49 protein-coding genes and 2 pseudogenes (1 of these 51 running past the window's edge) are annotated in these 56,467 nt (G+C 71.8%); 26 read left to right on the top strand and 25 right to left on the bottom strand.

All coding sequences use genetic code 11. The features are described 5' to 3' along the window. Positions 1 to 187 precede the first annotated feature (187 nt). Entirely contained in the window at positions 188 to 583 is a 396-nt protein-coding gene (locus tag QQM72_RS32360; protein ID WP_314224385.1) for a VOC family protein, read from the top strand. A gap of 10 nt (positions 584 to 593) precedes the next feature. On the opposite strand, the gene QQM72_RS32355 is transcribed toward QQM72_RS32360, so the two are convergent. Both QQM72_RS32355 and QQM72_RS32350 read right to left on the bottom strand, forming a co-directional pair. Beyond that, entirely contained in the window at positions 594 to 1,268 is a 675-nt protein-coding gene (locus QQM72_RS32355; protein WP_314224384.1) for a helix-turn-helix domain-containing protein, read from the bottom strand. Between the two features lie 510 nt (positions 1,269 to 1,778). After that, positions 1,779 to 2,726, bottom strand: a complete 948-nt coding sequence (locus tag QQM72_RS32350; RefSeq protein ID WP_449657441.1) for an AraC family transcriptional regulator — start codon at positions 2,724 to 2,726, stop codon at positions 1,779 to 1,781. Between the two features lie 104 nt (positions 2,727 to 2,830). Here QQM72_RS32350 and QQM72_RS32345 point away from each other — a divergent pair, with 104 nt between their 5' ends. Then, positions 2,831 to 3,670: an NmrA family NAD(P)-binding protein gene (locus tag QQM72_RS32345; protein WP_314224382.1), complete on the top strand. Its 840-nt coding sequence runs from the start codon at positions 2,831 to 2,833 to the stop codon at positions 3,668 to 3,670. 77 nt (positions 3,671 to 3,747) lie between these two features. Here QQM72_RS32345 and QQM72_RS32340 read toward each other — a convergent pair whose 3' ends face one another. Further along, a complete protein-coding gene (locus QQM72_RS32340) occupies positions 3,748 to 4,929 on the bottom strand; it encodes a YihY/virulence factor BrkB family protein (RefSeq protein ID WP_314224381.1) in 1,182 nt (393 codons plus the stop codon). 124 nt (positions 4,930 to 5,053) lie between these two features. Here QQM72_RS32340 and QQM72_RS32335 point away from each other — a divergent pair, with 124 nt between their 5' ends. The 15 genes from QQM72_RS32335 to QQM72_RS32265 all read left to right on the top strand — a co-directional run bounded on the left by QQM72_RS32335 (position 5,054) and on the right by QQM72_RS32265 (position 20,063). Beyond that, positions 5,054 to 6,703, top strand: coding sequence for an acyl-CoA dehydrogenase family protein (locus QQM72_RS32335; RefSeq protein WP_314224380.1), 1,650 nt, complete (start codon positions 5,054 to 5,056; stop codon positions 6,701 to 6,703). 310 nt (positions 6,704 to 7,013) lie between these two features. Further along, positions 7,014 to 8,291 carry a GAF domain-containing protein gene (locus QQM72_RS32330; RefSeq protein ID WP_314224379.1) on the top strand — a complete coding sequence of 426 codons (1,278 nt, stop codon included), beginning with the start codon at positions 7,014 to 7,016 and terminating at the stop codon, positions 8,289 to 8,291. Positions 8,292 to 8,456: 165 nt separating this feature from the next. Next, positions 8,457 to 9,776 (top strand): hypothetical protein, encoded by a 1,320-nt coding sequence (locus tag QQM72_RS32325; RefSeq protein ID WP_314224378.1) that lies wholly within the window; start codon positions 8,457 to 8,459, stop codon positions 9,774 to 9,776. Positions 9,777 to 9,793: 17 nt separating this feature from the next. Further along, positions 9,794 to 10,366 (top strand): GNAT family N-acetyltransferase, encoded by a 573-nt coding sequence (locus QQM72_RS32320; RefSeq protein ID WP_314224377.1) that lies wholly within the window; start codon positions 9,794 to 9,796, stop codon positions 10,364 to 10,366. 150 nt (positions 10,367 to 10,516) lie between these two features. Further along, complete coding sequence (locus tag QQM72_RS32315) at positions 10,517 to 10,600, top strand: putative leader peptide (protein ID WP_309486338.1); 84 nt, start codon at positions 10,517 to 10,519, stop codon at positions 10,598 to 10,600. 180 nt (positions 10,601 to 10,780) lie between these two features. Continuing rightward, on the top strand, positions 10,781 to 12,478 hold the full coding sequence (locus tag QQM72_RS32310; RefSeq protein WP_314224376.1) for a nitrite/sulfite reductase: 1,698 nt from the start codon (positions 10,781 to 10,783) through the stop codon (positions 12,476 to 12,478). Beyond that, positions 12,475 to 12,654: a hypothetical protein gene (locus QQM72_RS32305; protein ID WP_054243299.1), complete on the top strand. Its 180-nt coding sequence runs from the start codon at positions 12,475 to 12,477 to the stop codon at positions 12,652 to 12,654. The genes QQM72_RS32310 and QQM72_RS32305 overlap by 4 nt, the downstream gene beginning before the upstream one ends. Continuing rightward, the gene (locus QQM72_RS32300; RefSeq protein ID WP_314224374.1) at positions 12,651 to 13,361 is read left to right on the top strand and encodes a phosphoadenylyl-sulfate reductase; all 711 of its coding nucleotides are present in this window, start codon (positions 12,651 to 12,653) and stop codon (positions 13,359 to 13,361) included. Before QQM72_RS32305 ends, QQM72_RS32300 begins: the two co-directional genes overlap by 4 nt. 5 nt (positions 13,362 to 13,366) lie before the next feature. Continuing rightward, positions 13,367 to 13,966 carry an adenylyl-sulfate kinase gene (cysC, locus tag QQM72_RS32295; RefSeq protein ID WP_314224373.1) on the top strand — a complete coding sequence of 200 codons (600 nt, stop codon included), beginning with the start codon at positions 13,367 to 13,369 and terminating at the stop codon, positions 13,964 to 13,966. After that, the gene (gene cysD, locus QQM72_RS32290) at positions 13,963 to 14,901 is read left to right on the top strand and encodes a sulfate adenylyltransferase subunit CysD (RefSeq protein ID WP_314224372.1); all 939 of its coding nucleotides are present in this window, start codon (positions 13,963 to 13,965) and stop codon (positions 14,899 to 14,901) included. Before cysC ends, cysD begins: the two co-directional genes overlap by 4 nt. 2 nt (positions 14,902 to 14,903) lie before the next feature. After that, positions 14,904 to 16,238 carry a sulfate adenylyltransferase subunit 1 gene (locus QQM72_RS32285; protein WP_314224371.1) on the top strand — a complete coding sequence of 445 codons (1,335 nt, stop codon included), beginning with the start codon at positions 14,904 to 14,906 and terminating at the stop codon, positions 16,236 to 16,238. 234 nt (positions 16,239 to 16,472) lie between these two features. Beyond that, a complete protein-coding gene (locus QQM72_RS32280) occupies positions 16,473 to 17,585 on the top strand; it encodes an aliphatic sulfonate ABC transporter substrate-binding protein (RefSeq protein ID WP_314224370.1) in 1,113 nt (370 codons plus the stop codon). A gap of 11 nt (positions 17,586 to 17,596) precedes the next feature. Beyond that, positions 17,597 to 18,409, top strand: a complete 813-nt coding sequence (locus tag QQM72_RS32275) for an ABC transporter ATP-binding protein (protein WP_037733517.1) — start codon at positions 17,597 to 17,599, stop codon at positions 18,407 to 18,409. Continuing rightward, positions 18,396 to 19,295, top strand: coding sequence for an ABC transporter permease (locus QQM72_RS32270; protein WP_314224369.1), 900 nt, complete (start codon positions 18,396 to 18,398; stop codon positions 19,293 to 19,295). Before QQM72_RS32275 ends, QQM72_RS32270 begins: the two co-directional genes overlap by 14 nt. 6 nt (positions 19,296 to 19,301) lie before the next feature. Continuing rightward, positions 19,302 to 20,063 (top strand): sirohydrochlorin chelatase, encoded by a 762-nt coding sequence (locus QQM72_RS32265; RefSeq protein WP_314224368.1) that lies wholly within the window; start codon positions 19,302 to 19,304, stop codon positions 20,061 to 20,063. A 437-nt stretch (positions 20,064 to 20,500) separates the two neighbouring features. Here the strand turns inward: QQM72_RS32265 and QQM72_RS32260 are convergent, their stop codons facing one another. The 3 genes from QQM72_RS32260 to QQM72_RS32250 all read right to left on the bottom strand — a co-directional run bounded on the left by QQM72_RS32260 (position 20,501) and on the right by QQM72_RS32250 (position 23,100). Further along, positions 20,501 to 21,100 carry a TIGR03086 family metal-binding protein gene (locus tag QQM72_RS32260; RefSeq protein WP_314224367.1) on the bottom strand — a complete coding sequence of 200 codons (600 nt, stop codon included), beginning with the start codon at positions 21,098 to 21,100 and terminating at the stop codon, positions 20,501 to 20,503. Positions 21,101 to 21,126: 26 nt separating this feature from the next. Continuing rightward, positions 21,127 to 22,161: a ketopantoate reductase family protein gene (locus tag QQM72_RS32255; RefSeq protein WP_314224366.1), complete on the bottom strand. Its 1,035-nt coding sequence runs from the start codon at positions 22,159 to 22,161 to the stop codon at positions 21,127 to 21,129. A 390-nt stretch (positions 22,162 to 22,551) separates the two neighbouring features. Next, positions 22,552 to 23,100 carry a DUF1697 domain-containing protein gene (locus QQM72_RS32250; RefSeq protein ID WP_314224365.1) on the bottom strand — a complete coding sequence of 183 codons (549 nt, stop codon included), beginning with the start codon at positions 23,098 to 23,100 and terminating at the stop codon, positions 22,552 to 22,554. A gap of 494 nt (positions 23,101 to 23,594) precedes the next feature. On the opposite strand from QQM72_RS32250, the gene QQM72_RS32245 reads away from it, so the two are divergent. Then, a complete protein-coding gene (locus QQM72_RS32245; RefSeq protein ID WP_314224364.1) occupies positions 23,595 to 25,862 on the top strand; it encodes an MMPL family transporter in 2,268 nt (755 codons plus the stop codon). Positions 25,863 to 26,067: 205 nt separating this feature from the next. Here the strand turns inward: QQM72_RS32245 and mgt are convergent. From mgt to QQM72_RS32225, 4 genes and pseudogenes are all read right to left on the bottom strand, one after another. Next, positions 26,068 to 27,319: pseudogene (gene mgt, locus QQM72_RS32240) on the bottom strand (macrolide-inactivating glycosyltransferase). A gap of 6 nt (positions 27,320 to 27,325) precedes the next feature. Next, positions 27,326 to 27,916, bottom strand: coding sequence for a hypothetical protein (locus QQM72_RS32235; RefSeq protein WP_314224363.1), 591 nt, complete (start codon positions 27,914 to 27,916; stop codon positions 27,326 to 27,328). Beyond that, positions 27,913 to 29,484 carry a sensor histidine kinase gene (locus QQM72_RS32230; RefSeq protein WP_314224428.1) on the bottom strand — a complete coding sequence of 524 codons (1,572 nt, stop codon included), beginning with the start codon at positions 29,482 to 29,484 and terminating at the stop codon, positions 27,913 to 27,915. The genes QQM72_RS32235 and QQM72_RS32230 overlap by 4 nt, the downstream gene beginning before the upstream one ends. Before the next feature lie 5 nt (positions 29,485 to 29,489). Further along, on the bottom strand, positions 29,490 to 30,182 hold the full coding sequence (locus QQM72_RS32225; RefSeq protein ID WP_314224362.1) for a response regulator transcription factor: 693 nt from the start codon (positions 30,180 to 30,182) through the stop codon (positions 29,490 to 29,492). A 230-nt stretch (positions 30,183 to 30,412) separates the two neighbouring features. Here QQM72_RS32225 and QQM72_RS32220 point away from each other — a divergent pair, with 230 nt between their 5' ends. Beyond that, complete coding sequence (locus QQM72_RS32220) at positions 30,413 to 31,315, top strand: DUF3152 domain-containing protein (RefSeq protein ID WP_314224361.1); 903 nt, start codon at positions 30,413 to 30,415, stop codon at positions 31,313 to 31,315. A gap of 26 nt (positions 31,316 to 31,341) precedes the next feature. Here QQM72_RS32220 and QQM72_RS32215 read toward each other — a convergent pair whose 3' ends face one another. From QQM72_RS32215 to QQM72_RS32205, 3 genes are read right to left on the bottom strand one after another with little or no spacing between them, the layout of a single operon-like run. After that, positions 31,342 to 32,616 carry an ABC transporter substrate-binding protein gene (locus QQM72_RS32215; protein WP_314224360.1) on the bottom strand — a complete coding sequence of 425 codons (1,275 nt, stop codon included), beginning with the start codon at positions 32,614 to 32,616 and terminating at the stop codon, positions 31,342 to 31,344. Beyond that, positions 32,616 to 33,458 (bottom strand): carbohydrate ABC transporter permease, encoded by an 843-nt coding sequence (locus tag QQM72_RS32210; RefSeq protein WP_314224359.1) that lies wholly within the window; start codon positions 33,456 to 33,458, stop codon positions 32,616 to 32,618. Before QQM72_RS32210 ends, QQM72_RS32215 begins: the two co-directional genes overlap by 1 nt. Next, on the bottom strand, positions 33,455 to 34,390 hold the full coding sequence (locus QQM72_RS32205) for an ABC transporter permease subunit (RefSeq protein WP_399079430.1): 936 nt from the start codon (positions 34,388 to 34,390) through the stop codon (positions 33,455 to 33,457). Before QQM72_RS32205 ends, QQM72_RS32210 begins: the two co-directional genes overlap by 4 nt. A gap of 177 nt (positions 34,391 to 34,567) precedes the next feature. Between QQM72_RS32205 and QQM72_RS32200 the strand changes: the two genes are divergently transcribed. After that, a complete protein-coding gene (locus QQM72_RS32200) occupies positions 34,568 to 35,431 on the top strand; it encodes a phosphotransferase enzyme family protein (protein WP_314224357.1) in 864 nt (287 codons plus the stop codon). A gap of 209 nt (positions 35,432 to 35,640) precedes the next feature. Here the strand turns inward: QQM72_RS32200 and QQM72_RS32195 are convergent, their stop codons facing one another. The 4 genes from QQM72_RS32195 to QQM72_RS32180 form a co-directional block, all read right to left on the bottom strand. Then, a complete protein-coding gene (locus QQM72_RS32195; protein ID WP_314224356.1) occupies positions 35,641 to 36,363 on the bottom strand; it encodes a 3'-5' exonuclease in 723 nt (240 codons plus the stop codon). Positions 36,364 to 36,471: 108 nt separating this feature from the next. Continuing rightward, entirely contained in the window at positions 36,472 to 37,740 is a 1,269-nt protein-coding gene (locus QQM72_RS32190) for an SAV2148 family HEPN domain-containing protein (protein ID WP_314224427.1), read from the bottom strand. A 71-nt stretch (positions 37,741 to 37,811) separates the two neighbouring features. After that, a complete protein-coding gene (locus QQM72_RS32185) occupies positions 37,812 to 39,158 on the bottom strand; it encodes a copper amine oxidase (RefSeq protein WP_314224355.1) in 1,347 nt (448 codons plus the stop codon). A gap of 76 nt (positions 39,159 to 39,234) precedes the next feature. Further along, positions 39,235 to 40,053, bottom strand: a complete 819-nt coding sequence (locus QQM72_RS32180) for a Tat pathway signal sequence domain protein (protein ID WP_314224354.1) — start codon at positions 40,051 to 40,053, stop codon at positions 39,235 to 39,237. Positions 40,054 to 40,250: 197 nt separating this feature from the next. Here QQM72_RS32180 and glgX point away from each other — a divergent pair, with 197 nt between their 5' ends. The 4 genes from glgX (at position 40,251) to QQM72_RS32165 (ending at position 46,740) form a co-directional block, all read left to right on the top strand. Beyond that, positions 40,251 to 42,359, top strand: coding sequence for a glycogen debranching protein GlgX (gene glgX / locus QQM72_RS32175; protein WP_314224353.1), 2,109 nt, complete (start codon positions 40,251 to 40,253; stop codon positions 42,357 to 42,359). A 244-nt stretch (positions 42,360 to 42,603) separates the two neighbouring features. Further along, positions 42,604 to 44,955, top strand: coding sequence for a malto-oligosyltrehalose synthase (gene treY, locus QQM72_RS32170; RefSeq protein ID WP_314224352.1), 2,352 nt, complete (start codon positions 42,604 to 42,606; stop codon positions 44,953 to 44,955). A gap of 9 nt (positions 44,956 to 44,964) precedes the next feature. After that, the gene (locus tag QQM72_RS40980; protein WP_399079423.1) at positions 44,965 to 45,357 is read left to right on the top strand and encodes a hemerythrin domain-containing protein; all 393 of its coding nucleotides are present in this window, start codon (positions 44,965 to 44,967) and stop codon (positions 45,355 to 45,357) included. A gap of 132 nt (positions 45,358 to 45,489) precedes the next feature. Then, positions 45,490 to 46,740 carry a M14 family zinc carboxypeptidase gene (locus QQM72_RS32165; protein WP_314224351.1) on the top strand — a complete coding sequence of 417 codons (1,251 nt, stop codon included), beginning with the start codon at positions 45,490 to 45,492 and terminating at the stop codon, positions 46,738 to 46,740. A gap of 136 nt (positions 46,741 to 46,876) precedes the next feature. Here the strand turns inward: QQM72_RS32165 and QQM72_RS32160 are convergent, their stop codons facing one another. The 3 genes from QQM72_RS32160 to QQM72_RS32150 form a co-directional block, all read right to left on the bottom strand. Beyond that, positions 46,877 to 47,332: a subtilase-type protease inhibitor gene (locus QQM72_RS32160; RefSeq protein ID WP_314224350.1), complete on the bottom strand. Its 456-nt coding sequence runs from the start codon at positions 47,330 to 47,332 to the stop codon at positions 46,877 to 46,879. Beyond that, positions 47,329 to 48,657: a M14 family zinc carboxypeptidase gene (locus QQM72_RS32155; protein ID WP_314224349.1), complete on the bottom strand. Its 1,329-nt coding sequence runs from the start codon at positions 48,655 to 48,657 to the stop codon at positions 47,329 to 47,331. Before QQM72_RS32155 ends, QQM72_RS32160 begins: the two co-directional genes overlap by 4 nt. Before the next feature lie 449 nt (positions 48,658 to 49,106). Further along, a complete protein-coding gene (locus QQM72_RS32150; protein ID WP_314224348.1) occupies positions 49,107 to 49,658 on the bottom strand; it encodes a DUF1707 and FHA domain-containing protein in 552 nt (183 codons plus the stop codon). A 165-nt stretch (positions 49,659 to 49,823) separates the two neighbouring features. Here QQM72_RS32150 and treZ point away from each other — a divergent pair, with 165 nt between their 5' ends. Beyond that, a complete protein-coding gene (treZ, locus tag QQM72_RS32145) occupies positions 49,824 to 51,569 on the top strand; it encodes a malto-oligosyltrehalose trehalohydrolase (RefSeq protein ID WP_314224347.1) in 1,746 nt (581 codons plus the stop codon). Between the two features lie 58 nt (positions 51,570 to 51,627). Here treZ and QQM72_RS32140 read toward each other — a convergent pair whose 3' ends face one another. From QQM72_RS32140 to QQM72_RS32125, 4 genes are all read right to left on the bottom strand, one after another. Beyond that, positions 51,628 to 52,596, bottom strand: coding sequence for an aminoglycoside phosphotransferase family protein (locus QQM72_RS32140; RefSeq protein WP_314224346.1), 969 nt, complete (start codon positions 52,594 to 52,596; stop codon positions 51,628 to 51,630). Positions 52,597 to 52,645: 49 nt separating this feature from the next. Continuing rightward, on the bottom strand, positions 52,646 to 53,773 hold the full coding sequence (locus QQM72_RS32135; protein ID WP_314224426.1) for an aminopeptidase P family protein: 1,128 nt from the start codon (positions 53,771 to 53,773) through the stop codon (positions 52,646 to 52,648). Between the two features lie 566 nt (positions 53,774 to 54,339). Further along, on the bottom strand, positions 54,340 to 54,966 hold the full coding sequence (locus tag QQM72_RS32130) for a PDZ domain-containing protein (protein ID WP_314224345.1): 627 nt from the start codon (positions 54,964 to 54,966) through the stop codon (positions 54,340 to 54,342). 107 nt (positions 54,967 to 55,073) lie between these two features. Continuing rightward, positions 55,074 to 55,229: a hypothetical protein gene (locus QQM72_RS32125; RefSeq protein WP_314224432.1), complete on the bottom strand. Its 156-nt coding sequence runs from the start codon at positions 55,227 to 55,229 to the stop codon at positions 55,074 to 55,076. On the opposite strand from QQM72_RS32125, the pseudogene QQM72_RS32120 reads away from it, so the two are divergent. After that, positions 55,173 to 55,489, top strand: a pseudogene (locus QQM72_RS32120) (hypothetical protein); the annotation flags it as partial. The gene QQM72_RS32125 and the pseudogene QQM72_RS32120 overlap by 57 nt on opposite strands. Here the strand turns inward: QQM72_RS32120 and cyc2 are convergent. Then, a protein-coding gene (cyc2, locus tag QQM72_RS32115; protein WP_314224344.1) for a germacradienol/geosmin synthase Cyc2 crosses the window boundary here: on the bottom strand, positions 55,387 to 56,467 show its final stretch. It continues 1,133 nt past the right edge of the window; the window shows 1,081 of its 2,214 coding nt (coding positions 1,134-2,214); its start codon lies off the right edge, out of view — the gene reads right to left on this strand; its stop codon occupies positions 55,387 to 55,389. The pseudogene QQM72_RS32120 and the gene cyc2 overlap by 103 nt on opposite strands.

The raw sequence follows: 56,467 nt of genomic DNA, 5'->3' as shown, positions 1-56,467 counted from the left end.
CTCGTGGCCGGCGGCCGAGAAGGTGATCGGTGACGAGGCCCAGCCAGTCGCCGGGACGGGGCTGGGTTCCGTGTCCGCGCGGTCGTGCATGCGCCCACCGGCGCCGTCGGGGTGTACGGAACGGTTTTCCGGGGGCGTGTCCGTTTCTTTCAAGACCAGCCGCGGCAGCGCTGCCTACCGTTGCCGTATGAGTCCACGATTCGATGCCATCGGCCTGGTCGTATCCGACATGGCCGCGTCCGTCTCCTTCTACCGTCGGCTCGGTTTCGCCTTTCCCGAGGGGGCCGAGCAAGAACCGCACACCGAGGCCGAACTGCATGGCGGGCTGAGGCTGTTGCTGGACACCGAGGACACAGTCCACTCGTTCAACCCGGGATGGCAGCCGCCGTCCGGCGGTGGCCGGACCTCACTCGCGCTGCGCTGTGACACACCGGGCGAGGTCGACACGGTGTACGAGGAGTTGCTGGGCGCCGGCCACCGGGGTGACCTGAAGCCGTGGGACGCCTTCTGGGGCCAGCGCTACGCTGTCGTGCTCGACCCCGACGGCAACGGCGTCGACCTGTTCGCACCGCTCCCTCAGTAGCGCAGCCCGCTCAGCGCAGGAGGGCGCCCAGCGTGAGGCCCGTGAACTCCCTGACGTCCCGGGAGAGATGGGCCTGGTCGGCGTAACCGGCGCGGTCCGCCGTGTCCGGGTACGGCACACCCTGCCTGGCCAACGCCAGAGCCCGTTGCAGGCGCAGGATCCGGGCCAGCGTCTTGGGACCGTAGCCGAAGGCGGACAGCGAACGGCGATGCAACTGGCGTGCTCCGAGGCCTAGTTCGTCGGCCGTTTCGGCCACCGCCCGACCTGCGGCGAGGGCGGCGACCAGTCGGCGCAGCGCCCGGTCCGGCGGCGCCGCCCTCTCCAGCGCCAGCTCCTCCAACGCCACCGCCGGGTGCACGGCCGCGGCGACCCGGTCGGTAAGGCGGCGCACCTCCGATGCGGCCCACAGGTCGGCCAACTCGACACGGCGATCGCGTAGTTCATGGGCCGGTACGCCGAGCAGTGCGGGCGCGGTGCCGGGGAACAGGCGGATGCCCACCCAGGTCACGGGCGGGCCTTCGGGTACATGAGCGCGGGTGTCCGGTCCGGCGACCAGCAGTCGCCCTTCGCGCCACAGCAGGTCCATACAACCGTCGGGAAGCACGGGAACCGTGTCGGGTGCCGCGGACGGCGTGTTCGTCCACACCACCGCCCCGGCCAGCCGGGAAGGCCGCTCCTGGTACATGTGTGCCAGGCTACGACGCCGGGACGCGGGGCGCCGGTACGAAGCCGCTGCGCTCTCTGTCCCGCCTCCACCAGCGTCTCCTGCGCGAACGGGCTCGCCTTCCGTGTGGTGTAGCAGCGTCCGTTCCGTGGCCGGAAACGGGATCCCCCGTGGTGCGACGCTCCGCCCTGGGGGCTGGAACGAGACACACCGACCCGGCGACGCTCACCGCCGCGGCGAGGAAATCGCTTGCCTGCGGCTACCAAGGGCTATCGCGGCTTCGATCCGGAGAACGTCGGGTAGGCACAGGCGGCAGGCCTTGCTACAGCCAGCGTCCGAAACGCGACCGGAAACACGTTTCCCCCACCCATCGCGCCCTCCCCGGCCTCTCCTCCGCAAATGCACCCACCCGAGCAGGGCACCGCACCGCGCGCACCGGCGCCCCGGCCGCCCCAATCCGCCCATCCGGTCCATCCGGTCCATCCGGTCCATCCGCTCAGGTGCCCAGGCGCCCACTCCCCCGGCCCTCCCTTAAGCCACCCGTGTCCGGTGTTCCTGTGGGCTGACGCCGTACTGGCGCTTGAAGGCGCTGGACAGGGCGAAAGCGCTTCCGTATCCGACCTGGCGGGCGATCGCGCCGATCGTGTCCTCGGTGTCGCGCAGTCGGTCGGCGGCGAGAGCGAGGCGCCGGCCGGTGAGGTAGGTCATCGGGGGTTCGCCCACGAGCTCACTGAAGCGGCGGGCCATGGCCGCCCGGGAGACACCCGCCTTCGCGGCGAGGGAAGCGACGGTCCAGGGGTGCGCCGGGTCGTCCTGGACCAGCCGCAGGACGCGGCCCACGACCGGGTCGGCCAGCGCCTGGTACCAGGCCGGCGCCGCCGCTTCCCGGCGGGAGAACCAGGCCCGCAGCGCGGCGATGACCAGGAGGTCGAGCAGGCGGTCCAGGACGACCTCCTGACCGGGTTCGTCGCGGATGATCTCCTCCATGAGCAGGGGGGTGAGCGGGCACTGCCAGACGTCGGAGGTCAGGGACAGCAGTGGGGGCAGCGCATCCAGCAGTCGGCCGCTGATCTCACCGTGCATCAGGTACGTGCCGATCAGGACGACGGTGGAGCCGTCCAGCCGGTCGCCCCAGGTGCGCACGCCCAGGTCCATGGAGCCGTTCAGGAGGCGCCCGTCGGGGTACGCGCACTGTCCGCCGGGGAGGATCAGCGCCTGCGCGGGCGTGCCGGGAGCGTCGGCGCAGGTGTAGGGGGCGGGGCCTCGGGCGATGGCGAGGTCACCGGCGCGCAGGCGGACGTTCTCCCCCTCGTCCGGCACGACCCAGCCCTCGCCGCGCACCATGAGCATCACCGTCAGCGGGGCGCGGTCCTCGACCCGTACGGCCCAGGGTGGGTCGAAGCACGCACGGATCATGAGGGCGCCACGCGCGCGTGGCCCCTCCAGCAGGCCGGCAAGGGGGTCCCCCCGCGTGAGCATGTTCGAGCGTGGGGGAGCGTCCATGCGGCCAGCGTAGACGCGCGCTTATGGGAATGAGCCGTTCAGCGATGGGACCGTGCGGCGTACGGCAGTTGACTGAACGCATGACGCAGAACACGGCACAGCGGATGACGGTGGTGGTGACCGGCGCGTCCGGTCGTACGGGCAGCCGGGTGGCGCAGGCGGCCGAGACGGCCGGGCTGACGGTGCGGGCGGCCTCGCGGGCCCTGGGTTTCGACTGGCACGACGGCTCGACGTGGGCGGACACGCTGCGCGGCGCGGACGCGGCGTATCTGGTGCATCCCTCGGACGTGGGGGCGCCGGACGCGGCCGACGCGGTGGGACGGCTGGCCCTGGAGGCGGTCGCGCTCGGGGTGCGGCGGCTGGTGCTGCTGTCGTCGCGGGGTGAGGAGCGGGCGCTGCCGACCGAGGAGGCGCTGCGGGCGTCGGGCGCGGACTGGACCGTCGTGCGGGCCGCGTGGTTCGCGCAGAACTTCAGTGAGGGGCCGCTGGTGGAGGGGCTGCGACAGAGCGGGGAGCTGGTGTTCGCGGGTGGGGAGGTACCGGAGCCGTTCGTCGACCTGCGCGATGTCGCCGACGTGGTGGTGAAAACCCTTACCGAGGGCGACCGGTACGTGGGCCGGACACTGGAGGTGTCCGGCCCACGGCTGCTGACGTTCCGGGAAGCGGTTGCGGAAATCGGGCGGGCAGCAGGGCGCGAGCTGACGTACACACCCGTGCCGGCGCATCAGTACGGTGAGCAGTTGGCCGGGTTCGGGGTGCCCGCGCAGGAAGTCGCTTTCCTGGTGGAGCTGTTCGAGTCGCTGCTGGACGGTCGTAACGCCTACCTCTCGGACGGCGTCCGCCGGGTGCTCGGCCGGGAGCCACGTGACTTCACCGAGTTCGCGAAGGAGTCGGCGGGCGCGGGCGCCTGGAAGGCGTAGGTTCCGCGATTCCGGGAGCGTTCCGGGGCCTCGTTCCTCCTCGGTTCGCTCCCCGGGGACTCACCTCCCCCGAGGGCTCACCTCTCCGGGGGCTGTTCCTCCCCGTTTCCGCTGTTTCCCCCATGGCCCTTCGGAGAACTCTTCGCGTGCGTCCGGAAACGTCCCGTCACGTCCTCCGGGGGAAGGAACCGGGACCACCGCTCGGGAAACTCGGACGGCATGTCGGGATCGTCGGGGTCGTCGTCCTCGTGGGAGCGGATCGCCGCCATGCGGGCGACGTACTCCGCGGCCTCCTCCTCCCGAAGCCGTTCGTTGGCGGCGCGGGCCGCGGCCGTCGCGGCGGCCGGCCAGACCCGGTCGATCGCGGCGTTGACGGCGGCGCCGACCAGCACGGCGAACGCGGACACGCCGATCCACAGCAGTACGGCGACGGCGGCGGCGAGGGACCCGTAGATCGTGGCGCCCTCGATCGTGTTCGTCAGGTAGATGCGCAGCAGGAAACTGCCGAGCACCCACATGGCGAGGGCGACGAGCGCGCCGGGGACGTCCTCGATCCACGGCGAGCGCACGGGTACGGATACGTGGTAGAGCGTTGTCAGAAACGCGACCGACAGGACGATCACGACCGGCCAGTACAGGACCTGCACCACGGTGGTCGACCAGGGGACGATCCGCACCACCGCGTCCGGCCCGGCGACCATCAGCGGCAGCGCGACCGAGCCGATCAGCAGGGCCCCGACGAACAGCAGGAAGGCCACCAGCCGCGTCTTGACGATGCCGCGCACTCCGTCGAGCCCGTACATCACCGTGATGGTGTCGATGAAGACGTTCACCGCGCGCGAACCCGACCAGAGCGCGAACAGGAAGCCGATGGAGATGACGTCGGGGCGGCCGCCCTTCATCACGTCGTCGAGGATCGGCTGGGCGATCTGCCTGACGCCCTTGTCCGAGAGGACCGTGCGCGAGGCGTCGAGGAGGTTGGCCTCCAGGCTGGTGATGGTGTCGGTACCGGTCCAGTCGTCGACGTAGCCGAGCAGTCCGATGAGGCTGAGCAGCAGCGGCGGCACGGACAGCAACGTGAAGAAAGCGGCTTCGGCTGCGAGACCGAGGATGCGGTACTCGATGCAGGTGTTGGTGGTGTCCTTCAACAGCAGCCAGGCTGTCCGTCGCTTGGAAACGTTGCGGTAAAGGGCACGCGCCCGGTGGAGACGCCCGGTGGGGCTCCCGGGTTGCTCGGGTGACTGACTTCCTGGCTGCACGCCCTAAAGGTATCCGCCGTTCGGGGCTGCACTCACCTCCGGCAAGGCCGCTTCACCGGGTCGGGGAGCGGCACGCGCGCTCCCGGGTGGCCATGACCGTCGTACCCGGGGGTAGGTTCGGGCTATGGCAGGCACCACGCACACCGTGACCAACCAGCCCCCGCCCCTGACCGGGTACGACGTGTACGGCGCCGATCAAGCGCTGGTGGCGGCCGTGGAACGGCATCTTGATCCGGAACTGCTCGACGAGGCGCACGGCGAGTTGTCGGCGCTCGGCCGGGCGGCCGGATCGGAACAGCTGCACGAGTGGGCGGTGCAGGCCAACGAGTATCCGCCGAAACTGTGTACCCACGACCGGTACGGGCACCGCATCGACGAGGTCGAATTCCATCCGGCCTGGCACCGGCTGCTCGGCAAGGGGGTCGGAGCCCATCTGACGGATGCCTGGGTGCGGCCGGGCGGGCATGTGCGCCGGGCGGCGGGCTTCCTGGTGTGGACCCAGGTGGAGGCGGGCAACGGCTGCCCGCTGTCGATGACCCACGCGGCGGTGCCCGCGCTGCGCGCCGATCCGGAGCTGGCCGCCGAGTGGGAGCCCCGGCTGACGTCCACGATCTACGACCGTGAACTGCGGCCGGCCCGGCTGAAGGCCGGGGCCCTGTTCGGCATGGGCATGACAGAGAAACAGGGTGGCAGCGACGTACGGGCGAACACGACGGTCGCCACCCCTCTCGCCGAGGACGGGACGTACGAACTGACCGGTCACAAGTGGTTCTGTTCGGCACCCATGTCGGACGGTTTCCTGGTGCTCGCACAGGCGGCCCCTCTCCGCGGCAAAGGCGGGCTCACCTGTTTCCTCGTACCGCGCGTGCTGGAAGACGGTACTCGTAACGTTTTCCGCCTCCAGCGGCTCAAGGACAAGCTGGGAAACAGGTCCAACGCGTCCGCCGAGGTCGAGTTCGACGGGACGTGGGCCCGTCGGGTCGGTGAGGAGGGGCGCGGGCTGCGCACCATCATCGACATGGTGGCGGCGACCCGGCTCGACTGTGTCCTGGGCTCGGCGGGCCTGATGCGGCAGGCGGTGGCGCAGGCGATCCATCACTGCACCCACCGTGAGGTGTTCGGCGGGAAGCTCGTGGACAAGCCGCTGATGCGCAACGTTCTGGCCGACCTCGCGCTGGAGTCGGAGGCGGCGACCGTGCTCGCGCTGCGGCTCGCGGCGGCCTACGACGACGGTGGGGAGCAGGAGCGGGCCTTGCTGAGGATCGCGGTTCCGGCGGCCAAGTACTGGGTGACCAAGCGCTGTGCGCCGGTGGCGGTGGAGGCCTCGGAATGCCTGGGTGGAAACGGTTACGTCGAGGAGTCGGGGATGCCCCGGCTGGTACGCGAGTCGCCGTTGAACTCCGTCTGGGAGGGCGCGGGCAACATCCAGGCGCTGGACGTGCTGCGCGCACTGCAACGGGAACCGCAGGCCCTGAACGCCTATCTCCAGGAGGTGGGGCAGGCGCGTGGGGCCGATCACCGGCTGGACAAGGCGATCAAGGGCCTGCTGACGGAGCTGGCCGATCTGGACGGCGTCGAGGGACGGGCGCGCCGACTGGCGGAGCGATTCGCTCTGGTGCTCCAGGGGGCACTGCTCGTACGATTCGCGCCGCCGGAGGTCGCCGACGCGTTCTGCGCCTCTCGGCTGGGCGGGGACGGGGGCGCGGCCTTCGGGACACTGCCCCACACTCTCGACCTGGCGTCGATCGTCGAGCGGGCCGAACCCCGCTGCTGACCCCGCCGGCCTGCGCGAACAGGAAGCGGGGGTGGTGCTGCGCCGACACGGCACCACCCCCGCCGCAATGGCCCTGCGAGGCCAGAATCGCCGCTCGGGACGACGTGGCTCAAGTTTCAAACACCCTGTGGATGTTCACCAGGGTTGCAGGGGGTTGCAACGTGTCGGTGGTTGTGACCGGACTATGCCCCTCCGTCACCCGTGGACGGCAAGATGGGGCCTTCAGCAAGACCGGAAACAGTCGGCGCAGAAACTTGACATCCGGTTGTCCGACTGTGTGTTCCCGGGAGGCCCAGTGGTGATGCCGCCGATGAACGTGCCGCAGCTCGCGGCCACCGACGCCGCGCGGGCGGCGCGGGTGCTCAACGAGGTGCGCGACGCCCGGCTGGCCGGTCAGCGGGCGCGCGTCGCCCCGCGCCCGGTGATCGAGCAGTCCTGGGACCGGATGCTGCGCAGCGGTGTCGACCCGGACCACGATTTCCGAGCGGGGCTGCTCAGCGCCGACGAGGTGCGGCGCAGGCGGGAGGAGTCGCCGTTGCGGGAGGTGCTCCCGGTGCTGCGCGAAGGGCTGCTGTCGGTCGCGGACGTCGCCCACCACATCATGGTCGTCGCCGACGAGGAGGGCCGGGTGCTGTGGCGTGAGGGCTGCGGGCCCGTGCTGCGCAAGGCCGACGGGCTCGGCTTCGAGCTGGGCGCGGACTGGGGCGAGGCCGTGGTCGGCACGAACGGGGTGGGCACGCCGGCGGTGGTGCGCCGTCCCGTGCAGGTGTTCGCCGCCGAGCACTTCGTGCGCTCGCACGCTGCCTGGACCTGCGCGGGCGCCCCGATCACCGACCCGCGCAACGGCAGGCTGCTCGGTGTGGTCGATGTCAGTGGGCCGCTGGAGACGATGCATCCGGCCACGCTCGCCTGGGTCGACTCGGTGGCGAAGCTCGCCGAGTCCAGGTTGCGGGAGAGGCACCTGGGGTCGTTGGAGCGGTTGCGCGCGGTGGCGGCTCCGGTGCTGGCCGGGCTGGGCGGTCGGGCGGCCGCGGTGGACGGGGACGGGTGGACGGCCGCGGTGACCGGGATGCCGTACGCGAGCCGTATCCCGCTGCCCAAGTCGCCTTCCCCGGGGCGCCGCTGGCTCCCGGCACTGGGCCTGTGCTCGATGGAGCCGCTGGCCGGGGGCTGGCTCGTGCGGTCGGTGGACGACACCGCGGAGTCGGCGCCGCACGGCGCGAGCCGGATCGTGCTGGACCTGACCCGGCCCCGGCGCTGGTCGGTGACCGTGTCGGGGGGTGCGGGTTCGTGGTCCCACGAACTCAGTCCCCGGCACGCCGAGTTGCTCTACCTGCTGGCGGCCGACCGGGGCGGCCGCAGCGCGGCGGGCCTGGCCGAGGACATGTTCGGCGACCCGGGCCGTACGGTGACGGTGCGGGCCGAGATGTCCCGGGTGCGGCGGTATCTCGGGGGTTTCCTGGAACATCGGCCGTATCGTTTCTGCGAGGACGCCGAGCTCGAGGTGCTCCTTCCGGCGGATCCGAAGGGCCTGCTGCCGCATTCGACCGCGCCCGCGGTGGTGAGAAACCGGGCGGCGGCACCGTAGCAACAATGGTTCACCCGAGTCCGTCCGGTGGCATCTTCCGCATATTTGCGGAGTCTTCGCCCCCAGGGCGCCCGACTGCCGTAGCATCCCTCTACGGGTCACCCCACCTGCTCCTCGGTCAACGTACGGATCATCAGGCGCAGTTGGCCCGCCTCGGGAGGGCAAATGAAGCAACGCGGCCGACACCGCCGGCGCAGACGAGGCAGGGCACTGCGGGCGTTCCTGTCCGGAACCGCTCTCGCGCTCACCGCTGCCGCCACCATGATCAGCGCCTCCCAGGCAACGGTCACGGACGACGGGCCCGGGGACCTGAAACCGCTTACGACCTCGGCCGAGACCGGAAAACTGCGCCTCACGGAGAACCGGGTACCGCAGGCCTCCCTGGACCGGCTCGCCGCGGGAATGGGGCGACCCGTCGGTGTCGGCGCGGTGCTGGACTCGGCCGACCGCACCCTGCGGGACGCGATCGACTGCTCGGCCACCGAGCGCAGGGCTCTGCCCGTCTCCCCCGCGGCCTCGCGTGCCTACTGCTGGAACACCGACGACACCCAGGGCTGGCAGCCGGGCGCGGTCACCACCTCGGGCGACGCGGACGACGACGGCGTCTGGGGCTCGAACCGGGTGATCCTCTCCGGCTGGTCGCGCAGCGGCGGCACGGCCGCCGACCGGGGTCTGGCCCGGGTCGGCTTCGTGAACGCGGGCGACCTCAACCACCTCACCTACACCTGGGCCCTGCTCGCCGTCCCGGTGGACGAGGGGCGGGACTACCGGGGGCTGGTCTCGCATGTCTCGGGGATGGTCTGGTACCAGGACAAACTGCTGGTCACCACCGACGACGGGGACCGGGCCGCGCTGTATGTGTACGACATGAACCGGATCCAGCGGGCCGGCGTCGCCGGCGACGCGGTCGGGCGGGTGCCGGGCGGCTGGTCCGCAAACGGTTACCGCTTCGTACTTCCGGCCATCGGTTCCTACGAGCTCAGCGGGGCCTCCGACGCCCCGCACCCCGCAACCGTTTCCCTCGATCGCAGCACCGCACCGGACAGCCTGGTCGCCGGGGAGTGGACCCTCGACGACGGCGACCGCAACGCCCGCCTGTGGCGCTACCCCTTCAGCACCGCCCCTGGCCACGAGGGGCTGCTCGCCACGAGCGCCACCGGCCGGGTACGGGCCTCGGAGGCGTACGAGACGAAGGTGACGGGCGTACGGGGCGTGCTGTCGTACGGGGAGGAGTGGTACGTGACCCGTGCCGCCGGCCCGCGGGACAGGCAGGGGACGCTGTGGCGGCAGGACGCCGGCGAGAGCGACGACGACAAGACGCACACGTCCGAGGCGGCCGTGTGCGGCGCCGAGGAAACGCACAACTGCTGGAGCCCGCAGACCGAATCCCTTTCCTACTGGGAGGCGACCGGCGAGGTCTGGACCCAGTCGGGACGTGTGCTCTTCGCGCTGCCGCTGGCCTCGATCGACAGAACAACCGGGTAGATGATTCCCTGACGGGCATGACCAACATCCCCGTGACCACCTGGTCCCTGGAGCAGACCGCCCCGGACGACGTCCTGTCGGCCGCCGCGCCCGAGGGCGACGTCCGGATCGTCCGCTCCGAGGTCCCCTCCCCCGAGTTCAGCCGTTTCCTGTACGCGTCCGTCGGCGGGGACATCCGCTGGATCGACCGGCTGCGCTGGACGTACGCGCAGTGGCAGGAGCATCTGGCGCGTCCGGGGGTCGAGACCTGGGTCGCCTACGACCGGGGCACGCCGGCCGGGTACGTGGAGCTGGAGCCGCAGGACGACGGTGCCGTAGAGATCGTTTACTTCGGCCTGATCCCGGCCTTCCGGGGACGGCGCATCGGCGGGCACCTGCTGGCGTACGGTGCCGCCCGGGCCTGGGACCTCGCGGACCGCTGGCCGGGACTGCCGCAGACCAAGCGGGTGTGGCTGCACACGTGCAGCCTGGACGGCGAGCACGCCATGGACAACTATCAGCGACGCGGTTTCAAGCTGTTCGACACCAAGGTCGAGGAGCAGCCCGAGGTGTCCGCGCCGGGCCCCTGGCCAGGGGCTCTCCCCGCCTGACTCCTCGCCCATACCGGCTGTGACCTGCGCCGACAAGAGGCCCCGCGGGTCATGTGATCGACGACACCATTGTCTCACATTTCGGGACCAGGGTGTCCGCATCGCGGACGAAGCTGGACTGTGTCCAGATCGCCGTGACACGCTTTCGCCATGTCCGGAACTGGAATTGCCTTGGTGAGTCGGCGACACGTCGACCTCGGCCGCATGTCCAGCGCCATCTGTCCGGCGAGCTGACGAGCCGCAGCACCGCCGACATCTCCGTTCGAGCCTCCCGCCTGCGCAACGACGCGCAGGCATGCTCCATGCGCCCGCGCGCGCAGGTCAGTGCCGCCCGCCCGACACCCGACCGCCACCCCTGCCGGACGGCGCCAAGCGCCGACACCCTCCTCCGCTGTCCCGAAGGACGTATCAACCATGGCCGCCACCCCGCAGAACCCTGCCGCCGCGACTCCCCGCCGCAAGGTGAGCCGTCACCGCGGTGAGGGCCAGTGGGCCGCGGGACACTTCACCCCGCTCAACGGCAACGAGCAGTTCAAGAAGGACGACGACGGTCTCAATGTGCGGACACGCATTGAGACGATCTACTCCAAGCGGGGTTTCGACTCGATCGACCCCAACGATCTGCGCGGCCGGATGCGCTGGTGGGGCCTGTACACCCAGCGCAAGCCGGGGATCGACGGCGGCAAGACGGCGATCCTGGAGCCGGAGGAGCTGGACGACAAGTACTTCATGCTGCGCGTCCGCATCGACGGCGGCCGGCTCACCACCGAGCAGCTGAGGGTGATCGGCGAGATCTCGCAGGAGTTCGCCCGCGGCACCGCCGACCTCACCGACCGGCAGAACGTCCAGTACCACTGGATCCGCATCGAGGACGTGCCCGAGATCTGGAACCGCCTCGAGGCGGTCGGCCTGTCCACCACCGAGGCCTGCGGTGACACGCCCCGCACGATCCTCGGCTCGCCGGTGGCCGGCATCGCCGAGGACGAGATCATCGACGGCAGCCCGGCCGTCGACGAGATCCACCGCCGGTTCATCGGCAGCAAGGAATTCTCCAACCTGCCGCGCAAGTTCAAGACGGCGATCTCCGGCTCCCCGCTCCTGGACGTCGCCCACGAGATCAACGACGTCGCGTTCGTCGGCGTCGAGCACCCCGAGCACGGCCCCGGCTTCGACCTGTGGGTCGGCGGCGGGCTCTCCACCAACCCGAAGATCGGCGTCCGGCTCGGCGCCTGGGTCCCGCTGGACGAGGTCCCGGACGTCTGGGCGGGCGTGATCGGCATCTTCCGCGACTACGGCTACCGGCGCCTGCGTACGCGGGCGCGCCTGAAGTTCCTGGTCGCCGACTGGGGCCCGGAGAAGTTCCGCCAGATCCTCGAGGACGAGTACCTCAAGGGCAAGCTCGCCGACGGCCCGGCGCCCGCCGCCCCCGTCGAGCGCTGGCGTGACCACGTCGGTGTGCACCGCCAGCGGGACGGCCGTTTCTACGTCGGTTTCGCCCCGCGTGTGGGCCGCGTGGACGGCGCAACCCTCACGAAGATCGCGGAGCTCGCCGAGGCGCACGGCTCGGGCCGGGTGCGGACCACCGTCGAACAGAAGATGATCGTCCTCGACGTCGAGGAGGGCCAGGTCGAGCCGCTGGTCGAGGCGCTGGAGGCGCTGGACCTGACCGCCAAGCCCTCGCCCTTCCGGCGCGGCACCATGGCCTGCACCGGCATCGAGTACTGCAAGCTCGCCATCGTCGAGACCAAGCAGCGCGGCTCCGCGCTCATCGACGAACTCGAGCGCCGCATCCCGGAGTTCGACGAGCCGATCACCATCAACATCAACGGCTGCCCGAACGCCTGCGCCCGCATCCAGGTCGCGGACATCGGCCTCAAGGGCCAGCTGGTCCTGAACGACCAGGGCGAGCAGGTCGAGGGCTTCCAGGTGCACCTGGGCGGCGCGCTCGGACTGGAAGCCGCTTTCGGCCGCAAGGTCCGCGGCCTGAAGGTCACTTCGGAGGAACTGCCGGACTACGTGGAACGCGTACTGAAGCGGTTCCAGGACGAGCGGGAGGACGGCGAGCGGTTCGCCGTCTGGGCCACACGCGCCAGCGAGGAGGCCCTCTCATGAGCGAGCGGGCCGCACCCTTCTACTGCCCCTACTGCGGCGACGAGGACCTGCGTCCGAGTGAGCAGGGCCACGGCGCCTGGGAATGCGCGGCATGCAACCGCGCATTCCAGCTGAAGTTCCTCGGGCTGCTCGCCCGGGGCGTTCAGCGCACCGACCCGGGAGGGGACCGGATATGACGACGCTTCAGGAAGGCCGTACGACCGACGAGTTGAAGGCGCTCGCCGAGCAGGCGGGCCGCGACCTGGAGGAGGCCTCCGCGCTGGAGATCCTCCAGTGGGCGGTGGACACCTTCGGCGAGCGGTTCTGCGTGACGTCCTCGATGGAGGACGCCGTGGTCGCGCACCTGGCGTCCCGGGTCCGCAAGGGCGTGGACGTGGTGTTCCTCGACACCGGTTACCACTTCCCCGAGACCATCGGCACCCGGGACGCGGTCGAGGCGGTGATGGACGTCAACGTCATCACGCTCACGCCGCGCCGGACGGTCGCCGAACAGGACGCCGAGTACGGGCCGAAGTTGCACGACCGCGACCCGGACCTGTGCTGCAAGTTGCGCAAGGTGCAGCCGTTGGAAGAGGGACTCAAGGGCTACCGGGCCTGGGCCACCGGCCTGCGGCGCGACGAGTCCGCGACCCGGGCGGGTACTCCGGTCGTCGGCTGGGACGACAAGCGGCAGAAGGTCAAGATCTCGCCCATCGCCCGCTGGACCCAGGACGACGTCGATGCCTACATCACCGAGCACGGTGTCCTTTCCAACCCCCTGCTGATGGACGGTTACGCCTCCGTCGGCTGTGCCCCGTGCACCCGCCGGGTCCTGGCGGGCGAGGACGCGCGCGCCGGCCGCTGGGCGGGACGCGCGAAGACCGAGTGCGGGCTGCACGGCTGACCGCGATGACCTCGAACTCGACGAACACCCCCACGCCCACCCCCACTTCAACGAACCGGGAGAACCACGTGACGACCGGAGCCACCGTCTGGCTCACGGGTCTGCCGAGCGCCGGCAAGACCACCATCGCGTACGAGCTGGCCGGCCGACTGCGCGAGGAGGGCCACCGTGTCGAGGTGCTCGACGGCGACGAGATCCGCGAGTTCATCTCCGCGGGCCTCGGTTTCAGCCGCGAGGACCGGCACACCAACGTGCAGCGCATCGGTTTCCTGGCCGAACTGCTCGCCCGTAACGGCGTCAAGGCCCTGGTCCCGGTGATCGCGCCGTACGCCGACAGCCGGGAAGCGGTGCGCAAGCGCCATCAGGAGAGTGGAACCGGTTACCTGGAGGTGCACGTGGCGACCCCGGTCGAGGTGTGCTCGGTCCGGGACGTGAAGGGTCTGTACGCCAAGCAGGCGGCGGGCGAGCTGACCGGGCTCACCGGGGTCGACGACCCCTACGAGGCCCCGGAGTCGCCGGACCTGCGGATCGAGTCCCAGGACCAGACCGTGCAGGAGTCCGCGGCGTCGGTGTACGCCCTGCTCACCGAGAGGGGACTGGCATGACGACGACCGTCGCCGAGGCCGAGGAGGGCACGGCCGGCCCGTACGCCCTCAGCCACCTGGACTCGCTGGAGTCCGAGGCGGTGCACATCTTCCGCGAGGTGGCGGGCGAGTTCGAGAACCCGGTGATCCTGTTCTCCGGCGGCAAGGACTCCATCGTCATGCTGCACCTGGCCCTCAAGGCGTTCGCGCCCGCCCCGGTTCCCTTCTCGCTCCTGCACGTCGACACCGGGCACAACTTCCCCGAGGTCCTCGAGTACCGCGACCGGGTCGTCGCCGCGCACGGGCTGCGCCTGCACGTGGCCTCCGTCCAGGACTACATCGACCGCGGTGCGCTGCGCGAACGCCCCGACGGCACGCGCAACCCGCTCCAGACGCTGCCGCTGACGGAGAAGATCCAGTCCGAGAAGTTCGACGCCGTCTTCGGCGGCGGACGCCGCGACGAGGAGAAGGCCCGCGCCAAGGAACGGGTTTTCTCCCTGCGCGACGAGTTCTCCCAGTGGGACCCCCGCCGCCAGCGCCCGGAGCTGTGGAACCTCTACAACGGCCGGCACGCACCCGGTGAGCACGTGCGGGTGTTCCCGCTGTCCAACTGGACCGAGCTCGACGTCTGGCAGTACATCGCCCGGGAGGGCATCGAACTGCCCGAGATCTACTTCGCGCACGACCGGGAGGTCTTCCGGCGCGGCGGGATGTGGCTGACCGCGGGTGAGTGGGGCGGGCCGAAGGACCACGAGACCGTGGAGAAGCGCCTCGTGCGCTACCGCACCGTCGGCGACATGTCCTGCACCGGCGCCGTCGACTCCGCCGCGGTGACGCTCGACGACGTCATCGCCGAGATCGCCGCCTCCCGGCTCACCGAGCGCGGCGCCACCCGCGCCGACGACAAGATGTCCGAGGCCGCGATGGAAGACCGCAAGCGCGAGGGGTACTTCTAAGCATGAGCACGATCACCTCCGAGGAACTCTCGGCAACGACCCTCCTGCGGTTCGCCACGGCCGGATCCGTCGACGACGGCAAGTCCACGCTCGTGGGACGGCTCCTGCACGACTCCAAGTCGATCCTGAGCGACCAGCTGGAGGCCGTGGAGCGCGCCTCGGCCAACCGCGGCCAGGAAGCCCCCGACCTGGCGCTCCTCACCGACGGCCTGCGCGCCGAGCGCGAGCAGGGCATCACCATCGACGTGGCCTACCGCTACTTCGCCACGCCCCGGCGCCGCTTCATCCTCGCCGACACACCCGGTCATGTGCAGTACACCCGCAACATGGTGACGGGCGCCTCCACGGCCGAGCTGACGGTGATCCTGGTCGACGCCCGCAACGGGGTTGTGGAACAGACCCGCAGGCACGCGGCGATCGCGGCCCTGCTCCGGGTTCCGCACGTCGTTCTCGCCGTCAACAAGATGGACCTGGTCGAGTACAGGGAAACCGTCTTCGCGGAGATTGCCGAGGAGTTCACGGCGTACGCGAGCGAGCTCGGTGTTCCCGAGGTCACCGCGATCCCGATCTCCGCGCTCGCCGGTGACAACGTGGTGGATCCGTCGGCGAACATGGACTGGTACGGGGGGCCGACCTTCCTGGAACACCTGGAAACGGTTCCGGTCAGCCACGACCTGGCGCACTGCCACGCTCGGCTTCCGGTGCAGTACGTGATCCGTCCGCAGACCGCCGAGCACCCGGACTACCGGGGGTACGCGGGCCAGATCGCGGCCGGCACGTTCCATGTGGGCGAGGCGGTGACGGTTCTGCCGTCCGGCCGTACCTCGACGATCTCCGGCATCGACCTGCTGGGCGAGCCGGTGGACGCGGCGTGGACGACCCAGTCGGTGACCGTGCTGCTCGCGGACGACATCGACATCTCGCGCGGCGACCTGATCGTGCCCACCAAGGACGCACCGCCCACCACACAGGACGTCGAGGCGACCGTGTGCCATGTGGCCGACCAGCCGCTGACCGTCGGACACCGGGTGCTGATCAAGCACGGCACCCGCACGGTCAAGGCGATCGTCAAGGACATCCCGTCCCGTCTCACGCTCGACGACCTGTCCCTGCACCCGCACCCGGGACAGCTCATCGCCAACGACATCGGCCGCGTGAAGATCCGTACCTCGCAACCGCTTCCGGTGGATTCCTACGCCGACTCCCGCCGCACCGGCTCGTTCATCCTGATCGACCCGGCCGACGGCACCACGCTCACCGCGGGCATGGTCGGCGAGTCCTTCGCCTCGCCGGAGCCGGTCAAGGACGAGTCCGACGACGACGGTTGGGACTTCTGAGAATGACGACAACCGACTTCTACTCCACGTTCGCGAAGGAGGGCGGCCGCATCGGCAGCGGCGCCCTCGGCAGCGGGCAGGGCGGAGTGGCGCGATGTGCGCTCTGACGTACGCGCACTGCCTGCGCGCCCCGTCCCCCCACCCGCCGTCCCGGAAGCGACGAAAACCCTTTGCCGATTTCCCGGCCACGACCTGAAACCCGTGACCGCCGGGCCAACGAGAGGAACCCCTCCCGTGCCTGCCAACCGCTCAGTTCTTCTTCGCCGCGGCCTCGCGGCCGTAGCGGCCCTTCCCCTGCTCGCCCTGGCCGCCTGCGGTTACGGTTCCGAGTCCAAGGACGACAACGCCAACGAGAAGGTCGCCGCCGGATCGGAGAAGATCGACGGGCTCGACACCGTCAAGATCGGCTACTTCGGCAACCTGACGCACGCGACCGCACTGGTCGGCCGTGAACAGGGCATCTTCCAGAAGGCGCTGGGCGCCACCAAGGCGTCGTACGCGACCTTCAACGCGGGCCCCTCCGAGATCGAGGCGCTGAACGCCGGTTCCATCGACATCGGCTGGATCGGTCCCTCCCCCGCGATCAACGGTTTCACCAAGTCCGCCGGCAAGAGCCTGCGCATCATCGGCGGTTCGGCGTCCGGCGGTGTGAAGCTCGTCGTCAACCCGGACAAGGTCAAGTCCCTCAAGGACGTCAAGGGCAAGAAGATCGCGACGCCTCAGCTCGGAAACACGCAGGACGTGGCGTTCCTGAACTGGATCGCGGACCAGGGCTGGAAGGTCGACGCGCAGAGCGGCAAGGGTGACGTCACCGTTGTCCGCAGCGACAACAAGGTGACCCCGGACGCGTTCAAGGCCGGTTCGATCGACGGTGCCTGGGTGCCGGAGCCGACCGCGTCCAAGCTGGTCGCCGAGGGCGGCAAGGTGCTGCTCGACGAGGCCTCGCTGTGGCCCGACAAGAAGTTCGTGATCACGAACATCATCGTGTCGCAGAAGTTCCTCACGGAGCACCCGAAGGTCGTCGAGGCGGTGCTGAAGGGTTCGGTCGACTCCAACAAGTGGATCAACGCCAACCCGGCGGCGGCGAAGGCCGCGGCGAACAAGCAGCTGGAGGCGGACTCCGGCAAGGCGCTGCCGACCGAGGTGCTGGACCCGGCGTGGACGTCGATCCAGTTCATCAACGACCCGCTGGCCTCCACGCTCAACGCCGAGGCGGAGCACGCGGTCAAGGCGGGTCTGCTGGAGAAGCCCGACCTCAAGGGCATCTACGACCTGAGCATCCTGAACAAGGTCCTCAAGGCCGAGGGCGAGTCCACGGTCGACGACGCCGGTCTCGGCGTCAGCTGATTCGGAATCCGATGAGTTCCCAGGAGGTGACGACCATGGCCACGACCTTCGCCAAAGCCGCCGAGTCCGCGGAGTCCGTGGAGTACGCGGCCCGGCTTGAGCACGTCTCGAAGTCCTTCGCCGGGCCGGGTGGGCAGCAGCTCGTCCTGGACGACATCACTCTCGATGTCGCTCCCGGCGAGTTCGTCACCCTCCTGGGGGCTTCGGGCTGCGGCAAGTCCACCTTGCTCAACCTGGTGGCGGGGCTCGACGAGCCCACCGCCGGCTCCATCACGACGGACGGCCGCCCGGCGCTGATGTTCCAGGAGCATGCCCTTTTCCCGTGGCTGACCGCGGGCAAGAACATCGAGCTCGCCCTGAAGCTCCGGGGAGTCGCCAAGCCCGAGCGACGCGACAAGGCGGAGGAGCTGCTCGAGCTGGTGCGGTTGAAGGGCGCGTACGGAAAGCGTGTTCACGAACTTTCCGGCGGTATGCGGCAGCGCGTGGCGATGGCCCGCGCGCTGGCGCAGGAGAGCAACATCCTGCTGATGGACGAGCCGTTCGCGGCGCTGGACGCCATCACGCGGGATGTGCTCCACGACGAACTGACCCGGATCTGGGGGGAGACGGGACTGTCCGTCCTCTTCGTCACGCACAACGTGCGGGAGGCGGTGCGGCTCGCGCAGCGGGTCGTCCTGCTGTCCTCCCGGCCCGGCCGGGTGGCGCGCGAGTGGACGGTCGACATCCCGCAGCCGCGCCGGATCGAGGACGCCCCGGTGGCGGAACTGTCCATCGAGATCACCGAAGTCCTGCGTGGGGAGATCCGCCGTCATGGCCAGCACTGAGACGAAGACGACGGTGACGAAGGCGGTTACCACCGAGCTTGCCGGGGTGGAGGCGGGGCTCGACGCGCTGGACGTCGTGGCGCCCACCGGTCGTACGCCCTTTCGGCGGACCTTCATCGACAAGATCCTGCCGCCGATCCTGGCGACCCTGCTGCTGCTGATCGTCTGGCAGATCACCTTCAAGATCGTCGACGACCCGACCAAGCTGGTCTCCCCCGTGGACGTCTGGCGGGCGCTCCAGGACGCCTGGCTCGAGGGCAAGCTGCTCGGCTACATCTGGACCAGCGTCTCACGCGGTCTGCTCGGCTTCCTCTTCGCACTGGCGATCGGCACCCCGCTGGGGCTGCTGGTGGCACGCGTGAAGTTCGTGCGGGCGGCGATCGGTCCGATCCTGTCCGGTCTCCAGTCGCTGCCGTCGGTGGCGTGGGTGCCGCCGGCCGTGCTGTGGCTGGGTCTGAACAACTCGATGATGTACGCGGTCATCCTGCTCGGTGCGGTGCCGTCCATCGCCAACGGGCTGGTGTCCGGCGTCGACCAGGTGCCGCCGCTGTTCCTGCGGGCGGGCCGCACGATGGGCGCCACGGGGCTGAAGGGAACCGTGTACATCACGTTGCCGGCCGCCCTGCCTGGCTACGTGGCGGGTCTGAAGCAGGGCTGGGCGTTCTCGTGGCGTTCGCTGATGGCGGCGGAGATCATCGCGTCCTTCCCCGACCTCGGCGTCGGACTCGGTCAGTTGCTGGAGAACGGGCGCAACGCCAGTGACATGTCGATGGTGTTCGAGGCGATCCTGCTCATCCTGTTCGTCGGCATCGCCATCGACCTGCTGATCTTCAGTCCGCTGGAGCGGTGGGTGCTGCGCAGCCGTGGTCTGCTGGTGAAGAGCTGAAGTCACATGTACAGGAAACCGGTTCCTCCCGTTCTCGTGGTGATCGCCCACGGCAGTCGTGACCCGCGGCACGCGGCGACCGTGCACGCCCTGGTGCGGCGGGTGCGGTCGTTGCGGCCGGGCCTGCGGGTGGAGACCGGTTTCCTGGACTTCAACATCCCCTCCGTCCACGGGGTGCTGGAGTCGTTGGCGGCGGAGGGCGTCCGTGACGTCGTGACGCTGCCACTGCTGCTGACCCGCGCGTTCCATGCGAAGGCGGACATCCCGGCGGTCCTGCGGGACGCTCCGGCACAGCTGCGGATCAGGCAGGCCGAGGTGCTCGGCCCGTCGCCGCTGCTGCTCGCCGTCCTCGAACGGCGGCTGTACGAGGCCGGCCTGACGCCCGCCGACAAGTCCTCGACCGGGGTCGTGCTGGCCTCGGCGGGGTCCACGGACCCGGAGGCGATCGCAGTGATCGCAGAAATCGCGCGGGAGTGGCGGCGCACCGGTTGGTGTGCCGTGCGGCCTGCGTTCGCCTCCGCCGGTTCTCCCTCGGGGTTCCCGAGCACCGAGGACGCGGTCCGCGAACTGCGGGCGCTGGGGTGCTCGCGGGTCGCGGTCGCGCCGTACGTCCTGGCCCCCGGCTTCCTGCCGGACCGCATCGCGCGCGGCGCGGCCGCGGCGGACGTCCTGGCCGACGTGCTGGGTCCGGCGCCCGAGGTGGCTCGGGTGCTGCTGGAACGGTACGACGCGGCGCGTACGCCGACGCTGGCGGCCGTCGGCGCCTGACCGTGACCGGCGGCGTGCTTTCTCACGCCGCGAGGAGATCTCTTTCCGTTTCGGTACCGGCTTCTGCCTGATCCCGTGTCTGCTGCGTTACCGGCTTCTGTTTCTGATCCCGTTTCTCATCCTGCTTTCCGCTGCGGGACCGGTTTCCCTTACTACAGCGGTTTCCGCTGCGGGACCGGTTTCCGTTGCGGGACCGGTTTCCCTTACTACAGCGGTTTCCCTTACGCGACCGGCTTCCGTTGCCGTACCGGTTTCGGTTTCGATGGCGGTTTCGAAACGTCTGCCTCCCCCGGGTCCAGCGTCGCCGGCTGCCGGCCGGCAGCCGGGCGTGCGCGCCGCGAGCAGACATCGGCGTGCACCCCACGTGCCACACCCGACAGCCTGTGCCCGCGCCCCGACACACCCTGCGCCCCCAGCGGCCGGCCCGAGGTGATCGCTCAGCGGTTCACTCGTGCGGCGCCCTGCCGGGGATCGCGGCCGCTCGCCGCGAGCGCCCGCTCGAACACCGGGGCGTCCTCCGGCACCGGCACCACCGCCGCGAAGCCGTCGTACTGGCGGTAGAGGTCGCCGTGCCGTTCGACCACGTCGAGGACGAAGCGGGCCGCGTCGTCCGAGATGCGGAACTCCTGGTCGGTGGCGACCGCCACGTCCCAGCCGTGCACCGCCATCTCCTTGACGATCATCGCGGCGATCTCGGCGGCGGGCATCGCGGCCATGCCCAGGTCGACCTCGCCCTCCCACACGGCCGGCTCCGCCCAGGCCGCGACCGCGCGCTCCAGCTGGTCGGCGTATGCCTCGGCCCACTGCGGGTCGGCGGTGAAGTCGCGGGCGACCAGGTCGTCGGGGAGCTGCTTGCGCAGGGCGCGGTGCTCGAGACCGTGGGAGGTGTAGAGGACCCAGTGGTCGACCAGGGTGCGGACATCCCAGCCAGGGCAGTGCGTCGGATCGTTCAGCCGGGCCGCCGGGACGCCGCGGGCGACGCGTGACGCCTCGGCGGCGCATTCGGACATGTACTGGTGCGTCTCGTCGTACTTCATGGGTCCCACGCTAGGCAGCGGGGTGCTCAGGACTCTTGAACAAACGCGACAGCGCCGGCGGTCCGGTCCTCGGCCAGTCGGATCAGTTCCGGCAGCGGCAGGGAACCGGGTGACCTGCGCTCCCGGGCGAACTGGTTGGCAAGCCGTTGCAGCAACTCGTTCAGCGGGGTCGGTACGCCGTGCAGACGGCCGAGGAGCGCGATCTCTCCGTTGAGATGGTCGGCCTCGATGCTGCCCGCACCACGGCTGAGGGACTGCCAGGAGGAGCCGCCGCCGCGCGGGGCGCCGTCGAGCGGGACGAGGGTGACCTTGTCGCCGCGCAGGGCCTGCTGCTCCTCGGTGTCGGCCCACACGATCCCGGCGGCGTGCAGCACGGCCTCGCCCTCGGCCCGCACCCTCGCGTACAGCGCCTCCGCCTCGGGGTCGTTCACCGGGCCGCTCAGCGCTTCCAGGGCGTTTGCGAGGTTGGACAGCAGCTTCGCGTACTGCCAGCGGGAGACGTCGGGCACGACCGGGGCCTCGAAGTGCGCCTTCTCCAGGTCGGCGGCGATACGGCGGGCCGTGTCGTCGGTGCCGTGCGGGTACCGGCCGAGGTGAAGGATGCCGGTGAGCGGAGTGCCGGCGGCGGAGACGACACCCGGTTCGACATGGCCGGCGGGCAGCCAGACGCAGACGCCGTAGACGTGCCGGAAGCGGCGCAGGGCGAGGCGCGGGCTCTCCACGCCGTTCTGCGCGCAGACCAGGGCCAGTCGCTCCGCGGCCGTGCCGCCGCCCTCGACCGGGGCCGGGCCCCAGACCTGGAGTGCCGCCTCGGTGTCCTGGGTCTTGACGGCGAGGAAGAGGACGTCGTCGGGGCGCAGCGTGCCGAGCGCGTCCGGTCCGTCGACGACGGGCAGCCGGTACGCCAGTTCGCCCTGCGGAACCCTGAGCCGCAGTCCGCCCTCCGTGAGCGCCGCCCGGTGCGCGCCGCGTGCGACCAGGACGACCTCGTGCCCGGCCTCCGCCAGTCGTCCGCCGACAGCTCCGCCGATCGCGCCTGCCCCGATGATGATGTAGCGCATGGGACGAGCCTCGCACAGCCGTGTACGCACGGTCGCGTGTGTGCACAGTCGTGTGTTCGCACCGTCGAGAGCGTGCCGTGTACGCACGGTCGCGTGTGTGCACAGTCGTGTGTGCGCACCGTCGAGAGCGTGGGGAACGATCCGCACGAGGTCGACCTTGTCCCTGGGGCCGGGCCGAGGGTCCGTAACGGCACGGAACCGCTTCCCTGGGACGGCTGAGGGCTGTCGGGGTTGTGGAACACGACGCGCTCACCGAGGACGATCTGGCCCTCGTGGACGCCGTGGCCCCGCCCGCACCCACGAGGAGATCCGCCGGCACCTACGCCGATCCGCGGCTCGTGGTGGCCCGCGAGATCCTCTCCCTGGCGCCCTTCCGCGGTCTGCGCAGGGTCACGCTTGCGTCATCTCCACCAGTTTGACGACGGTGTTCCAGTTCCGGGTGGTGGCGATGAGCCCCTTGTTCACCCGCGGCTTCGACAGTTGCTCGGCCAGCTTGGACCGGCCGAGGCCCTCGGGGGCGTAGAGGTACAGGACGCGGTCGCCGAGGCGGAACTCCTCGGGAAGGTGGGCGGCCCGGTCGATCCCGGCGTAGCGCTCCGCTTCGACGGAGGTGGAGAAGTACGTGGCGTGGAGTTGCTTGGCCTCCAGCTCGGCGGCCGGGAACGGGCAAGCGTCGGCAACCGCTTTCAGATAGGCATGGTCGCGGACGATCACGCCGACGGCGAAGCCGAAGTGCTTCTCGATCGCCGCCGTGAGCTCGGCGGCGAGGCGCTCCTCGTCCGCGTGCGTGGAGGAGAAGACGGCCTGGCCGCTCTGGAGGTAGGTGCGGACGTCCCCGAGACCGAGCCCCTCCAGCAGGGTGCGCAGTTCGGCCATCGGGACCTTTCTGCTGCCGCCCACGTTGATGCCGCGCAGCAGTGCCGCGTACGTAGTCGTCATCCGTTCACCTTAAGCGGCCGTCGTGCCCCGTGGGGGTGGGCACGACGGCCGCGGCCGGGGTGGGGCTTCGGGCGAAACTCTGGCCGACCGGCGGGATGCGGAGCAACACCTGCCGGACATCTCCACAGGCTCGTGACTTGTTCAACAAACTTTCGTAATCACCATTCCGGCCTTAACCCCCGAACTGCCCGTCGGCCTTCGCCACCGACGCTCACCGGCGGCCTGCACGTCGGCCCGGGCCGACGGTCCGTCCCGGCGGCCTGCACGTCGGCCGGCGTCACCGGCCGCACCCTGATCGTCATCCCCGAGATCCCCGGATAGATGTAGGGGACCTCTGTCCTCCCCAGCGGTGAGACGGCGGGGTCCGACGGGAGGAGTCGGGTGTCCGGCACCTCACCGGACAGCACGACGAGATGGCTTTATCCAGCCCATACCTTCGAATCTGAAGGTGGCGGCAGGGGGTTGCCACCGCATCACAAGAGGGCAGGCCCGTCATGGGGAACGGAGATATACGGGTGCGGGGCTTCGCCGCGCGGGCCGGCGGCTGGAGCGCCCGGCACCGATGGGCCGCCGTGGGCATCTGGGTGCTGTTCGTCGTCCTGGCCATGGGGATCGGCTCGGCGGTGGGCACGGTCGAGGTCAAGGAGAGCGACCAGCTCGGGGGCGAGACCCACACGGCCGCCCGGATCATCGAGGACGCCGGCATCGACGAGCCGGCCAGTGAGACGGTCCTCGTCCAGTCGAAGGACGGCTCCGTCAAGGCCACCGACGCGGACTTCAAGGCCGCCGTCGCGGCGGTCGTCGCAGCCGTGGAGAAGACCGGCAAGGTCACCGACGTGACCTCGCCCTACGACTCGGACACGATCTCCGCGGACGGTCGCAGCGCGCTCGTGCAGTTCGACATGCGCGGCGACTCCGAAACCGCGGGCGAGCGGGTCGAGCCGGTTCTCGAGGCCGTCGAGGGGGTCCGGAAGGACCACTCCTCGCTGCGGATCGAGGAGATCGGCGGCGCCAGCATGATGAAGACGTTCGACGACGCGTTCGGCGACGACTTCCAGCAGGCGGAGTACTCCGCCGTGCCGGTGGCCCTGGGCATCTTGCTGATCGCGTTCGGCGCGCTGGTGGCGGCGCTGCTGCCGGTGGCGCTCGCGGTCACCGCGATCATGGCGACGATGGGCCTGATGAGCATCGTCAGCCACTTCCAGCCGATGGACGACACGGCGAGCTCCGTGATGCTGCTGGTCGGTCTGGCCGTCGGCGTCGACTACTGCCTGTTCTACCTGCGCCGGGAGCGCGAGGAGCGGGCCGCGGGACGTGATCCGGAAACCGCTCTCAGGATCGCCGCGGCGACCAGTGGCCGTGCCGTGATCGTCTCCGGTGTGACCGTGTGCGTGGCCATGGCGGGCATGCTGTTCACCGGGCTCGCGACGTTCGAGGCGATGGGCCTGGCTTCCCTGATGGTGGTAGCGGTCGCCATGGTCGGTTCGGTGACCGTGCTGCCCGCGCTGCTGTCGTTGCTCGGCCGGCGGGTGGAGAAGGGGCGGATCCCGTTCCTGCACCCCGAGAAGCGCCGCAGGAACGGCAACGGCGGGCGCGCCGACGAGGGCAGCCGGTTCTGGAGCGCCGTCCTCAAGGTCGTCCTCGCCAAGCCCGGTGTGTCGCTGGTCGTTGCGGCGGGCGTGCTGCTCGCGATCGCCGCTCCGGCGGTCGGCATGAAGACCCAGAACCTCACCCTGGACCAGGAGTTCGGTGACTCGCTGCCCATCGTGCAGACCTACAACCGGGTCAACGACGCTTTCCCGGGCGGCTCCGAACCGGCCGAGGTGGTCGTCAAGGCGGACGACATCAACGCCGCCGAGGTGAGGACCGCGCTCGCGGAGTTCAAGGAGCAGGCGGTCAGCTCGGGCGCCTCCCGCGGTCCGGTCGAGATCAAGCTGCACGACGCGCAGAACATCGCCTACGTGTACGTTCCGCTGGTGGGCGGCTCCGACCTGGACAAGGCGGGTACGAGCCTTGACAGGCTGCGCGACGAGGTGCGGCCCGCGACGCTGGGCAAGGTCGACGGCCTCCAGGCGCCGATCACCGGTCAGGTGGCCGGTTCGAAGGACTTCAACGACCAGTTGGCCGGAGCCGTCGCTCCCGTCTTCGCGTTCGTCGTGGTCTTCGCCTTCCTGCTGATGCTGCTGTCGTTCCGCTCGCTGACGGTCGCGATCACCTCGATCGTGCTCAACCTGCTGTCGGTGGGGGCCGCCTACGGCATCCTGGTCGCCGTCTTCCAGCACGGCTGGGGCGCGTCTCTGGTGGGCGCGGAGGGCGTCGGCGCCATCATCACCTGGCTGCCGCTGTTCCTCTTCGTGATCCTGTTCGGCCTGTCGATGGACTACCACGTGTTCGTGGTCTCGCGGATCCGTGAGGCGCGGATGCGGGGCCGTTCGACGAACGAGGCCATCAAGCACGGTGTGGTCACCACGGCCGGTGTGGTCACCAGCGCCGCGGTCATCATGGTCGCCGTGTTCGCCATCTTCGGAACGCTGTCCATGCAGTCCATGAAGCAGATGGGCGTGGGCCTGGCGGCCGCGGTGCTGATCGACGCGACGATCATCCGGGGTGTGCTGCTCCCGGCCGTGATGGCGCTGCTGGGCGAGCGCAACTGGTACCTGCCGAAGTGGCTGCACTGGCTGCCCGATCTCACGCACGACGAGTCGCCCGAGCAGGTCACGCCGGTGACCCGGGACGACGAGGGCGAGCCGCTGCGGGTCTGACGCCGGCCGAAGCCCGCTGAAGCGGTCGGAACCGAGGGCCCGTTGACCTCCCGGGGGAGTCAACGGGCCCTCACTCACGTCCTGTTCGGAGTTCTGCCGGGTTCCGGTGTCCGGCCCGTTCCGATGTCCGGCCCGTTCCGGTGCCAGGCCCGGGACCGGACCAACGGCGGTCGAGGGGCGGTCCAGAACGCATCAGGACGGTTGTTCAGGACCGCTGCCTGATCAGCTCGGCCTCGATGAGGTCCACCGCCCGGCGGGTGCCGCCCTCCTGCGCCATCTCCGCCCGGATCACCTTGAGCCGACGGGCCACCTCCGGGTCGTCGACGAGCGCGAGGGCGGCTTCCCGCAGGGCCTCGGCCGTCGCCTGGGCGGTGGCGAACTGCCGGGCCACCCCGAGCCCCTGGAGCATGTCCGCGTTGCCGAACTGGTCGACGGCCTGCGGTACGGCGATCATCGGCGTGGCCGTGGCTAACCCCTCCTGACTGCCGCCCGCTCCGGCGTGCGTGACGAACAGGTCGGCCTGCTTCAGGACTGTCGACTGCGGTACCCAGGAACGTACTTCGACGTTGTCGGGTACGGCGCCCAGCGCGGCGCGGTCGACGTGTTTGCCGATCTGGAGCACGAGGTGCCAGCCGGGCAGCTCACCGAAGGCGCGCACGCACTCCCGGTAGAAGTCCGGCCGGTCGGTGAAGGCCGAACCCAGCGAGACGAGAACGACCTTCTCCGCCCGCTCGGGGCGCGTCCACTCCCCTTCGGTGGCGCGGTCGCCCTGGCAGGAGCCGACGAACGTGTACACGCTTTCGTCGACCCGGCCGGCGTGCGGCTGGAGCGCTCTGGGGATCAGCACGAGGGAGCGGGCCGGGCGGCCGACGAAGGAATCGGGGTGCTCGGTGATCCCGTTCTCCTCCAGCCAGGCGTGGAACCGTGCGTAGTAAGCCTTTCCGCGCTCCGTTTCCCTCGGCTCCGCCCACATCGGTTCGGCGATCTCCTCCTCGTAGCCCTCCCAGGCGACCAGGTTGGGCGAGAGGGAGAGCGCCGGCACGCCCCAGCGGTGGGCGAGGACACGGGCCGGGTAGGCGGTGATGTCGTGCAGCACCAGGTCCGGCTCGTCCCCGTCGTACGCGTCGATCAGCTGGGGCAGGGCCTGGATCGCGTCGGCCAGGAAGGGCTCGACGTTGTCGAGGAGGGTGCTCCCCCAGGCCGAGGGGTCGTCGTCGGGCGTGGGCAGCGTCGAGTGCCACGGCTTGACCTCGGCGCCGGTACCGGCGACCTTCTCGGCGAAGACGGGCGGAATCGCGTACGTCACCCGGTGCCCGCGCGCGACGAGCTCGCGGATCACCTCGAGGCTCGGGTTCACGTGGCCGTGGGCGGCGATGGAGAACATGGCGATATGAGAGGGGCGACTGGTCATACCGTCGACCGTAAACGAGACGAGACGTCTCGTGCAATGTGAATATCGCGGGTCAGCCCTCGGGACAGCGCTCGCCGGATCCTTCGACGCTCCGCCCGAGCGCGTTCGTCACCTTCACGGTCACAGCCTTCGTACCGGTACCGGCGTCCGTGGTGCGCTGCGCCTGCGCTGCCGTACAGATCAGCTGCGCCATCGCGAGGTCGCTCAACTCCTCGGTGACATACCGCAGATGGATCGAGACCACGCTGCCTCGGGCGTTCACCGACACGGCGGCCGACGCAGCGGCCTCGGCGGTGGAACCGCCCGGCGGCCCGGCGGTGGGAGGCGCACTCGCCAGGGGCGTCGGGACGGATGTCGGTGCGGCCGTCAACGGGGGCAGCAGCGTGGTCAGTCGCTTCGCCCGTTCCGTATCCGTCGGGCCCTCGAGCAGGTTCATCACCGCCGACCCGGCGTCGACCGCGCCCGCGGGCCTGCGGGGGACGGCGACCAGGGAACCGTTCTCGACGAGGTAGACCCGCAGCATCGGCACGAGCCCGTGCGCGGGCCCGCCCGCCTCCACGACGCCGGTCGCCGGAATACCGCAGGAGACCAGCGTCCACAGTGCCGGGACGCACAGCAGCACGGCTCGGCGTACGGCCCTCATGCCCGCTCCTCCCGCGTCGGCCCGCCCCGTGCCCGCCCCTCCAGCGTGGGGCAGTCCGGCGCCGGGCCGTCCGGCGTCGCCTCGTCCCGCCACAGCGGGAGGTCCACCGTGAAGACGGCGCCGCCCTCCGGCCGGTTCGCCGCCCGGACCGTGCCGCCGTGCATCCGGACGTTCTCCTCGGTGATCGCCAGTCCGAGTCCGCTGCCCTCGGTCCGGGACCGGGCGGCGTCCGACTTGTAGAAGCGTTCGAAGACATGAGGCAGCACGTCGTCGGGGATCCCGGGCCCGCTGTCCAGCACCTGGATGACCGCCCGCCGTCCGGTGCCGGGCCCCTCGCCCCCGCTGCCGCCCTCGTGGAGGCTCAACCGCACCGGACGGGCGCCGTGCCGCAATGCGTTGCCGACCAGGTTGGCGACGACGACGTCGAGGCGGCGCGGGTCGACGCGTCCGCGCAGCGCGTCCGGCCCCGGCAGGCGGGCCTGCACCGTGTCCGTCCAGCCCCGGGCGGCGAGGGTGCGCCGCAGGGACTCGGCGAGGTCGATCTCGTCCAGATGCAGCACGGCCGCGCCCGCGTCGAACCGGGAGATCTCCATCAGGTCGTCCACGAGCCTGGCCAGCTTCACGGTCTCCTCGCTGATCAGGCGGACCGCGGTGGCGGTGTCCGGGTCGAGGCCGGCCGCGTCCTCGTCGAGGACGTCGGTGACGGCCGACATGGCCGCCAGCGGAGTGCGCAGCTCGTGCGAGACGTCCGCGGCGAAGCGCCGGGCCCGGGCTTCCATGCCGCGCAGTTCGGCGACCGACCCCTCCAGGGCGGCGGCCGTCTCGTTGAACGTGTGCGACAGCTCGGCGAGTTCGTCGGAGCCGTCGACGGCGAGACGGGTGTCCAGTCGGCCTTCGGCGATGCTGCGGGTGGCGTGGCGCAGTGCGCGCACCGGTCGCAGCACCCCGCGGGCGGCGAGCAGCGCGAGCAGGACGGCGAGGGCCAGGGCGGGGACGGCGGCCCGCTCCACGGCGGTCACCAGGGCGTCCACGTAGGCCTGTTCGGTGGTCTGCGGCACCGTCAGGAACACCTGGAGGCCGGACAGGGGCCAACTGCTCGACACGGTGGAGGTGAAGGCGACGGACATGCCGACGACGAGTGCGGTGTGGTCCGCTCGGTTCACCCGCTGGAAGACGGTGGCCGACCGGGCGTCGACCGCCTGGCGCAGGGCGGGCGTCAGCTCCTCGAACGGGTCGTCGGGGACGGACGTGGCCTCCTGCCCGCGGTAGACGACCAGCACGCGCCAGGCGCCCGACGGCTCGGCGCCGGCCACCTCGGCGGCGAACCGGCGCAGTTCGTCCCGGTCTGCGGGCAGGGCGAGCTCGGGGGCGAGCCGGGTGACCTGGGCGCGCAGCAGCTCGATCACGGCGTCCTGGCTCTGCTGGAGCACTCCGGTGCGCGCCTCCCGGAAGGTGAGCGCGCCGGTGGTGGTGGCGGTGACCGCGGCGACCAGCGCGAACGCCACCACCAGCCGCACGCGCAGACCACGCAGTCGGTGCGTCCCGAGCCGAGGCCCCAGGGGCCTCAGGGGCCTCACCGGGAGGCGAAACGGTAGCCGAAGCCGCGCACGGTGTGGATGTGGCGGGGCTCGCGCGGGGGTTCGCCCAGCTTGGCGCGCAGTCGCTTGACGCAGGCGTCCACCAGGCGCGCGTCGCCGTGGTAGCTGTGCTGCCAGACCGCCTCGAGGAGTTGCTGCCGGCTGAACACCTGGCCGGGCGAGGCCGACAGGGTCAGCAGCAGTCGCAGTTCGGAGGGGGCGAGGGCGACCGGCTCCCCCTGCCAGGTGACCGCGAGCCCGGCCCGGTCGACGGCCAGGTCGCCGTAGGTGTCGATCTTCGGTATGCCGCCGTCGGCGGGCGCGCCGGCCGCCCGTCGCAGGACGGCGCGGATCCGGGCCTGGAGCACCCGGGCCGGCACGGGTTTGACCACGTAGTCGTCGGCGCCGGCTTCCAGACCGACAACGATGTCCTCGTCGTCGCCCCGCGCGGTCGCCATGATGATCGGCAGCGTCTGGTCCAGGTCACGCATCCGGCGGCAGACGTCCAGGCCGGTCATGCCGGGCAGCATCAGGTCCAGCACCACGACGTCGGGCCGGAAGGACCGCAGCCGGCCCAGGCCGTCCTCCCCGGTCTCGGCGGCGGCGACCTCGTGGCCCTGACGGCGCAGCGCGAGGGCGACGCCGTCCCGCACGGCGCGGTCGTCCTCGATCAGCAGAACTCGTGACATGCGCTCAGTATCGGTACGCCGTCGGCCCGTTCGGAGAACTGTTACCGGATGATCACATGAAACGGAACTGATCGAGTTGTTACTCTTTCGTTATCGCCTGGGCCAGATCCGATCACATGGCGATCACAATCTGAACAACCATGACCGCGCACAAAGAAACTCCTTCCTCTGCCCGGCGCCGTCGGAGCGCCCCCGCGCACGCCTCCGGCCGACGCGTGCGGAAGGGTTCGGTGTGGGGTGGAACGGCCGCGGTGGCCGTGCTGGGCGCCGCCGGTCTCGCGGCTGTGGGCTGGGCGTCCGCCGACGCGGGCGGGGCCTCGGCCGGGGGCCGCGCCACCGCGTCCGCCGAGCCGGGCGGATCAGGGCAGTCCGGTCCCGCGCCCACCGGACCGACGGCCGGATCCGGGGCCGCGGCAGGCCCCTCGGGCAGCACGTCGGCCGGGCCGTCCGGCGGTTCGCCCGGCGGTTCGCCCGGCGGCGCGTCCGGCGGCGCGTCCGGCGGTTCGTCCGGCGGCGTGTCGGCCGGAGCATCCGGCAGCGCGACCGGCGGGCCGTCACCGTCGGACATCCCGGCCTCGGGTCCGGGCACCTTCACCACCGCCTCCGGCTCGAGCGCCAAGGTGGGCAAGGGCACGGCCCTGCGCTACCGGGTCGACGTCGAGGACGGCCTCTCCCTGTCCGCCGCGGCCGTGGCCCGGCAGGTGGAGATCATCCTGGGCGACCGGCGCGGCTGGACGGCGGACGGTCGCTCGGCGTTCCAGCGGGTATCCGGCGGGACCACCGACTTCGTCGTACGGGTCGCGACACCCGGCACCGTGGACAAGATCTGCGGGGAGTACGGACTGGACACCGGCGGCGAGGTCAACTGCAACGTCGCCGACAACGTCATGGTCAACCTCAAACGCTGGCTGCTGGCCACCCCCGTCTACGCCAAGGACGTCACCGCCTATCGCGCGCTGATCGTCAACCACGAGGTCGGCCACTTCCTCGGCCACGGCCACGTCGGCTGTCCCGGCCCCGGCAGGCCGGCCCCGGCGATGATGCAGCAGATCAAGGGCATGGACGGCTGCGTCCCCAACGTCTGGCCGTACGACGACCAGGGACAGCCGGTGACCGGTCCCGCCGTTCCCTGAACCGGCCGTTTCCCCGAACCGGCCGTTCACCGCTGATAGCGCGCCAGTACCAGGTTGCCGTCCTCCTCGAGCCGCTCGCGCAGTTCACCGAGACCGATCGCCCCGCTGTAGTACTCCTGGAACGCGGGGGTGGCGACCTTGTCCTTCCACTCGGCATAGCCCCGGACGGACCGGGCGGGCGCCGGGCGCAGGTGTTCGGCGAGGGCGGTGCCGGTCGCCCAGTCGTCCTTCGTGGTGTGCAGGGCGGGGTCGGCGAGGGCCTGCGTGCCGGTCGGCAGCATCCAGTCGCCCAGCGCGAGGCGCACCATGTTCTTCGGCCGGAGCAGGAAGTCGATGAACGCCGCCGCCTCCTTCTTGTGCGGGCTGTCCTCGGCGACGGACAGCGTCTGCGGGCTGACCCCCTGGGCGAGTCCGTCGGCGCCCGCCGGGGCGGGCAGCACCTGCCAGTCGAACCCCTCGGGCGCCTGCTGCACGATCTGCTGACGGTAGGAGAAGCCGAGCGGGACCATCGCGTACCGGCCGCCGAAGAACCCCGGCAGAGTGTCCGAGCCGCCGCTGCCCAGCGTCGTGGGCGAGGCGCTGCGGTCGGTGCCGACCTGGTCGTGGACGGTGCGCGGTACGACCTCGTCGCCGGCCTCGAAGCGGACGGTGACCTTTCCGTCCGCTCCCCGGTGGAAGAGCTGTCCGCCCGCCGACAGGGAGAGATTGAGGGTGGCGGAGACGGGCTCCTTCAGCGGCCAGGCCACGCCGTACCTGCCGTCGCCGCTGAGCTGCTGCGTGATCTGCCGGAACTCCGGCCAGCTCCAGGGGCGTTCGGGGGTCGGGATCCGCACCCCGGAGCGCTTCAGCCAGGTCGCGTTCGCGACGAGGACGCGCGGCTCCTGGAGGAACGGCACGCCGTAGACGCCGTCACCGAAGGTCGTCGTCTCCCAACTGCGCCGCGGGATGTCCGACGTGAGGCGGGCGGGCAGCAGTCCGGTCAGGTCGGCGAGGTAACCCCCGTACGCGAAGTCGGCGAGGTCGTCGGAGGCGTCGTGGATGACGTCGGGGGCCTCGCCGCCCTCGAAGGAGGTGAGCAGCTGGTCGTGGACGCTCGACCAACTCCCCTGCACGTACTCGACCTTGACATCGAAGTGAGTGGCGTTCCACTCCTTCACCAGGTCCTTGTTGGCCTGGACGGACTCCTCCTGCCAGGCCAGGGACTGGAAGCGGAGGGTGACGGGGCCGTCGTCGTCCCCTCCGTCGGCGGTGCAGCCCGCGAGGAGCAGCAGGGCGGCCACGATCAGCGCTCTGGTCCGCATCAGCTCTTCACCGCCCCGGCGAGCATGCCGCCCGTGATCCGGCGCTGGACGATCGCGAAGACGGCCAGCGAGGGGAGGGTCGCGAGGAAGGCGGCGGCTGCGAGGGGCCCCAGGTCGGCGACGCCCTCCGTGCCGATGAAGTGGGTCAGGACGACCGGCAGGGTCTGTTTCTCCGGGGTCTTCAGCAGCACCAGCGCGAAGAAGAACTCGTTCCACGCCGTGACGAACGCGAACAGCCCCGTCGCCACGATCCCGGGAGCGAGCAGCGGCGCCGTCACCGAGACCAGCGTCCGCAGCCGCCCGGCGCCGTCGATCGCGGCCGCCTCCTCCAGCTCGACGGGGACGGCCCGGACGTATCCGACGAGCATCCACAGCGCGAAGGGCAGCGCCCACACCACGTACACCATCACCAGCCCCGGCACGGAGTCGATCAGCCGCAGGTGCTTCAGCACCAGGAACAGCGGGATGATCACCAGCACGAACGGGAAGGCCTGGCTGACCACGACCCACCCGGACGCGGCCCGCGCGAGCCGGGTGCGCCGGCGGGCCATGACGTACGCCGTCGGGGTGGCCAGGGCAACGGCGATCACGGCGGCGCCCACCGCGGCGATCAGGGAGTTGAACGCGGCGTGCAGCAGCGGCTGTTCGTCGAACGCCTGACGGAAGTTGGCGAGGGTGGGGTGCTCGGGGATCCAGGTGGGGTGCAGGCTGCCCAGTTCGCGCGCGGGCTTGAAGGCGACGGAGAGCAGCCAGAGGAAGGGGAAGGCGAGGAAGACGAGGTAGCCGAGCAGGGCTGTGTACTGGGCGGCCCGGGCGGCCCGGGCCGCGGGGCGGGTCCTCACGCGTCGTCACCTCCCCTGATCCGGCCCACCAGGAACAGGGCCAGGAACACCGAGATCACCGCGACCATCACACAGCCCATGGCCGCCGCGTAGCCGAACTGCCCGTAGCGGAAGGCCTCTTCGTAGGCGAAGAGCATGGGCAGCCGGGTGCGGCCGCCGGGTCCGCCGTTGGTCAGCACGTAGACCAGGGCGAAGGAGTTGAGGTTCCAGATGAAGTTGAGGGCCGTGATGGCGAGGGCGATGGGCCGCAGGGCGGGCCAGGTGACCGTCCGGAAGCGGCGCCAGGAGCCCGCGCCGTCCACCGCGGCCGCCTCGTGCAGTTCCCCCGGGGTGTTCTGGAGGCCGGCGAGCAGGGCGACCGTCGTCTGCGGCATGCCCGCCCACACGCCCACGACGATCACCGCGGGCAGGGCGGTCGCCAGCCCGCTGAGCCAGTCCCGCCCGTCGCCCAGCCCCAGGTCGCGCAGGGTCTCGTTGAGGATGCCGGCGTCCGGGTTGTAGACGAGCCGCCACATGACGCCGACCACGACCTCGGGCATCGCCCAGGGGACGATCGCGAGGGCGCGGGCCAGCCAGCGCAGCCGCAGGTCCTCGTTCAGGAGCAGGGCGAGGCCGAGGGCGAGCAGGAACTGCGGGACGGTCACCCCGACCGCCCAGACCAGGCCGATCCGGAACGACTCCCAGAACAGCGTGTCGTGCAGCAGGTCGGAGAAGTTGAGGACGCCGATCCACCGGGTGGGCGTGGTGCGGCCCGACTGGGCGTCGGTGAACGCCAGCAGGATCCCGTACAGCAGCGGGCCGACGCTCAGGGCCAGGACGGGGATCAGGGCGGGGAGGACGAGGAACCACGCGCCGTGGCCCGTGGTACCGCGCGGCGGGCCGGTGCCGGACGCGCGTCGCACGGTCCGTCTCCTCTCGGTCGCCGACGACACCGGATCGGCCCCCTTCCCGCGGCTGTGACGGGCCCCGCCATGGTCGTGAAGGTGCTGTACCCCGTCAAGGGACCATGCCACGGCCCCGGTCTGTGCGAATGCGACACTGGCCGTCGGATGGCCGGATCGCGACGCCGTCCGGCAGGGCCGGGCGGGGCACCACACGGAGGGCGGACGATGGACGAGGCACGGGCGCGGGACGTACTCGGCGCGGCGGGCGTACTGCCGGGCCCGGTGGCGCACGCGCGGCTCCTCGCCCTGGGCGAGAACGCGGTGTTCGCCGCCGGTGACCTGGTGGTGAAGGTGGGCCGTGACGCCGAACTCCTCGACCGGGCCCGGCGCGAGCTGGAGGTCGCCGCCTGGCTGGCCGGGGCGGGCGTCCCGGCGGTGCGGGCCGCCGAGCCGGAGCCGCTGCTCGTCGAGGGGCATCCGGTGACCCTGTGGCACCGGCTGCCCGATCCCGTGCGTCCCGCCGAGCCACGGGATCTGGCCGAACTCCTGCGTCTGGTGCACGCCCTGCCCACCCCGGGTTTCGGCCTGCCCGCGCGTGATCTGCTGTCGGGGGTCGAGCGCTGGCTGCGGCTCGCGGGCGACGCGATCGACCCGGCGGACGCGGCGTATCTGCGCGAGCGCCGGGACGGCTTCGCCACGGCCGCCGCCGCGCTCACCCCGCACCTGCCGCCCGGCCCGATCCACGGCGACGCGCTGCCGCGCAATGTGCACATCGGGCCCGACGGCCCGGTCCTGGTCGACCTGGAGACCGTCTCGGCCGATCTGCGCGAGCACGACCTGGTGGTCATGGCGCTCTCCCGCGACCGGTACGGGCTGCCCGCCGAGGCCTACGACACCTTCACCGAGGCCTACGGCTGGGACGTACGGGAGTGGGCGGGCTGCACGGTCCTGCGGGGCGCCCGCGAGACCGCGAGCTGCGCCTGGGTCGCCCAGCACGCGCCCGCCGACCCCAAGGCGCTGGCGGAGTTCCGGCGCCGGGTGGCGTCGCTGCGGGACGGGGACGAGGCGGTGCGGTGGTATCCGTTCTGATCCGGGCGCTGCGGGCGTGGCGGGCCGCCGCCCGGCTCGGCAAGGACGCCGACAGCCCCCGGTCCGACGGGTCCCCGTAGAGGTCCGCGTCCGACGGGTCAGACGTTTCCCTGTCCGACGGGTCCCCGTAGAGGTCCCGGTCCGACGGGTCCCCGCAGAGGTCCCGGTCCGACGGCCGGTGAAGGCGGTCGGGGCGGGTCACGGGAGCGTCAGACGGTCTTCTCCGCCGGCTCCCGCACCGGCCAGGCGCCGTCGATCACCGCGTCCGCGTCCCCCTTGCGGCGCAGGAAGCTCTGGAAGTCCGCCGCCCACTCGGCGTACCACTCGATCTGGCGGCGGTGCAGCTCCGCCGGGCCGAGGGCCGCGACCTTGGGGTGGCGGCCGGCTATCGCGCCGGCGAGGCGGGCCGCCGCGAGGGCGTCGGCCGAGGCGTCGTGCGCGGAGTCGAGGAGGACGCCGTACTCGGCGCAGACCGCCTCGAGGTTGCGCTTGCCGCGCCGGTAGCGGTCGACCGAGCGGTCGATGGTGTACGGGTCGACGACCGGCGCCGGGTCCAGGCCGCCCAGGCGGTCGCGCAGCGAGGGCAGGCCGTGGCGTCGCAGTTCGGCGGAGAGCAGGGTCAGGTCGAAGGCGGCGTTGTAGGCGACGACCGGGACGCCGGTGCGCCAGTAGCCCGCGAGGACGTCGGCTATCGCGTCCGCGACCCGGTCGGCGGGGGCGCCTTCGCCGGTGGCCCGCTCGTTGCTGATCCCGTGCACCGCGACGGCGTCCGCCGGGATCTCCACGCCCGGGTCCGCCAGCCACTCGCGGTGTCCCAGGACCTGCCCGTCCCTGACCTCGATCACGGCTGCCGTGACGATGCGCGCCTCGCGCGGGTCCGTCCCGGTCGTCTCCAGGTCGAAGCCGACAAGCAGCTCCCGGTACCAGGCCATGGTGGCCCCCCTTCTTGGTGGTGCTTCCCCCAGTGGTCTCCACCCTCGCATGCACCACTGACAATCAGAGGATCGCGTTCCGCTTGCACCCACGCCCAAACGGATAATTCAGGACACCGGCCGTGAGTCCGCCCAGGCCAGTTCGAACTCCTCGCGGTATGCGGAGAAAAGTCCGCCGTCATCCGTCTCGCCCGGCTTGACCACCCGGTTGCCGTTGCGCAGCACCAGCACCGGCGCCTCCATGCCGCGCATCCGCCGCAGATAGGACTGGATCACCGCGACGCCGTCGGTGCCGTCGCCGTCGACCAGGTAGGCGGTGAAGCGGGGCGTCTCGTCGTACACCTGGATCTGGAAGGCGCCCGGGTCGCGCAGCCGGGCGCGGACCCGGCGCATGTGCAGGATGTTCATCTCCACCGCGCGGCTCAGTTCGCCCCGTTTCATCCCGAGTTCGCGCTCGCGGCGCTTGACCGCGCTGGAGGCCGGGTTGAGGAAGAGCAGCCGGACGCGGGCGCCGGCCTCGGCGAGGCGCACCAGGCGGCGGCCGGAGAAGTTCTGCACGAGCAGGTTGAGGCCGATGCCGATGGCGTCGAGGCGGCGGGCGCCGTCGAAGATGTCCTCGGCGGGGAACCGGCGCAGCAGCCGCACCCGGTCGGAGTGGACGGCGACCACGTCCGCGTACCGGTCGCCGACGAGGTCCTCGACGGCGTCGACGCGCAGTCGGCGCGCGGAGGGCACGTCGCCGCTGGTGCCGAGCATCTCCAGCAGGCGCGCGGAGGCCCGCTCGGCCTGACCGAGGACGGCCTCGGACAGGGCCCGGTTGCGGGAGACGACGTTGCGGGTCACCTCCAGCTCGTCCAGGGCGAGTTCGACGTCCCGGCGGTCGTCGAAGTACGGCTCGAAGCACGGCCAGTGCTGCACCATCAGCTCGCGCAGCTGCGGCAGGGTGAGGAAGGAGATGACGTTGTCGTCGGCCGGGTCCAGCAAGTAGCCCTTGCGGCGGCTGACTTCGCGTACGGCGACCGCGCGCTGCACCCACTCCTGACCGGCGGGTCCGGCCGCGGCGACCACCCACTCGTCGCCGTGGACGGGTTCGTAGATGGGCCGCAGCACGGCGGCCACGACGGCGCGCAGCCGCTGTTCGACGAGGTTCAGCCAGATGTAGGCCCGGCCGGCCCGCTGCGCGCGGGTGCGTACCTCGCGCCAGGCTTCGGCGTCCCAGTCCAGCTCCGGTCCGATGGCGTTCGTCTCCATCGGCCGGGCCAGGGACACCGTGCCGGGCGGGACGTCTGCGGAGCCCCCCTGGTGACCCTCGTCACCAGAGGGCAGCTCCAGCCCTCCCGAGCCCACCCGCGCACCGCCTTCCGCTCCCCCGAGCATCCCCGTCCCAACGATCAAGGAAGGGTACTCCGGGAGCGGCGGGCGGTGCAGCCGGATGGACAGGTCGTTTCTCAACTACCGCTGTTCGACTGTCCGTTCTGTCCCGCCAGCGCGGACGGAGTGAGCGGATTCATAGCGGTGACATCCCTGGGGACGAGCGAGAAGCCCTGCCAGTGGACCGGCATGGGCTGCTGGTCCTCGTCCCGGGCGATGTGGTGGAAGCCCACGTTCACCCAGGTCACGGGGTGGGTGAGGGTCTGTCCGTTCACCCACTTGTCGACGGAGGTGCCGTGCAGGGGGCTGCCGCAGTCGCGGACGTTGTTGCTGGCGTACTGCTCGCACTGGTTGTACTGCGTGAAGTAGACGTCGTGCTGGGTGAACTTGCGCCCGGAGTACTTGGTGGTGGCGCCGGGGACGAGCTCGTAGGAGCGGGCGTGGCCGTCCTTGTTCTTGCCGGTCGCGCTGACCACCCGCCACCAGCGCATGTTCTGGGCGTCGCCGGCGAGTTCCTTGGTGACGGCCGTGCGGGTGGTCTTGGCGGTCGGGCCCTGCTGTCCGCCCGCGGGCGGGCTGACCACCGAGTCGTACTGCTCGACCTTGGTGGCCGAGGAGCCGTCGAGGCCGAAGTCGAGCCGCCAGAAGACGTTGTGGCTGTGGCTGGTGGCGTAGGACTTGGCGCCCTTGCCTATCGGCCAGCCGCGGCCGTCCCCGGCGTCGTAGTCGAAGGGCGAGAGGCTGCCGGTGGCGCCGACGTTCATGTTGACGGCGCCGTCGTCGGAGAAGCGCCACTCGGTGATGTACTCGTACCAGCCGACCTTGTTGACGGTGTAGACCATCAGGTCCTTGCCCTGGGCCTGGTAGACCTTGTTGCCCGTGTCGGCCTGCATGCGGTAGGCGTGGCCGCGCGAACGGGTCGTGGTGCACAGGCCCTTGACGTTCGGGTTGTCGGAGAAGGACTCCGGGACCTTGACCGTCCTGATGGTGCCGCCGGGGCACTCGGCGGGCGTCATGTTGACCAGGCCCGAGCCGAAGTTGTAGTCGGTGATGTCGTTGTACTCGTTCTTGCCGTCGTCGTACGGCACGTGGATCTGGGCGATCTTGGCGCTGTTGAGGACCCTGATCGGCTTGGCCTCGCCGGGCGGCTGGTAGGAGACCTTCTCCAGCACCAGGCCGGACTTGGCCTCGAAGCGCCAGCACATGCGCCAGGTCGTGCCGGTGGCGAGCTTCTGTTCGATGCGGTAGGCGGCGCTGCAGTCGGCGGCCGCCGCGGGTGCCGCTTTGGGCTGGGCGGCGGCCGGACCGGCTCCGGCGGCCGCGCCGGCGGCCAGCGCGGCCACGCAGAGGCCGACGGCCGCGCCCCTGCGGGCACGGCCGGCGCCCTGCGGCCGGAGGCCGCCGATCAGATTCGGAACACGCATGAGGACATGACTCCCTTTGCCTCCCGCTCCGGGAAGCAGGTCGGAAAACGGACGTGGAGGTGGGCCTGCTACGGATTCAGCCGGTGAGCCGGGCGACCTTGCGGGTGCTGAGGTCGATCACCAGGGACCGGGCGTCGATCCACGGACCGTTCCTGACCTTCGGCAGCAGCCGGACGCAGCGGTGTTCCCCGCACTTGTCGAGGACGGCGGGCTCGGCGCCCGGCACCGCGCGGTAGATCATGGACGCGAGCTGCAGCTGGTCCGGGGAGGTGAGCTGCTTGCCGGTGGCGTCCTTGAAGTCGGCCTTCAGGCCCGCGCCGAGCGGGTCGGCGATCAGCAGGCTCGCGGCCTCGGTCTGCTCGGCGGCACTGAGCGGCGGCTGGACGCCGTGCTGGGTGCCGGTGCCCTCGACCTTGCCGGTGTCGAGGTTGACGGTCTTGGTGACGAGCGCGTCGTCCTTGTAGTCGTAGAACGACACCACCGCGCGCCGGGGCGCTTCGGGGTCGTCCACCTCGTCGGCCGCGGGCTCGGCGAGGTCCACGCCGAGGCGCTGCGGGCCGCGGTCGCCGTCCACGTCCTCGCTCGCGTTGAACTGCTGCCGGCTGAGCGCGATCTTCTCGACCCGCGTGATCTCGTCGTCGGTGAGCGGGTCTCGGCCCTCGCCCTTCGTGCCCTCGGCGGGCGCCTGCTCGACGACACCGGGCTGTACCGCCGCCGTGTCGCCCCGCTGCTGTCCGGCCGCCTGCCGGGTGCTCTGGCCGTCCTTGCCGCCTCCTGTGTCGTCCGCCCCCGCCGTACCCGGCAGGGTGATCCCCACCATCACGGCCGTCGCGGCCACCGCGATGGCCGTACCCGCCACCACCTTGCCCAGGTGGCGGCGCACTGTCGTGCGCACAAATTCCCCCTACTCCCCCTGTTGCCCGGGAGTACGTTTCTGCCCCACTGGTTCGGCACAGGACGTGTGTCACCTGTCGTCCTGTGCACTGGTCGTTCGGTAAGAGGGGCGTAAGTCACAGGTGGTTCCCTCACTTTCCTGGAGACTCGTCCTCAAGGCGCCCCCGACGGGGCGAGACACCTGAAAGAGTCGTGTCCATGCAGGTCTGGCCTGGAGAGGCGTATCCCCTCGGTGCCACGTACGACGGCGCCGGCACGAACTTCGCGGTCTTCACGGAGGCCGCGGACCGAGTAGAGCTGTGTCTGCTGCACGACGACGGCTCGGAGACGGCGGTGGAACTGCGCGAGAGCGACGCGTTCGTCCGGCACGCGTACCTGCCGGGGGTCATGCCCGGACAGCGGTACGGCTTCCGGATGCACGGCCCCTACGAACCCGCGCGCGGGCAGCGCTGCAACTCGGCGAAGCTGCTGCTCGACCCGTACGCGAAGGCGATCAGCGGTTCGGTCCGGTGGGGCGAGGAGGTGTACGGCTACCACTTCGACGCCCCCGAGCGGCGCAACGACCTCGACTCCGCGCCCCACACCATGACGTCGGTCGTGGTCAACCCCTACTTCGACTGGGGCGACGACCGCAGGCCGCGTACCGAGTACCACCACACGGTGATCTACGAGGCCCATGTGAAGGGCCTGACGATGCGCCATCCGGGGCTGCCGGAGGAGCTGCGCGGGACCTACGCGGCCCTCGCGCACCCGGCGATCATCGAGCATCTGACGGAGCTCGGGGTGACGGCCCTGGAGCTGATGCCGGTGCACCAGTTCGTCAACGACCACCGGCTGGTCGACATGGGCCTGAACAACTACTGGGGCTACAACACGATCGGTTTCTTCGCCCCGCACAACGCGTACGCCTCCTGGGGCGACCGCGGTCAGCAGGTCCTGGAGTTCAAGTCGGCGGTGCGGGCGCTGCACGAGGCGGGGATCGAGGTCATCCTCGACGTGGTCTACAACCACACCGCCGAGGGCAACCACCTGGGCCCGACGCTGTCCTTCCGGGGCATCGACAACCAGTCGTACTACCGGCTGACGGATGACCCCCGCTACTACATGGACACCACGGGCACCGGTAACTCCCTGCTCATGCGGTCCCCGCACGTCCTTCAGATGATCATGGACTCGTTGCGGTACTGGGTGCTGGAGATGCACGTCGACGGGTTCCGTTTCGACCTCGCGGCGACGCTGGCCCGTCAGTTCCACGAGGTGGACCGGCTGTCGTCGTTCTTCGACCTGGTGCAGCAGGATCCCGTGGTGTCCCAGGTGAAGCTGATCGCGGAACCGTGGGACGTGGGCGAGGGCGGCTACCAGGTGGGGAACTTCCCCCCGCTGTGGACCGAGTGGAACGGCAAGTACCGCGACACCGTGCGGGACGTGTGGCGGGGCGAGCCACGCGCGGTCGGCGAGTTCGCCTCCCGGCTGACCGGCTCCTCCGACCTCTACCAGGACGACGGCCGGCGCCCGCTGGCCTCCATCAACTTCGTGACCTGCCACGACGGGTTCACCCTGCACGACCTGGTGTCCTACAACAACAAGCACAACCAGGCCAACGGGGAGGACAACCGGGACGGCGAGAGCCACAACCGCTCCTGGAACTGCGGCGCGGAGGGCGCGACCGAGGATCCCGGGGTCCTGGACCTGCGGGCCCGGCAGATGCGCAACTTCCTCGCCACGCTGATGCTGTCCCAGGGCGTGCCCATGATCAGCCACGGGGACGAGTTCGGGCGCACCCAGAAGGGCAACAACAACGCCTACTGCCAGGACAGCGAGCTGGCCTGGGTCCAGTGGCCCGAGGAGGGCAGCGAGCTGCTGGACTTCACGCGCGCGCTGGTGCGGCTGCGCAAGGAGCATCCCGTCTTCCGACGGCGCCGCTTCTTCCACGGCCGGCCGGTGGAGGGCACACACGACGAGCTGTCGGACATCGCCTGGTTCACTCCCGAGGGCAAGGAGATGGCGCCCCGGGACTGGGACCGGGCACAGGCGTCCGCGCTGTCGGTGTTCCTCAACGGCAACGCGATCTCCGAGCCGGGCGCGCGCGGCGAACGGATCACCGACGACTCCTTCCTGCTGATGTTCAACGCCTCCGCCAGGCCGATGGAGTTCGTGGTGCCGGTCGACCACGGGCGGCAGTGGCAGGTGGTCGTGGACACCGGGAACCCGGAGGCGCCGGCGCCGGGCGCGGGCCCGAAGGTGCAGGCCGGGGCCCGGCTGACGCTGGCCGACCGGAGCATGACGGTGCTCCAGCGGCCGACCTAGGGCGCTTCTTTTGGATCGGCCCGGGTCCGCGGCGCCCGGCACGGCACCTCGCGGCGTTGTCGCACGACCCGCGTACACCCGGTACGCGGGTCGTGCTCCGCCTTGCGATGCACCGCACCGGACACCGCGGCCTGATCCGACCCGATCCAGAAGAAACGCCCCAGCCGATCCGTGGGGCACGGGAGCGACCCGCCGGGAAAGGGGATGTGACACGAAAGGCGGCGGGACGGGTACGTAGGTGGTCATGACCCCTGAGCGACGTGACGCCTCCGTTCCCGTGCCGCCCACGGCGACCTACCGGTTGCAGCTCCAGCCCGAGTTCCCGTTCGAGGCGGCGGCGGCGGCCGTGCCGTACCTGGCCTCGCTCGGCGTCTCGCATCTGCACCTGTCCCCCGTCCTGGAGGCCGTACCGGGATCCCCGCACGGCTACGACGTCGTGGACCCCACGCGCGTGCGTGCGGAGCTCGGCGGGGAGGAGGGGCTGCGGGCGCTGGCCGGCACCGCGCGGGAGCACGGGCTCGGGCTGGTGGTGGACATCGTGCCGAACCACATGGCGATGGCCCCGCGTCACAACCACGCCCTGTGGGAGGTGCTGCGCGAGGGGCCGAAGTCCGCGTACGCGCGCTGGTTCGACATCGACTGGGAGGCGCAGGGCGGCCAGGTGCTGGTCCCGGTGCTCGGCGGCCCCGTCGGCACGGAGCTGGCACACCTGCGGGTGGACGGCGACGTCCTGCGCTACCACGACCACGTCCTCCCGCTGCGCGAGGGCACCGAGGGGCTGCCGCTGCCCCGGCTGCTGGACGCCCAGTGGTACCGGCCGGTGTGGTGGCGGCTGGCCCGCACCGAACTGAACTACCGGCGCTTCTTCAGCATCTCCGAGCTCATCGGGGTGCGGGTGGAGGACCCGGAGGTGTTCGAGGCCACCCACGGCACGATCCTGCGGCTGCTGCACGAGGGCGTCGTCGACGGGCTGCGCGTGGACCACCCCGACGGCCTCGCCGACCCCGACGCCTACCTGGAGCGGCTGCACACGGCGAGCGGCGGCCGCTGGACGGTCGTCGAGAAGATCCTGGCCGACGGGGAGCGGCTGCCGCGCTCCTGGCCCGTGGCCGGCACCACCGGCTACGACGCCCTGCGCCACGTCGACGGCCTCTTCACGGACCCCCGGGGGGCCGGGGAGCTGCTGGACCGCTACCGGCGCTTCGCGGCCCCGCAGACGGACCGGGGCGGCGACTGGGCGGCGACGGTGCGCCGGGCGGCGTACAAGGTGCTCACGCACGAGCTGGCGGCCGAGACGGAACGGCTGACGCGGGCGGCGTCCCGGGTGTGCGCCGTGTCGGACGACCCCGCGCTGCGCGACCGGGCTCCCTGGGCGCTGCGGACGGCGCTGGAGGAACTGCTCGTGCGCCTGGAGGTGTACCGGCCGTACACCTCGGGCGACCCGGCCGCCGTCGTGACCGAGGAGGCGGCGGCCGAGGCGCGGCAGGCGTTCGTCGTGCCGGAGGAGGCCGGCGCCGTCGACGTGGTGCGGAAACTGGTGCTCGGCGGGGAGGGGCCGGCCGGAGCGGACTTCCGGGCACGGTTCGCCCAGACGGCGTCGGCGCTGCGCGCCAAGTCGGTGGAGGACACGGCGTTCTACCGGTACGTGCCCCTGTCGGCGGCGAACGAGGTGGGCGGCGACCCGGGCTCCCCGGGGGTGTCCCCGGCCGGTTTCCACGCCTATTGCGCGCGCGTGCAGCGCGACTGGCCGGCCACCGGGACGGTCGTGTCGACACACGACACCAAGCGCAGCGCCGACGTGCGCGCCGCGCTCGCCGTGCTGACCGAGTGCCCGGCACGCTGGGCGGACGTCCTGGAGGAGGTCACCCGCGCGGTGGAGGGCGTACCGGACCGACAGCTGGCGTGGGCGGCCTGGCAGACGGTCTTCGGACTCGGCCCGGCGGCCCCGGAGCGCGTCCAGGAGGCGCTGCTCAAGCACGCGCGCGAGGCGGGCCTGTACACCAGCTGGACCGAGCAGGAGCCGGCCTACGAGGAGGCGGTGGCCGCGTTCGTGGCGGCGGGGCCGTGCGGGGCGCCGGGTGAGCGGGTGGCCGCGCTGCGCGGCGCGCTGGAGCCGTACATCCGTGCGAACGTGCTCGGTACGGCACTGGTGCATCTCACGATGCCCGGGGTGCCGGACGTCTACCAGGGCACGGAGAGCGAGTACCGGGCGCTGGTGGACCCGGACAACCGGCGCCCGGTGCGCTTCCCGCCGGAGGATCCCGGCGCCAAGGACACGGTGACCGCGGCGGCGCTGCGGCTGCGCCGGCGGCGGCCGGAGGTGTTCGGGGACGCCGCGGGGTACGAGCCGTTGCCCGCCGAAGGAGCGGCCGCGGCGCACTGTCTGGCGTTCGCGCGCTCCGGCCGGGTCGTCACGGCCGTGACGCGGCTGTCGCTGCGGCTGGCGGAGGCGGGCGGCTGGCGCGAGACCCGGCTGGCGCTGCCCCCGGGGACATGGGTCGACGTCCTGGCTCCCGAGCGGGAGTTCACGGGCCACGCGCGCGTGGCGGAACTGTTCGAGCGGCTGCCGGTGGCGCTGCTGGAGCGGGCTCGGTGAGGCCGCGGCGTGCTCTGCGGCGTTGTTCTCCGGTGGTGTTCCTCGGCGTCGACAGTCTGCCTGGCGTTCTGTCAGGCGCTGCGGGTCCACCACGTCAGCGAGGACGCGCACGTGTTCCCCACGATGGCCCGCCACCGTCCCGACCTGGCCGGCGCCTTCGCCCGGCTCACCGAGCAACACCGCACGAATCGCGCGCATCCAGGACGAACCGGTGACCCTGCCGACGGGTGTCGCGATCGCCGACCCCGAGCGCTTTCGTACCGAACTGAACGCTGTGAAAGGGTAGTTGAGCGCTCACCTCGACTTGGAGGAGGAGACGACGGCCTCCCTGCTCGCCGAGGTCCCCGGCCGCCGGCCCCGCCCGCCCGGCCGGCCGGAGGCGGGAGGGAGCACGAGGAGTGAAAGCCGGACGGTCGTCCCCTCCGCCGGAGCGCGCATCCGAGCGCCCCCTGGAGCCTCCCCCCAGGCGTTCTTGACAGTTCTCAGAGACCATGGGGTACTGCGGATGCGAAGGCCGGGCGGACCAATACGGGGGTGAGTCTCCTGCCGGAGCTGCGCTACCCCACTGTGACCGAACTGACTTTTTCCGTCCGGGCGTTGGCCGCGTTCCAGCCCGGCATGTGCGTGCTGCGGCAGGTGGGGGTCTCCCGTGCGGGCCGACCCCTGCACCTGCTGTCCGTGGGACACGCCCGACGGGCCGTGCTCGTCGTCGCGGGCGCCCACGCCAACGAGCCGACCGGGGGCTCGACACTGCTGGCGCTCGCCGAACGGGTCGTACAGGAACGGGAGCTGCGGGACGGAACGTCCTGGCACTTCCTGCTGTGCGCGGACCCCGACGGGGCGAGCCTGCATGTGACCCCGGCGCCACGCAGCCTGCTGGAGTACCACCTCGGCTTCTTCCGGCCCGCCGGTCCGGAGCAGCCGGAGTGGTCCCCCGCCGTGCTGCCGCCGGACCGGCTGCCTCCCGAGACGCGTGCGCTGACCCGGGTCATCGACGAGTTGCGGCCCTACCTGCAGGTGACACTGCACGGCACCGATCTGGGCGGCAGCTGGGTGCAGCTGACCAAGGACATCCCGGGTCTCGCCGAGCCGTTCGTCAAGTCCGCGGCCCGGTTGCACATCCCGGTGGAGACGGGCGCGTCCGACGCGGCGGGCTGGCCCGCGTCCGGTCCCGGCGTGCACGTGATGCCGGCCGCCGGCACGGAGGCGGCGTACCCGAGCATGCCGGACGACGCACGGCACAGCACCTGGTACCACGCCCATCGCTACGGCGGTCTGACCGCGGTGGTGGAGGTGCCGATGTGGGCGAGCGACATGGTGGACGACCCCGCCCCGCATCCCGCCCCGGCCGCGGCGATACGGCGGCTGGCGCGGCGGCTGCTGCGGGACACCACGGAGGTGGAGCGGGTGCTCGTCGAGGCGCTGCCGCGTCTGGAGGGCGTCGACGGGCCCCTGCTGCGGGCGGCGAAGTGGGCGCTGGAGCTGGTGCCCGGGCTGGCTGCGGACTGGACGGACACCCCGCCCGCCGACACGACGATGGCGTACGTCGGCAGCGTGGACGCCTTCGCCCGCCGGCTGCCCCTGCGAGCGGCCGCGATGCTGTGGCGGGTCCTCCAGGAGAGCGACGACCACGCCGCCCCGCGTCTGGAACAGCTCGTCGAGACCTGGAGCGACGCCTTCGCCTGTCGCTTCCGTGCCCGCTGGGTGCCCCTGGAGCACCAGGTCGAGCACCAGTCCCGCACGGTCGTCGCGGCGGCCCTGCACGCGCGCGAACGGGCGGCATGACGGGCGGGAAGACCGGCTCCGCGCAAGGCGCCGTGCCGAGCAGCCCGGCGGGCGGCACGGACGGGACGACGGACGGGACGACGGACGGGACGGTGGCCGCGGGCACGCGCGTGTGCCCGCGGCCGTCCGGGCCGCGTCAGACCTCGGGCACCTCCTGGTCGTCCAGGGCGAACACCGCCCCCGTCAGCGCCTCCCGCTCGCAGTCGTTGCCGAAGGTGCGCTCGTAGTCGACCGGGCGCCCGTTCCACTGCCCCTGCGCGCGGACCGTCACCGGCGCGTACATGAGCGGGCAGATGCGGCCGCCGTCCGCGGTGAGGGCGTCGACGTCGCCGTCGGCCCGCGCCAGGACGTCGCAGGCCTCCGCGGCACGGGAGTGACCCTGGGGCGGGTCGCACAGCAGCAGGGTGCCTCGGGTGTCGCTGGAGCGGGAGTCGCCGTGGGTGACGGTGAGCTGGAGCCAGTTGCCGGGCAGGGTGTCGTGGGAGGCCGCGAGGGCCGGGGCGGCGCCGACGGCGAGCAGGAGGGCGGCCGCGGCCGGGAGCGTGCGTCGGACGGCTTTCGCCGACCTGAGACAGGTGAGGAAGTACGTCATTCCCGATGCATCGGCACGGCCGGCCGCGCACCCCAGTCCGACTCACCCGAACGGGCACGGGCGGGCTCGGCGGCGTCCCGTCCGGCCAGCTCGAACGCGGCGAACACGACCCGTGCCTGGTACTCCGCCTGGCGCGCCACGGGTATCCAGCGCGCCCCGCACTCCTGCTGGTAGCCGGCGCACCACGCGTCGATGAGTGCGTCCAGCACCGGCAGCGCGCCGGCGGGGTCCCTCCCGGCCCCGGTGACGAGCTGGTGCAGCAGGCCCGCCGTCCGGACGGCGATCCGGCGGCCCGCGATGCGCAGGGCGGTCAGATGGGCGGTGCTGAGCGTCGGCAGCGGACGGGCGGAGTCGGCGGTGGCGGGGTCCCAGGCGTCCGCGAGACCGGGGCAGACCAGTAGATGGTCGTCGACCGGGGCGAGCAGCCGGGCCGCGTCGGGGGTGCCGGCGAGGTGGGGCCGCACCCGCGCGAGGATACGTTCCAGCAACTGTGCGTCATGGCGCAGGGAGGAGCTCACCGTCCGCAGTACCGCGTCCCGGTCGGCGGGCGGGGAGCCGTCCTCGACGGCGGCGACGCCCCACATGGGCGCCTCGACGACCGCGGTGACCGTGCCGTGCCGGTGCGGGTGGTACCAGGTCGACTCGACGGCGGCCTCGGTGATGGCGGCGGCCAGGTCACGCGGGCGCGGTGGCGGGATCCGGTAGACGGCGGGTGCCAGGCGCGGCCAGTACAGGGTGTCGTAGGGCCCGAGTTCGCGGGGGATGCCGAGCCGGGCGGCGGCGTGGGCGACCCGCCGGGAGAGTCCGGGCAGGTCGCGGGTGAGTTCCACGAAGGCGCCGCCGACGTCGACGCCGTGCAGCGAGCACTGGAAGAAGGGTCTCAGTTCGTCCTGGAGCCGGAGCAGCGCACGGGTCTCCGGCAGCGCGGCGGCGGCCGCGCCGTCGGGCAGCCACTCGGGCTGTTCGAGGAAGCCGGGCCGGAAGAAGTTGCGGAAGTAGCGGCCGAGGCTGTAGGGGCCGGTCAGCCAGCCCTCGTTGCGGCGCAGGCCGTCGGGGTCGAGGCAGAGCAGCAGGTTCCAGGTGGCGTCGGCGCCGACGGTGAGCCGCGGGTCGGCGAGGAGGCGTTCGGCCAGCCGCAGGACGGTGGCGCCGCCGACGGGCTCGTTGGCGTGCGGTCCGGCGACGACGAGGACCTGGCGGGCGCCTTGGCCGACGGAGAGCAGCCACAGCGGCGAGCCCGCGCGCGAGACCCCGACGCGGCGCAGCCGGACGTCCCCGGAACCACGGACGGCGAGCGCGGCCGCACGGGCCGCGAGTTCGTCCACGGTCGGGTAGCGGTGGAGGGGCGGCAGGGCACACCTCCCACAGGGCGGCGCCGTCGGTTCACCTGGTGTGTCTGGTGTACGCACAGTGAGTCATGGGCCGGGGGTACGTCAACACCGCGGTGCGCGTGGGGACTTGAGCGGACCGTGGCGACTCGGGCGGGCCTGGGGGTCCTGTCGGCACGCCGGGACGCCATGGTTCGACGGGTCGCATCCGGGCCGACGGGCCGACGGGCCGACGGCGCCCGGATGGGGCGGTGGCGGTCCGGTTCGGTCGGCGGGCGGCCCACGTGTCCGGAGGCCGGCGGGCCGGGCCGATGCACCGGCACGGCGGGCCGAGCCGGTGCGGCAGCGCGCCGGTCCGGGGTCGGTCCGGCCCGCGGGCGGGGCAGACCGGTCGGCGGGGCAGACCGGTCGGCGGGTCGGTTCGGTCGGCGGGTCGGTTCTGTGGGTCAGTTCACCGAGAGGCGGAACGCCATGCGGCCGAAGGCGACCTGGTCGCCCTCGCGGACCACGGCCGCGCCGATGACACGTCGCCCGTTGACGGTGGTGCCGTTGGTGGAGCCGAGGTCGCGCAGCACCCACATCCCGCTTTGGCGGCTGAGTTCGGCGTGCACCCGCGAAACGCTCTCGTGGGTCAGCCTGAGACCGCTCGCGGGGTCGCGGCCGATGCGCAGCGCGCTCTCGGTGCCGGGGTGCGGCAGCAGCAGCTTGGGCAGCCGCTCCGCCTGCCAGGCCCTGCGCAGCCGGACCGAGAAGCCGGAGACCGCCTCCACGGTGCCGAAGACGGCCCGCGAGAGGCGGCTCTCCCGGGGCAGGTCGGCGGTGAGGACGGCGAGCTCGTCGGAGCGGCGGGCGACGAGAGCCAGTTCCATGCGCCGGATGAACGTGTCGTGCGACAGTCGCCCCATGGCGGCGCCGTCACGCAGCACCTTCAGCGCCCGGTCGCGCTCCGCGTCCGACAACCGCGCGGGGTACGTGTTGAACTCGAAAGACGACGTCACGGTGCTGATTCTCGGTCAGCGGGCCCCGGGTGTCCAGAAGACGCGAAAACGCCCGGCCCGCCCGCATGCCGCCAATGGGAGTGTTCCAAAAGCGGATTGATCTCGGGTGGAGCACGATGGAGGCGACGGGCTACATCACGGTGAGCAGACGAAGGGGAACCGTCCGTGCAGTTCGAGGTGTGGGCACCGCAGGCCGAACGTGTGACGCTCCAGTGCGACGGCGTCACCCGCGCGTTGGAGCGCGATCCGGAGCGGGCGGGGTGGTGGACCGGTGAGGCGGAGGCCGCGGACGGCACGCGGTACGGGTTCGCGGTGGACGACGGGCCCGTCCGCCCGGACCCCCGCTCGCGCCGTCAGCCCGACGGCCCGGACGGGCTGAGCGCGGTCGTCGACCAGGCTCGCCACGAGTGGCGTACGCAGTGGTCCGGCCGACCGCTGCCGGGCGCGGTCCTGTACGAGCTGCACGTGGGCACGTACACCCCCGAGGGCACGCTGGACGCGGCCGCGGAGCGCCTGGGTCACCTCGCCGAACTCGGTGTCACCCACGTCGAGTTGATGCCGTTGTGCGCGTTTCCCGGCCGGCACGGCTGGGGTTACGACGGGGTGTCGCCGTGGGCGGTGCACGAGCCGTACGGCGGTCCCGAGGGGCTGAAGCGGTTCGTCGACCGGGCCCACGCGCTCGGTCTGGGCGTCGTCCTGGACGTGGTGCACAACCACCTCGGCCCGTCCGGCAATTACCTGCCCGTGTTCGGCCCGTACTTCACCGAGACGCACCACACGCCGTGGGGCGCCGCCATCAACCTGGACGCGCCCGGCTCGGACGAGGTGCGCGCCTATCTGGTCGGCAGCGCGCTGGCCTGGCTGCGCGACTACCGGCTCGACGGACTGCGGCTGGACGCGGTGCACGCGCTGGCGGACACGCGCGCGTGCCACTTCCTGGAGGAGCTGTCGACGGCGGTGGACGCCCTCGCGGCGGAGACCGGCCGGCCGCTGTTCCTGATCGCCGAGTCCGACCTGAACGACCCGCGGCTGATCACACCTCGCCCGGCCGGCGGTCTGGGCCTGCACGCGCAGTGGAACGACGACTTCCACCATGCCCTGCACACCGCGCTCACCGGCGAGTCCCAGGGCTACTACGCCGACTTCGCGCGCGCCCCGTTCGACGCGCTCGCCAAGACCCTCACCGGCGGCTTCTTCCACGACGGCAGCTACTCGGGCTTCCGTGGCCGGCACCACGGCCGCCCGCTGGACCGCACCCGCCTGCCCGCGCACCGGCTCCTCGGGTACGGCCAGACCCACGACCAGGTCGGCAACCGCGCCCAGGGCGACCGTCTCTCGGCGTCCCTCTCCCCCGGCCTGCTGGCCTGCGCGGCCGCGTTGACGTTGACCGCGCCCTTCACGCCGATGCTCTTCATGGGCGAGGAGTGGGCGGCGGGCACGCCCTGGCAGTACTTCACCGACCACACCGACCCGGAGCTCGCCGAGGCCGTACGGCGGGGCAGGCGGCGGGAGTTCGCGGCGCACGGGTGGGCCGAGGAGGACGTGCCCGACCCGCAGGACCCGGCGACGCGCGAGCGCTCGTGCCTGGACTGGTCCGAGCCGGAACGCGAGCCCCACGCGCGCGTGCTGGCCTGGTACCGCGAGCTGATCGCACTGCGGCACGCGACCGCGGACCTCACCGATCCGGATCTGGCCGACATCAAGGTCGCCTACGACGCGCAGGCCCGCTGGCTGGCGTTCCGGCGCGGTGACGTCCGGGTGGCCGTCAACCTCGGCAAGGAGCCGGCCGCGATCCCCCTGGGCCCGCGTCCGGCCCGCGTCCTCGCCACCTGGGATCCGGTGGACGTGCCCGGCCGGGACGGGCTGCTGCATGTGCCCGGCGAGTCGTGCGTGGTGCTGGAGCAGGACTGAGGGCGGCCCGGTGGAGAGAGCGCCGTCTCTTCGCTCAGCCCTTTCTCCCCGGGTCCCCTCACTCCTCTTCGTCCGTCCCGTCCTCGCTCTCCTCACGGAACTCCGTCGCCCGCTCCAGCAGGATCGCCTCCCAGGCGCGTCCCAGCCGGACCCGTGGGAGGGTGAGCGCCTCGGCGTCGTGCGGGCCGGTGGTGCGGCGGTCGAGGCGTTCCGCGAGACGGACGACGGTGTCGCAGCGGGCGAGCCACAGGCCACGCAGGCAAGGACGGGCTCCGTAACCGGCGAGGGTGGCGGCGCGGACGGCGGCGCCGGAGCCGACGGCGAGGGCGAGCCCGGCGATGTCCTCGGCGGGATCCCCGAGGACCGCGCCGGTCCAGTCGAGGACACCGCGCACCCGGCCGTCGGCGCTCACCACGAGGTGCTCGCCCCGCAGGGCGTGGTGGACGAGCACGGCGGTGCCGGGCTGGGCGGCGAGCTGGGCAGCGCCGGTCGAGGTGAGCTGGTGGAGGCGGGCCGGGTCGAACTCGTCGGCGCGGGCGAGGCGTCCGGCGGCGGCCACCGCCATCCGCCGCAGCGCCTCCAGCGAGCGCGGGGCGGTGCGCGGCACACCGAGCGCCTCGGCCTGCCGGGGCGGCACGTCGCGCAGCCCCCGGAGCAGTCCGGCGAGGTCGGCCTCGCCGACGGCCGACACGTCGTGCTCCTCGGCGGTGCCGCCGGGCACCTTGGTGTCGAGGGTGTACATCAGTCCGGGCGACCACTCGCCGTGCGCGACGCTGGTGGGTACGGCGACCGGAACGTGCGGGCGGACGAGGTCGCGCAGCCGCAGTTCGCGGCGGCGGCGCAGGGACGTCTCACGGTCCGTCGCGAGACGCAGCACGTAACGGGTGCCGACCCACCAGGTGGCGGGCGAGCCGCCCGCGGCCACGGGCCGGACCTCGGGCCCGGAGCCGCCCGCGCCGCCCTCGTCGAGGAGCGCGCGGACCAGTCGGCGGACGGTGTCCGCGGTGGGTGTCGGTGCCTGGGTCATGGTCGCGCCGTTGCCGTTCGGATGGGTGCCGGGAACTCCTGGAGGCGGGTCAGTCCACTATGACCAGCTCGCGGGTGGTGTCGTTGAGACGGCGGCCGCCGTCCTCGGTGACGGTGACGATGTCCTCGATGCGCACGCCGAACCGGCCCGGCAGATACACCCCGGGCTCCACGGAGAAGCACATGCCGGGCACGAGCGGCCGCTCCTCGCCCTCGATCATGTACGGCGGCTCGTGCGTGGTGACGCCGATGCCGTGGCCGGTGCGGTGGATGAAGTACTCCCCGTAGCCGGCGTCCGCGATGACCGCGCGGGCGGCCCGGTCGACCTCCTGGCAGGCGACGCCCGGCCGGACCGCCCGGAAGCCCGCCTCCTGGGCCTCGCGCACGAGGTCGTGGACCCGGCGCTCCTCCTCGGTGGGTTCGCCGACGTGCACGGTGCGCGAGGTGTCGGAGCCGTAGCCGTCCTTCAGGCCGCCGAAGTCCAGGACGACCATGTCGCCGCGTTCGATGACCCGGTCGCCGACCTCGTGGTGCGGGTTGGCGCCGTTCGGCCCGGAGGCGACGATGGTGAAGTCGACCTGGGAGTGCCCGTACCGGCGCAGCAGCCCGGCGAGGTCGGCGCCGACCTCCGACTCCCTGCGCCCGGCGAAGGGAGCCTTCCGGATCTCCTCGAACGCCCGGTCCGCGGCGGCTCCGGCGGCCGCCATCAGCTCCAGCTCCGCCGCGTCCTTGACGGCGCGCAGCATCGGCAGGGCCTCGGTGAGCGAGGCGTAGGAGGTGGCGGGCAGGGTCTTCTGCAGGCCCAGCAGGTGCATCGCCCAGGCGTTGTCGCTGATCCCGAAACGGCCGCCCTCGTCGAGGAGGGCGGCGGTGGCGGCGTAGGGGTCCTTGCCGTCGGTCCAGTCCCGCAGGGTGAGCGCCGGGGCGCCGGCCGCCTTGCCGGCGTCGGGGGCCTCCAGCGTCGGCACGACGAGGACCGGGTCCCGGCCGGGGGCGAGGACGAGCAGGGTGAGCCGTTCGGTGGCGGCGGGGGGCGCGTAGCCGGTGAGCCATACGAGGTCGGGTCCGGGCGCCACGAGGAGTCCGGCGAGGCCGGCGTCGGCGGCCTCGCGCGCGGCCCGCTCCATCCGGGCCCGGTAGTCGTCGGCGGTGAAGGGCGCGGTGGCGGTGCCGGTCATCCGGGCCTCCCAGACAGGACGTGGCGAGTGACGTGTGACGGACGTGGTGACGCTGACGTGATGGCCACGGGCAGCATCCTGCCCGTACGGCGGGGGTCGCGCGAGCCGGTCGACGGGTTTCGGGCGGGTGAGGCCCGGGTCTCGGCCGTCCAGGGCCATCCGCGGGCCGAGGAGCGGCAGGACGCCGCGGGAGACCCGCTCCGGGCGGCGGCGTGCCCCGGCCGGGGACAGGACGGCCCTCGTCCGGCCCACGAGCCACACGTACAGACCGTGGCGACCGGCCTCGTGGACCGCCCGGAGCGCGGCGAGCCCCGCCGTGGCCGGCAGGTGCGGGGCGGTCTCCGGCACGGACTGCGACCAGGAAGGACAGGGCGAAGAAGGCCGCCTTCGGGTTGGCGGGGTGCAGCAGCGGCCCGCGCCGGCAGGAGGCCCGGCCGCCCTGCTCGACGGCCTTGTCGGCCTTCCCGGGCGCCCGAACCCTCGTCGCGGCCGTCCTGGCCGGTGGTCTGCCCGGCGGGGCCGAGGGCCGGCGGTCCCGCGGTGCGGGCGGCCGCGCCGGGACCCGCTCACGTGACGACGCCGGGCCTCACCGTCAACCTCCCGTATCCACCACCTCGATGACGCACCGTCAGTGCGACCTCCCTGCCGGGGCGGGCCTCGTCGACCGCCCGCGCGAGGTCCGCCGCCGAGTCGATCCTGGTGCCGCCGAACTTCAGCAGGACGTCGCCGCGGACCAGACCCGCGGTGTGGCCGGGGCCGGGGATGTGGACGGCGACGATCTCGGCGCCGGTCGCCTCCGCGTCCACGGCCTCCAGGCCCAGGGTGGCGTCCGGCGGGCGCGGGGACGCGGTGGCCGCCTCGGATGAACCGGATGAACCAAATGAACCGGACGCCCCGTCCGGGGTGGCCGAGCGCGGGCGGCCCGGCGTGGGCGCGGCGCCCGGTGCGCCCGGCCCGGTCTGCCGCTGGAGCTCGGCCAGTCTGCTCATGCCGATCACGGTCGCCCCCACGGTGCCGAGTCCGACGCCGGACAGGACCAGGACGGTGCCGGCGAACAGGCCGAACAGCAGGGTCGTCAGCCGTCGGCCGCGGCGGCGCGCGGCGTGCGGGCGCCGGCCCTGGTCGCCCGGCCCGGCACCGCCGCCGGGCTCGGATCCGGGCATGGGCTTGGGACGCAACGCTGTCTGTTCCATGGATCGCCTCCGGCTGGTGCCCTACCCGGCGCATCGGCGCACCACGAGCCACGAACGAGTGAGACTGACCCAGGTCCAGGAGCGGTACCGGTCGGCCGCACCGCAGGTCACGGGCCGGTTGACAGCGCCTCCACCAGCGTCCGGGCCGCACCCGACAGCGCACCCGCGTACACGAGTTCGATCCGGTGGACGACCCGAGGCCGGTTGGCCCCTCCCGCCACCTCGACACCCTGCGCGCCCGGGGCCCGCGATTCTCCGGCCACGACGAGAGCGGCCAGGTGCGGATCGCGAACTGCCGGGCCGCCCCTTCTTCCTGGCCTCCCTCTTCCAGCCGGAGCTGTCCGGCGACGGCTCGCGCCCGCACCCGATCGTCCGGGCACCGGCGCGAACCGCGGCCGAACACGCCTCCCGCAAGGAGCGTCAGCCGGAGGAGAGCGCCGAGACCGACAGGTGCGGGACGGGCGGCGGCGCGAGGTCCGGCAGGAAGCCGTGGGTGCGGCGGGCCAGGTACGCGGACTTGTAGCGGTCGACCTCGCGGTGCCAGTTCAGGATGCCGGCCAGCCAGTTCTGAAGGTCGGCGACATAGTGCCCCATCGCCTCGCGTGCCTCGGGCGAGAGGTCGAAGTCGTCGTAGAGGACCGGCAGTTCGTGCGCGACGACATGCTCGAACTGCCGCATGCGCTGGGTCATCAGGTCATGGACGATGCCGAGCCCGGTCGGGTAGTCGCAGCCGAAGAAGTTCTGCACGACGAGGATCGCGTTGTGCATCTCGCCCTCGTACTCGATCTCCTTCTGGTACGAGAAGACGTCGTTGGTGAGGCACGCGTAGTCGACGGCGGCGTTCTCCAGCGCGCGGACGACACCGCTGCGGTAGACCTCCGGTGGCACGGCGGGGCCCTGGCCCATACGGCACAGGCTCAGCGTGAGGTCGGAGCCGAAGGTGGCGCGGCGCATCTCCAGGTAGTCGACCGGGTCGGGGACGCGGTTCTGGAGCTGGTTGGACAGCTCCCACACCCAGCTCTCGGTCATGACGTCGACCGCCTCGCGCAGGGTGCGCCGCTGGTCGGGGGTCATGCCCGCGGTGGTGCGCAGCCACAGGTCGATCAGGCCGCGTTCCATGGCGTTGGCGGGGACGACGGGCGCCGCCTCGCCGTCTACGGGCATGCAGGCGGACAGCCGGGCCGTGGTCAGGCGCGCGGCGGCCAGGTCGCGGCGATTGCCGAAGACGAGCGGGTAGTAGTCGTCGCCGTAGGTGCCCCAGGCGAGCCACTGGGCGCTGAGGTCGAGTTCCTCCGCGGTGGCGTCCGGGTCGAGGCCGGCCGAACACAGCGGGAGGTCGTAGGCGGCGAGTTTGTCCTCGTCCCAGACGCCCTCCTGCAGGATGCCCATCCGGTGCGACCAGGCCGTCAGCCGTGGGCGGCACGCCTCCAGGTGCGGGCTCAGCTCCACCTGGAAGGGCATGTGGAAGTCGGGCAGCAGCGACGGGCCGACCTTCTGATGC

Source organism: Streptomyces zaehneri, from assembly GCF_032248645.1.
Classification (GTDB): Bacteria; Actinomycetota; Actinomycetes; order Streptomycetales; family Streptomycetaceae; genus Streptomyces; species Streptomyces coriariae.
Note: the sequence above shows the minus strand (reverse complement) of the source record. Positions and strands in the feature narration are given on the sequence as shown.

Excerpts from the sequence above, each read along its gene's own strand:
- QQM72_RS32265 (WP_314224368.1), top strand. The coding sequence starts at position 19,302 with ATGTACAGGAAACCGGTTCCTCCCGTTCTCGTGGTGATCGCCCACGGC.
- QQM72_RS32140 (WP_314224346.1), bottom strand. The coding sequence starts at position 52,596 with ATGACCCAGGCACCGACACCCACCGCGGACACCGTCCGCCGACTGGTC.
- QQM72_RS32135 (WP_314224426.1), bottom strand. The coding sequence starts at position 53,773 with ATGACCGGCACCGCCACCGCGCCCTTCACCGCCGACGACTACCGGGCC.
- QQM72_RS32190 (WP_314224427.1), bottom strand. The coding sequence starts at position 37,740 with ATGCTCGGGGGAGCGGAAGGCGGTGCGCGGGTGGGCTCGGGAGGGCTG.
- QQM72_RS32235 (WP_314224363.1), bottom strand. The coding sequence starts at position 27,916 with ATGAGGGCCGTACGCCGAGCCGTGCTGCTGTGCGTCCCGGCACTGTGG.
- QQM72_RS32330 (WP_314224379.1), top strand. The coding sequence starts at position 7,014 with ATGAACGTGCCGCAGCTCGCGGCCACCGACGCCGCGCGGGCGGCGCGG.
- QQM72_RS32275 (WP_037733517.1), top strand. The coding sequence starts at position 17,597 with ATGAGTTCCCAGGAGGTGACGACCATGGCCACGACCTTCGCCAAAGCC.
- QQM72_RS32335 (WP_314224380.1), top strand. The coding sequence starts at position 5,054 with ATGGCAGGCACCACGCACACCGTGACCAACCAGCCCCCGCCCCTGACC.
- QQM72_RS32270 (WP_314224369.1), top strand. The coding sequence starts at position 18,396 with ATGGCCAGCACTGAGACGAAGACGACGGTGACGAAGGCGGTTACCACC.
- QQM72_RS32250 (WP_314224365.1), bottom strand. The coding sequence starts at position 23,100 with ATGACGACTACGTACGCGGCACTGCTGCGCGGCATCAACGTGGGCGGC.
- treY (WP_314224352.1), top strand. The coding sequence starts at position 42,604 with ATGACCCCTGAGCGACGTGACGCCTCCGTTCCCGTGCCGCCCACGGCG.
- QQM72_RS32355 (WP_314224384.1), bottom strand. The coding sequence starts at position 1,268 with ATGTACCAGGAGCGGCCTTCCCGGCTGGCCGGGGCGGTGGTGTGGACG.
- QQM72_RS32350 (WP_449657441.1), bottom strand. The coding sequence starts at position 2,726 with ATGCTCACGCGGGGGGACCCCCTTGCCGGCCTGCTGGAGGGGCCACGC.
- QQM72_RS32255 (WP_314224366.1), bottom strand. The coding sequence starts at position 22,161 with ATGCGCTACATCATCATCGGGGCAGGCGCGATCGGCGGAGCTGTCGGC.
- QQM72_RS32285 (WP_314224371.1), top strand. The coding sequence starts at position 14,904 with ATGAGCACGATCACCTCCGAGGAACTCTCGGCAACGACCCTCCTGCGG.
- QQM72_RS32245 (WP_314224364.1), top strand. The coding sequence starts at position 23,595 with ATGGGGAACGGAGATATACGGGTGCGGGGCTTCGCCGCGCGGGCCGGC.
- QQM72_RS32200 (WP_314224357.1), top strand. The coding sequence starts at position 34,568 with ATGGACGAGGCACGGGCGCGGGACGTACTCGGCGCGGCGGGCGTACTG.
- QQM72_RS32185 (WP_314224355.1), bottom strand. The coding sequence starts at position 39,158 with ATGCGTGTTCCGAATCTGATCGGCGGCCTCCGGCCGCAGGGCGCCGGC.
- QQM72_RS32130 (WP_314224345.1), bottom strand. The coding sequence starts at position 54,966 with ATGGAACAGACAGCGTTGCGTCCCAAGCCCATGCCCGGATCCGAGCCC.
- QQM72_RS32315 (WP_309486338.1), top strand. The coding sequence starts at position 10,517 with ATGTCCGGAACTGGAATTGCCTTGGTGAGTCGGCGACACGTCGACCTC.
- QQM72_RS32225 (WP_314224362.1), bottom strand. The coding sequence starts at position 30,182 with ATGTCACGAGTTCTGCTGATCGAGGACGACCGCGCCGTGCGGGACGGC.
- QQM72_RS32310 (WP_314224376.1), top strand. The coding sequence starts at position 10,781 with ATGGCCGCCACCCCGCAGAACCCTGCCGCCGCGACTCCCCGCCGCAAG.
- QQM72_RS32325 (WP_314224378.1), top strand. The coding sequence starts at position 8,457 with ATGAAGCAACGCGGCCGACACCGCCGGCGCAGACGAGGCAGGGCACTG.
- QQM72_RS32215 (WP_314224360.1), bottom strand. The coding sequence starts at position 32,616 with ATGCGGACCAGAGCGCTGATCGTGGCCGCCCTGCTGCTCCTCGCGGGC.
- QQM72_RS32305 (WP_054243299.1), top strand. The coding sequence starts at position 12,475 with ATGAGCGAGCGGGCCGCACCCTTCTACTGCCCCTACTGCGGCGACGAG.
- QQM72_RS32160 (WP_314224350.1), bottom strand. The coding sequence starts at position 47,332 with ATGACGTACTTCCTCACCTGTCTCAGGTCGGCGAAAGCCGTCCGACGC.
- glgX (WP_314224353.1), top strand. The coding sequence starts at position 40,251 with ATGCAGGTCTGGCCTGGAGAGGCGTATCCCCTCGGTGCCACGTACGAC.
- QQM72_RS32260 (WP_314224367.1), bottom strand. The coding sequence starts at position 21,100 with ATGAAGTACGACGAGACGCACCAGTACATGTCCGAATGCGCCGCCGAG.
- cysC (WP_314224373.1), top strand. The coding sequence starts at position 13,367 with ATGACCTCGAACTCGACGAACACCCCCACGCCCACCCCCACTTCAACG.
- QQM72_RS32300 (WP_314224374.1), top strand. The coding sequence starts at position 12,651 with ATGACGACGCTTCAGGAAGGCCGTACGACCGACGAGTTGAAGGCGCTC.
- QQM72_RS32360 (WP_314224385.1), top strand. The coding sequence starts at position 188 with ATGAGTCCACGATTCGATGCCATCGGCCTGGTCGTATCCGACATGGCC.
- QQM72_RS32320 (WP_314224377.1), top strand. The coding sequence starts at position 9,794 with ATGACCAACATCCCCGTGACCACCTGGTCCCTGGAGCAGACCGCCCCG.
- cysD (WP_314224372.1), top strand. The coding sequence starts at position 13,963 with ATGACGACGACCGTCGCCGAGGCCGAGGAGGGCACGGCCGGCCCGTAC.
- QQM72_RS32345 (WP_314224382.1), top strand. The coding sequence starts at position 2,831 with ATGACGCAGAACACGGCACAGCGGATGACGGTGGTGGTGACCGGCGCG.
- QQM72_RS32195 (WP_314224356.1), bottom strand. The coding sequence starts at position 36,363 with ATGGCCTGGTACCGGGAGCTGCTTGTCGGCTTCGACCTGGAGACGACC.